Here is a 57,671-nt window from a genome sequence, read left to right on the forward strand (position 1 = left end):
TATAAAAAGCACATAAAAAATCCGTTGCCAGTAATCAAGATTGGTCTTGATTACCAACAACAGATATTATAGAGCCACTTATTCGAGCAACGGTTAACAGCTTTTGAAGCACTAATCAAAGCGTAGACCATAAAAAAATCACCCACACAATTGCTGTGTGGGTGATTTTAGCGTTTGAATAATTGCAATACCTGAATTATAAAACGTGGAGTTGGCTACCATCGAGGGCAGCGCAGTTGGTACGGTGGGAAAGTTCTTGGAATGGGTTCAATTGACCGTTAACTAAGTCAAATAAAGTCGTATAGTTAAAATGTTCTAATAAGACCCCATAATCGTACTGGTCACAGTCGAAGACGACAGCTGACGACGCTTCAGTAATGGCCATTTCCGAAGCCAGTCGTTGATCAGCATGAAAGGCTTGTTTAGCCAGTTTACTATTGCGATCTTCCATAAACATATCCAAATCAATGTGACAACCCGTGGCAACCGATTTGACCAAATCTTCTGAATAATGCTGGCCAGTTTTTAACATGGCATCTTGTAAGGCAATCAGAAAATTGCGGCCACGCTTTTTACCTTGAAATAGGGCAGCTTTATAATCGAGAATCACGCGGTATAAAGTTTGTGATTGTTGATTTTGTGCCTGCCAGTCAGAAGCTTTGATACCTTGGCTTTTAAGGGCTTTTTGCACCACATTAATGTTTAATAAGGGTACGAATTGGAATTGAATTTGCTTATCCGAATCATTGGCCAGCCGCAACACATTTTGTTCATCGCGCACACATTGTGTCGCCAATGGATTTACAAATAAATACACTTCTAACACGTCATAATTCCTCCACTTTCTCTTTTCGCGTCATAGTGCAGAATACCAAATGAACCTAGGTATTTGCAAGTTTTTAATTCCATTACAGTTTTTATTTTACGATCAGGTCGTAACTTTAAATAAACCTTCGACTGTCATCATGCACCGAATTCCTGGTTTCGTAAAGTAATCTGCTTCACGTCTTTCAGTTTGTAAGGTTGTTAATGTCAATTGTTAAACTAGGAAGCGATTGCTTTTTATTCTGTCAAAATATGGTAAAATTTTAAAGGTATGGATTTGAAACGGAGGTGTCTTGATGGAAGATTGGAATCATTTTTTGTTACCTTATCAGCAGGCGGTGGACGAGCTGAAAATCAAATTGCGGGGCATGCGCAAACAGTTTCGGGATTTGAGTCAGCACGAACCGATTGAATTTGTAACGGGGCGCGTCAAACCAGTTGATAGCATCAAGGAAAAAATGGTGCGGCGTAAGGTTCAAGAAGATCGATTAGAACAAGATATGCAAGACATTGCCGGACTACGCATTATGTGCCAATTTGTTGAAGATATTTATCAAGTTGTCGATTTGTTGCGTAAACGGACCGATTTGACCATTTTGGAAGAACGCGATTATATTAGCAACGAGAAGCCATCCGGGTACCGTTCTTATCACATTGTGATCGAATACCCAGTTCAAATGGTTGATGGTGAGAAAAAGATTTTAGCCGAGATTCAAGTTCGGACTTTAGCGATGAATTTTTGGGCAACGATTGAACATTCACTGAACTACAAATACCAAGGCGACTTTCCAGAAAATTTAAGTCAGCGGCTACAACGAGCTGCGGAAGCTGCGTTTAGCTTAGATAAAGAAATGTCCGAAATCCGCGAAGAAATTCAAGAAGCTCAGAGCCTCTTTTCCTATGGCAAAGGGTCTCAAAACGACTCAAAAACGGTGACGAAGGAAGATCAAGAGCCATGAAAGTAACCATATTTGCAAACGCTAATCCTAAAACGAAAAAAGTTGCGGCTGAATTACATACAAAACTTGTGGCCGCAGGGTTTGAAATTGACGATTTTAAGCCAGACGTGGTCCTTTCCGTTGGTGGGGATGGCACGCTGTTGTCGGCATTTCATCACTATAGTGACATGGTTGATCAATTACGCTTTGTCGGGGTGCATACGGGCCATTTAGGCTTCTATACGGACTGGCGAGACTACGAGATCGACCAACTTGTTGATGGCTTGTTGCATGATAATGGTCAATCGGTGACCTATCCACTGCTTTCGGTTGAAATCACTTACGCGGATACGGGTGAGACCGATCATTATTTGGCGCTGAATGAATCAACGTTGAAAAAGCTAGGGAGCACCATGGTCGCGGATGTTTATATTCAAGATGAACTCTTTGAACGTTTCCGTGGCGATGGTCTCTGCGTTTCGACGCCAACTGGTTCTACGGCTTATAATAAGTCGGTGGGCGGTGCCGTGATTCATCCACGTTTGGATGCCTTACAAATGGCCGAAATTGCCTCAATCAATAACCGGGTGTTCCGAACGTTAGGCTCACCGGTGATTGTTGCTCCTTATGAAACGATTACGATTAAGCCGCAACAGCAATCACATTTTATCTTTACCGCGGATCAAATGGACACGCAACCACGGCCAATACAGCAAATTTGTTATTCAATTGCTAATCGGCGCATTGCTTTTGCCCAACATCGGCATAACCGTTTCTGGAAACGGGTGGGGACGTCCTTCATTGGTTTGGACGAAAAATGAGGTTTACGTGGACCAACGCCGCAACCTCACCGATGAAAGTCAAAACGTTGTTATCTGAACATGGTGTCACGCGTAGTTTGTTGAAAAAAGTTAAGTTTCACGGTGGCGCAATTTTAGTCAATGAGGTGCCTGTATTAGCGATTCACATGCTTACCGGTGGCGAAAAAGTGACCATGGTCACGCCAGATGAGGTCGGAAATGAGCATCTTGGCGTGTCCAGCTTGCCAATTACGATTTTGTATGAAGATCGTGACTATTTAATTGTCAACAAGCCGGCGGGGGTGGCTTCAGTACCGGCCCATCGGTTACCAGAAAACACGCTGGCTAACCGGGTCAAGGGGTACTATCGTCGCCAACATTATCAAAATGAAGTGGTGCACATCACAACCCGTCTCGATCGCGATACGAGCGGGATTGTGTTGTTTGCTAAACATCATTTTGCCCATTCGATTATTGATCATCAATTGAAAGAACATGCGATGCGGAAAATGTATCTCGCGGTCGTGAGCGGTCAATTAACTGATGACCATGGCTGGCTAGATCAGCCAATTGGGCGGGCGGCGGATTCGTTTATCAAACGGACGGTTACGCCGGATGGTCGCGCCTCGTTAACCGAATATTGGGTGGTCAAACGGCTCCCCGAGATGACGGTTGTTCGTGTTCGCCTGCACACTGGGCGGACCAATCAAATTCGGGTGCATTTCGCGGCGGCTGGACATCCGTTGATTGGCGATGAGTTATACGGTGGACCAGCTAATGTGGCGATTGATCGGCAGGCCTTACACTGTATGCAATTACAATTCTACGATCCATTTATTGAGCAAGATTTGACCACTTTCGCGCCACTACCGGCAGATTTGGCAAACTTAATCGACAGTGAGACTGAAGATTTTGGCTCACGATAAAACAGCAAAAAGGCGTTGCAATTACTCAACAGTAATTGCAACGCCTTTAGTTTGGTTATTAATACGCCAAAATTTTCGTGCCGTGTGCTTGTTTGAGATTTAGTGCAGTGGTGATTTCATCGACATTGTCGGCGGTAATGCCACCACCTGGCAAGATTTGAATTCGTCCATCGGCGAGTTGAATCGTGGCCTTTAATTGCGGCACACAATCGGTGATTGCGGTTGTTAAGGGACCACCATGGGTTAAAATACGTTCTACCTGATGGTCAACTAACCAATCGATCGCCAGCGCTTGTTGTTCAGTGGTCATGGCGTCAAACGCCATGTGAAAGACCACGCTCATGCCACCAGCGGCCCCCACGAGTAATGACATCGCTTCAGTGTCTAGGTCGCCGGCTGCGGTCAAAGCGCCAAAGGTAACGGCATCTACCCCTAAGGCTTGGGCTTGCAACAAATCGGCTTCCATGATTTTGAGCTCGGTATCATTATAAACGAAGTTGCCACCACGAGGACGAATCATGGCGACCAGACTGACGCCGTGTTCTTGAGTGTATTTAGCAGCTTCAGCCATGACGCCACGGCTAACGGTCGTCCCACCAACGGCTAAATTATCGTTCAATTCAATCCGTTTAGCACCGGCCGCTACGGCAGCGGGAATGTTCGTATAGTTTTCAAGTGCAACTTCTTTTAGCAACATGTTTGAGTCATCCTTTATTTTGAGAATAAGACGCAAACGCCTTCTGGCACAATGACGTCTTTTTGCAATAAACTCAGTTTACCAGTTTTAAGGTCGCGCGCATATAAAGTCGCGTTGTCAGTATTTTGATTGACGACGACCACAAAGCCCTCGGTTGAATCTAAGTCAAAGTCACGCGGAAAATCGCCTTCAGTACTAATTTGTTGAATTAAGGTTAAGCTAGCGTCAGCCGCGACGGCGAAGACCGCTAAGCTGTTGTAGCCCCGGTTAGAAACGTAAAGGAATTTGCCATCATGACTGAGACGGATGGCAGCGGCACCGTTATGGTCAGTGTAATCAGCAGGAATAGTGCCAATCACGGCCGTTTGGGTGAAACTGCCGGTTGCTGAGTCGTAGGCCAGGGTGGCAACTTTACTGGAAAGTTCACCTGCCAGTAACGCGTGTTTGCCGTCCGGCGTGAAGACCAGGTGCCGAGGACCAAAGCCAGCTGATAGCGTTAACACAGACTGTTCAGTTAATTTGCCGCTATCACTGACGTTATAAACATAGACCTTGTCACTCCCTAAATCAATGGCAACTAAGCGGTTGTCGGGGGTGAGATCGGTGTAGTGAATATGTGACCCGTCTTGTTCCGGACGAGGGCCTTTGCCAGAGTGGGTGACCTGATCGACTAGTTCAAGTTCGCCATTAGCGGCAATTTTTAAGACACTGGCCGTGCCTTTATGATAGTTGGCGCTATAAACGAGTTGGCGGCCTTCATCGACAGCCACGTATGCGGGTGGTGTTCCGGGCGCAATCACCGCGTTTAGCTTGTTGGCGTGGTCACCGTCCAGTTGCCAAGCTGCAACGCCGCCTTCATCGTTTTCTTTGTCGACGCTGTAAAGGCGATTTTTAGCCGATAAAGCCAGGTAGGTCGGGTTAGACGTCTTTGCGAGTAACCCATCATTAGTTAATGTTTTTTCAGTGGTATCCAAGGTTCCTTGATAGATGCCTTGGCTTGTTTTTTTGGTATAAGTGCCAAATAGAATTTTTTCTTGCATGCAAAAAAGCCTCCTTAGTTAATGAGTTTAGTATAGCATAATTTGAGATTCTGTAAGCGATGACAAATTGACACCCGGCCTACTCGCTATGCTACAATTAGGCTATTAACTAATAGAATGGAGTTCTCAACTATGGCAACGACCGCAACTGTAAAAGCCATTGGGCCACAAGCAATGTCGCCCGATGAGCCAATCTTAATTTTGTTTGATGAAACCGCCACGGAGTCGCTACAACAGATTGCAGTGATTCAACAGTTTCAAGAATCACTGACCCATTTGGACTTAAAAGCGGGCAGTACGCTAAAGATTGATGAGCAGGCCTATACGGTTGCCTATGCTGGGCCGCTGGTTGACTCAAACCTGACAACGATCGGTCACGCCACCTTGTATTTTACGGCGGTACCGGCCAAGCCTTTGGCAAATGGGATTTACTTAACCCCAGCTCAGCTTCCAAAATTGAAAGTCGGGAGTATTTTGACCTACGAACCATGACAAGAGGGGGTGCTGCTGATTGAAAAATAAACCAGTTAGCGCAGGATTACTGAATTCACGTACGATTCGAAACTTAGTCATTATTTTACTCGTTCTCGCGGTTTTCTTTCTCGGCAAACAGGTCGATTGGTTATTGACGCCGGTCCGCCAATTTTTTAGTATTGTTGGTTTTCCCGTGATCTTGGCTGGTGTCCTGTATTACTTGATGAATCCGTTAGTAGACCGGTTAGAACGCAAGTATCATGTCCATCGTAGTTTGACGATTACGGCGCTGTTCGTGATCATTTTTGGGCTGTTAATCTGGGGCGTGGTGGCGCTGATTCCAACGCTACGCACGCAGACGTTAGCGATTATTAATGACTGGCCAAAGTATTGGCAAAATGCTAGTCATGAGATTAATCAGTGGCTCAATGATCCGAACTTGTCTGGCATCCGGGATCAGCTGGAGCAATGGAATACGGATGCTAGCAAAGTGTTAAGCAGTCGTGTTACCAAATACCTCACGAGTACCGTATCGTCGATCACCACCGTGGTCAGCACAGTGACTACCATCGTCATTGGCTTGATTACGATGCCGTTCATTTTATTTTATTTACTCAAGGACGGTCACCGGTTACCGGCTTATTTAGCAAAATTTGTACCAACCAAAGGCCGGGCGAGTTTCTTACAAGTGTTAACGGAGATTAATACGCAAGTGAGCAATTACATTCGTGGTCAGTTAACCGTGGCGTTCTTCGTGGCAGTAATGTTTGCCATTGGCTATGGTCTGATTGGGTTGAAATTTGCATTAACGTTAGGGATTGCTGCCGGAATATTGAACTTGATTCCGTATTTGGGCTCTTTCTTAGCAATGGTGCCTTCCGTCGTGATTGCGATGGTCATTTCGCCCTGGATGCTCGTTAAAGTTTTGATTGTCTTCGTGATTGAACAGACGATTGAGGGACGCGTGATTTCACCATTAGTTTTAGGGAGCAGTTTGGCGATTCATCCGGTGACGATTTTGATTGTGTTGCTAGCGGCGGGGAAGATTTTTGGCTTAATGGGCGTTATTTTTGGTATTCCTGGCTATGCCATTTTAAAAGTCTTAATCACGCATTTATTTGCTTGGTATCAAGAACAATCTGGCCTGTATGATACCGGTCCAGATGACTAGGCATTGGCAATTTCAATTGATCGTGCTGATTTCTGCACACAAAAAGCGCTCGGATTTTTCCAAGCGCTTTTTGTGTGGCGGTTACCAGCTAGCTTTTTTAACCCCAGGAATCTGACCCTGATGGGCTAACCGACGGAAATTTAACCGGGACATCCCGAATTTTCGTAGGTAAGCGTGTGGCCGACCGTCAAGCGAGTCACGACGATGAATCCGGACAGGCGACGCATTGCGTGGCAAGGTTGCCAGACCAGCATAATCACCGGTAGCCTTCATTTCAGCACGCTTAGCGGCATAACGGGCAACGGTTGCTTCAATCCGGCGTTCTTTAGCAATTTTTGACTTCTTAGCCATAATTACGGTACTCCTTTCGTATTTTTTCTAGTTGCAATTCGTAATTAATTTTTTGAAATAACTTTAATTGTTTTTTAGAACGATATTTAAGATAGCATAGCGTTAGTGCAATTGCGACTATTTTGCTTGTCGCGCGGATTTATCAGTATGGTATGATTAACCTAATTAAGTTAGAGAGTGTGAAAACAGTGAAGAAAATCGATCAAGGCGTTGCATTTGTGCGGGCCAATTTAGGCTTATTTCGTTGCCTAGTTTGTGATCAGCCATATGACGCCATCAACGGGCATAGCCTCAGCTGTCCCAACGGTCATCAGCTAGACTTTTCTAAAAAAGGCAGCTTATATTTTTTAACGCATCAAGTGCAAAGTGAGTATGACGCACCGATGTTAGCTGCCCGTCGTCGTATTTTACAGGCGGGGTTCTTTCGCCCAATTGTGATGGCAATTAACGACCAGCTGCCTGACAAACCGCAACGCATCTTGGATATTGGTAGCGGGGAAGGCACACCATTGGCCGAATTATTGGCCTTACATCAGCAATCTAAAGATATTGGCATTGGCTTTGATATTAGCAAGGCGGGGGTCAATTTGGCGACACAGCTCACAACCCCAGCATATTTTTGTGTGGCAGATTTAGCTCAACTACCATTTACGGCAGATGCGTTTACTGCCATCATGGATGTCTTTTCGCCATCAGCCTATCGTGAATTTGAGCGGGTCTTGGCGCCAGGTGGTCAACTCTTAAAAGTCGTCCCCAATTCAGACTATCTGATTGAGTTGCGTCAGTTGCTGTTTGACCCAACGGATCGTCAATATACTTACGATAATGACCGCGTCATTGACTTGTTCAAACAGCACTATCCCCAAGCTGGCCAGCAACGGATTCACTATGAGTTTGATCTAAGTACGGTGGACTTTGCTGATTTAATGGTCATGACGCCGTTACATTGGGGCGCGTCGGCCGCTAATTTGGCGGCGGCGAAAGTGACCGGGCTGCCTAAAATCACTGTCGATGTCAGCTTGCTGACGATGACCAAGGAAAAATAAGCAGGTCAGCTTGCATGATTGTTTACTGGGTGTTAAGATAACCTTTGAGAAATCGTTTGGTAGCTAACATCGATTTAGATCGTTGGTGACTGCCGAGTTGTACTTCATTAACGTAGCTTTTCGCCGTGCCCACACCGAAATACTACGTTTTTTATTTTGCCAAAAATAACGCCAATCGAGACCTGTCATGTCAGGTACCGGTTGGCGTTTTTAGCTGAGTTGAAAACAGTCGTATTTTTATGAAAATTAACGTTTTTTGCGTGCGGACCAGTGCTGACCCAGCCAGCCAAAAATGAAACCAATTAAGGCTGGTAGGGTCCAACCTAACCCGAGACGAGCTAATGGTAACAGGTTGTTGAGTTGTTGCAACCATTGTCCCCAGGGTTGTTGTAAGACTGATTGTGGCAATGCGACAATCCCAGCTAGGGCGGCGGGAATCAACGTCCAAACCGTGGTCATGACAAACAACCAGCGTGATTTTCCTAACCATGGCGATAAAACCGCCAGTAGAATCAAAATAATGGCGAGTGGATATAAAAACATGAGGACCGGCGTGGAATAGTTAATCAATTGCGTGAGTCCGACATTCGCTAAGATTGCTGGGAGCAGGCAGGCAAAGCTGATTAACGCGAGATAAGGTAATTTTGGAAACATGCCATGAAGCGTATCGCCAAAGGCAGTTGTCAGTCCGATGGCCGTTTTAAGGCAGGCAATGATGACAATTAGGGCTAATAAGGCATTACCAAATGGGCCAAAATAGTAATTTGCCAGTTGTGCCAACGTGATGCCACCATTCGTTGCAGCTTGAAATTTACCGAGACTGAGCGTGCCAATAATGGCCAGCAACGTATAAATGACGGCCATCAGTGACATGCTGATCAGGCCCGCCTTAATGGTATCTGTCGCGATTTGGTTTGGATCAGTGACACCGAGTTCGCGAATGGCGTCAACTACCACGATGCCAAAAGCGAGTGATGCGAGGGCGTCCATGGTGTTATACCCTTCGGTGAAACCGGCCAAGCTTGGATTGATGGCGTAGGCGCCTTGAGCCGCAACGTGAAAATTTCCGAGTGGTCGGATGAGGGCCACGAGTATTAAGGCACCCAATAAGATGAGAAAAATAGGCGTTAACCACTTGCCAATATACGTCATCAATTTACCGGGATTGCGCGCTAGCAACCAAGTAATCAAAAAGAAGCCAATTGAAAAGGCAAGCAAACTGAATGATTGCTGCGATTTGGTTAAAAAGGGCACTAAGCCAATTTGAAATGCCGTGGTTGCTAAACGGGGCATGGCAAAGAGCGGCCCTAGCGTCAAATACAAAACGACGGTAAAAATGGTGGCATAAGGTCGGCTCACATTGGCTGCCAATTCAAACACGCCGGCGCTACGCGTGAGTCCAATCCCAATCACCCCAAGCAGCGGTAAGCCGATACCAGTAATCAGCAGACCAAACACGGCTTGCCAAATATTTTGACCAGCCTGTTGACCAAGAAAAACTGGAAAAATTAAATTACCCGCGCCAAAGAAGAGCCCAAAGAGCATGCTACCAATAAAAAATAAATTACGCCCAGATAAGCGTGTTTTCATTCGATCACTACTTTCGCAACTAAATTAAGATGTGTCCTAGCTTATCATGGTTTGGTTAGGGACAGATTAAAAATTGGTGATCTAAAGGTTGAAAGATCAAAATTGCTAGTAACTACTGCCATGTCAATGATTAGGTCATGAAGATTAGTTGCTATGACCGCTTCCAGTCGCCACTGATAACATGCGGCCGTGGGACCGGATCAAGCCTGAGAAACGTCTTGGCCCTCGCCTGGAACCCTTGCACAAATCGCAAATGTCCCAGACCGTCCGTGGCGTAACGCCGGCAAGAAGCATGCCGACCCAACGCCACCTTTGCGACCGATGGGATCAGCGTCGACGGCCAGCTAATTTGGAGGTGCCTATATGATCCTTTTGATCTTTCAACCTTCAGATGGTGATTCATGAAAATGGGCTGAAGCGACGAAAAAAAACACCAGCACAATTGTCTGTGCCAGTGTCCGATTTAAAATGATGAGTGTTGCCAGTCAGCCAAACCCAATTAACTTAATTATTGATTGGCAACCGTAAAACGTTCGTTGTGATGCTTGGGTTGTTCAATTTCGTCCAAGACGGCTGCGGCCATGGTTCCGGAGTTGGTGACCGATGAGCCTTCAGCAGTTGCTAATAACTTGTCGGTCCCTAGCATGGCAGGAACTGCCGGGCCAGCATGAAAGTCAGCGGCAGGTGAAATCCCAACCCAGTTGACATTCGTCACAGTTTGCAAAAACTGTAATTCACTCAGTTGATTTTGGGGAATCGCCACAAAAGCGGCTGCTTCAGGCGATTTTTCAATGTCGTGGACAAATAAGTGGTTGTCATCACCAGTTTTGAGACTGCCAGCGCCTAAAATAAAGACGAGGCGTGGTTGCGTGCTGTCACGCAGTTCAGCGACTAGCTTAGTAGCCAAATCGACATGCAAGTAGGCCTTTGTGGGTGGTGTCGCCATCGCGTCAATCACGATGTCAAAGTGAGCTAACTCTGATTGGGTTAAGCTAAAAGCATCTTTGGCCAAGGTTTTTAAATGGGCATTTGGGGTTAGTTGCGCCAATTTTTCTGCGGAACGTCCCAAGGCAGTGACTTCGTGCCCGCGTGACAATGCGGTGGTCGTGAGTGCTGAGCCGGCCATGCCGGTGGCACCAATAATCAATAATTTCATTTATTCCAACTCCCTATCTAATTTAACTTATTAATTGTAAGCCGTTGATCAGTATAAATGACCTAGTTTAATTTGGCTAATAATTCGCTTTCCATATAGAATTGTTAGGCTTTCACCGCACAATCATGGTATGATAACTAGGATAATTTGCGCGACTAGACCGCGATTAATTGGACAGCATTATCCAGCTTAAACTGCTAAAAACTTAAACAAAAAGGAAGATTATTTTGACGAATCATATTGCCTTATTTGAACCATTAATGCCCGCAAACACCGGGAATATTGCCCGGACTTGTGCTGGGACTGATACTGCACTTCATCTCATTGAACCGTTGGGCTTTAAAATTGATGATAAACATTTAAAGCGGGCCGGACTAGACTATTGGGATAGTGTGGACATCACGACTCATGCTGATTTACAAGACTTTTTGGCTAGTATTCCAGATTTAGCTAATCTTTACTTGGTCTCAAAGTTCGCCGATCACGATTATTCGGATGTTGATTACAGTGACACGACTAAAGATCATTACTTCTTGTTCGGAAAAGAGACCACCGGATTGCCTGAGCCGTTTATGCGGCAATATCCTGAAAAAGCGATTCGAATTCCACAAGATGATTCCCATATTCGGGCGTTGAATTTGTCGAATTCGGCCGCAATTGTGATTTATGAAGCCTTACGCCAACAAAACTTTTTAAGTTTGGAACGCTCACATCATTATGAAAATGATAAATTAAAATAACCTGGTGCCAGCCAGACGTACGTTAACGGCTCAGCGAGCTTTGGTTAGCGTGCGTTTTTAGTTTGATTTGGGAAAATATTCATTAACGAACATCGGTTTGGTACAATAGAACTAAGTTAAAAAATGGGAAGGACGATAGCAGCGTGGCGCGAAAGCAACGAACAACTAAAAAGCGACGCACGACGGGGACAAAGCGGCCGACCAAAGCCGCAACGCAACGTCAAATGACCGGGAATATTATTGGCTTGGTTGGGGTGCTGATTACTGGTTTTGCACTTTTTAAATTAGGATTAGTGGGGATCTTCTTTGCTGAATGCTTCCGCTTGGTTGCGGGGGATGCCTACGAGATTTTAGCGGTACTGACCTTAGTTTTGATGGGCTATGTGATGATTTTTGGCAAATTGCCTAAGATTGGTTGGCGCTGGTGGACTGGCGGCAATCTAGTCCTTTATAGTTACTTGTTATTATTAGAAATTCCAATGTTTAATCGTCTAAATCGACATACCGATTTTTGGTCGATTACTTGGCATTTGATTAAAAATGATTTTGCGACGGGTGGGGTTTCAGTTAATCTTGGTGGTGGCTTAGCCGGTGCGGCTGGTTACAGCTTGACTTACCCCTTGATCGCTAATCTGGGTACCGTGTTAGTGGCGGTGGTTTTAATTATCGCCGGAATTTTTATTGCCTTTAAGTTACCTTTTCGCCAGACGATGCTCGTGATTCGTCACGGGTTAGTGGTTGCCGGTGAACAAGTTAAATCAGCTTATGACGAAGTTGCCCATTATGTTCGTGTTCAGGTGGCGCGACGACGTGCTCAGCGTCAAGTTCGGGCGAATCAGCAAAAATCAGCGGCTTCTGAAGCACCAGTACCGGAATCGGCAGCGGCAACGACTGCGCCAACCAGCGCGGCGGCACCAAGCCGGCCGACTAGTTCTACATCGCCAGTAAAAATTGTCGTGGCAAGTGACCAAGACACGCAGGCCCCAGTACCGACAAAACCTGCTGAAACCGAGCCGTTGCAAGGGACAGAGACGGTTGATGATTCCGATTATCAGCTGCCAACCTCTGAGTTGCTAACGAAGATACCGAAGACTGATCAGAGTGCTGAGTATGCCACCATTGAAAGCAACTCGAAAAAGTTGAAGACAACGCTGGACAGTTTCGGAGTCAAGGTGGAAGTGAAAAATGTCAGTCTTGGCCCGTCGGTGACAAAATATGAACTGCATCCGGCCGTGGGGGTAAAAGTTAGCAAGGTGGTTAATCTTGCGGATGATCTGGCCCTCGCATTGGCGGCAAAGGATTTACGAATTGAGGCGCCAATTCCTGGAAAGTCCTTAATTGGGATTGAAGTGCCGAACAAGCAAATTTCAACGGTTTCGTTCCGAGATATTGTCGAAGCACAACCTGCTCATCCGACTAAGCCGTTACAAGTGCCGTTAGGGCGAGACGTTTCAGGTAACTTGGTGACTGCTGATCTCTCAAAAATGCCGCATTTATTAATTGCCGGTTCAACTGGGAGTGGGAAGTCGGTGGCCATTAATGTGATGATCACGGGCTTGTTGATGAATACGAAACCAAATCAAGTCAAATTTATGTTGATTGATCCGAAAAAAGTCGAATTAGGTGTTTATAATGGTATTCCGCATCTATTAACGCCGGTCGTGACAGAACCGAAAAAGGCTGCTCGGGCCTTGCACAAGGTTGTGGCTGAGATGGAGCGACGTTACGAACTATTTGCCGATTCTAAACAACGTAATATGCAAGGATACAATCAATTTATTCGCCAACAAAACGTGGCGGATGGACAAAATCGGCCGGTATTACCATACATTGTCGTGATTGTGGATGAATTAGCAGATTTGATGATGGTGACCTCAAGTGAGGTTGAAGATGCCATTATTCGCTTGGGACAAATGGCCCGTGCGGCTGGGATTCATATGATTTTGGCCACGCAACGACCTTCCGTTGATGTCATCACCGGATTGATTAAAGCGAACGTGCCGTCACGAATGGCTTTCGCGGTGTCAAGTGGGACCGATTCACGAACAATCATTGACAGCAATGGGGCCGAAAAGTTGCTTGGACGCGGGGACATGCTCTATCAACCGATGGGGATGAATAAGCCGTTACGTGTTCAAGGCGCCTACATTTCTGACCATGATGTTGAAGAAGTGGTGAACTTTATCAAGCAACAGCAAACGGCGGACTACGACGAAAGCATGCTCGTTAAAGATGATGAGTCGACGGACGGCGAAGATCCGCGTGATGGTGAAGATGAGTACTATGCGGATGCGGTTGAATTTGTGACGGAACAGCAATCAGCGAGTGTGTCAATGTTGCAACGCCGTTTCCGGATTGGTTATAATCGCGCTGCACGAATTGTGGATGAGATGGAAGAACGCGGCGTGGTTGGACCATCTGAGGGGAGCAAGGCCCGTAAGGTTTATCGGCAACCAAAACCAGATGAGACGCCAACTTCGGATGCCTAAGCGAACAATAGATAAAAGACAGTCGCATCGTTATGCCTGCTTCCGGTTGGGACTGATAACATGCGGTCGTGGGACCGGTCCAAGCCAAAGAACGTCTTGGACCTCGCCCGGAACCCTTGCAAAAAATCGCAAGTGTCCCGGACCGTCCGTGGGGTAACGTCGGCAAAAACCAGCCGATGTAACGCCACCATCACGACCGATGTTATCAGTCCCAACCTGCAGCTATTAAGCTTAGTCAAGCCAGTCAGAAACGGTGTGCCGTGTCGAAGCTTCAGATCGCAGTTTGACTGGGAATAGCACAACGATTCTGCCTGATGGCTTGCTCACCTCGAATCTAGTTTAAAATTGAAGGTTGAAAGGTGAATAGTGGCTATTATTCACAGACAGTCGATGAAAATAGCAAGAAAGTTCAAAACATTGTCAACTGGCACCATCTATTTAAGACTCAAATCAACTGTTTTTAAGTCTTTTATCTTGATAACCGCTAACTTAGCTGGAGGGCGGCACTGATTGCATCGGGCGTGAATGTCCCGTTTGAGCGGCGTTTCTTGCCGGTCTTACGGGACGGACGGCCCGGGATAGTTGCGGTTTTTGCAACCATTCCGGGCGAAGGCCAAGACCGTTCCTCAGGCTTGGCCTGGTCCCTCGCCCGCATGTAATCAGCGACGCCCGGAAGCGACAACATTGACCTCTTTTGTCACTAATGTACTGGTATAACTGCATTTATCAATGGTTTTCGTCTTTAAACTGCTGCTTCAAAACAAAAAAACTCCGGAGATTAATTTCTCCGAAGTTTTTTTGTTTTGAGTTGATTAGCCAAAACTGAGCAACCCTAAACCAGATAACGCGGTTAAGACTAGTGAGCCGACCATGGAAATGATCATGACCCACACAATGACCATGGTAATTTTTTGAAACGTCGATTTCTTTTTCATTAGGTTAATTTGCACCACACTTTTCAGTAATTCTTTCATAGTTTAACGTGGATTCATAGTTTTTTCAATTGCCAATTAGAAATAGTCGTGATTTCGTAAGTATTCCATACTAATGACACACAAAATAATGGTCCCAAGCATGATCCAACTAAAGGCATGAACAACGCTTGCACCAGGTAATCGGACGTTCATCCCGTAGATTCCACCGATAATCGTTGGAATGGTTAAGATGATGGTCAGTGAAGTGAGCACTTTCATCACATCATTTAAATTATTCGAAATTACGGCACTCACGAGTTGGCTATACTGTTGCAAAATCTGATTGGTCGTATTAGTCATGTCGGCGGCCTGTTGGGTTTCAATCATAATATCTGCCGTCAGTGCTTGATGGTGACTGCCGTTGAAGTGGGTCGCAGAATTTTCAACAGCGGTGAGAATCGGCGCGTTTTGGGTTAGTGCGGCCTTGAAGCGAATCAATGATTTTTGATAAGCCATGATCCGAAAGATTTCTTCATTGCGCGTTGCGCGGGTGAGGTGACGTTCCAACACGGTTGTTTTATGATTGATGGCTTTTAGTGCCGTCACGTAAGCGTGCGAAATATACCACATGATTGCGAGTACAAAATTTTCATGATTATCTAGGCTGAGTCGCGATGACGCCGGGTCCATGATAAAATCTTGAATGAAACTAGCGGGGTAATTGCTAACAGTCAACACGGCGTTAGGCGTCAAAATCAACGCAAATGGATAAACTTGATACTCCAAGTAGCCGAGATCACTCGTCGTTAACTTTGGAAATTGCATAATGATCAATGCGGCGTGATCGGTGGTCTGTTGATCCAATTGTTCAGTCCGTGAAATTTCTGCATCGTCAAGGACTGCTGTGAGATAATCCTTAGGAAAGTTAAATTCACGAACTAATTGATTGATTTCATCGATGGTTGGCCGTTCAATATTGATCCAGTATGGTTGGTCGTGGGGCTGACCAATGGCAAGCTGGCCCTCAGAATTGGTCGTGAAATATTGCAACATATCAGGCGCCTCCAAGTGTGACTTGGGTTCTATTATAGGACTGGCGGTGATGATTGAAAAGTCTTCAGAGAATCCTTATAATAAAAACGACCCGTATCCGGTTTTTGCCGGCAATGTGGGTGGCTCAAGTGAGTCGTAAAAAAAGACTGAGAGGAAAGCGTCATGAACGACCTGTTCACTAATTGGCTGGGACAAATCAGTTTAATCGCGGCGGTTTCCGTCGTCGTTTTAGGCCTAAAACGTGTGTTGCGGCGCTTTTGGCCGACACATTTATTGCTGATTGATTTTTGGCCACCATTTTTGATTGTTTTTACCCATTTCTTAACCTTACAGACAACTGATAGTTCAATCGTGCCCTATGAAGTCATCTCACTGATGATCTTAGGCATTGGATTGACAATTTTGTCGGTGATTCAGCAAGGTGAAATCCTATACGGTCGCTTTTTTAAGCTGTTTTGGAGAGTAACTGACCTGCTAACTATTGTGGTGTATTTGTTGGCACTGGTTATTTATTTGATCACAGCCTAGCGTTACTAAAGGAAAACAAGCCCCACTAGTCCCCACCTAACGAATTAGCGTTAGGTGGGGACTTTTTTGACATTTTGTTAACATTTTCGAAAAGTCACAAATCATTGTGGTAGGAAGTGGGGGGGTGTGGTAGACTTAGAATTGTTTAATGAAAGGGGTTGATTGACTGTGGCATCCAAGATGTTTTTTGGTGAGTTTGAACACGCGCTGGATGCTAAAGGTCGATTAATCATCCCCGCAAAATTTCGAGAATTACTTGGGACGACGTTTATGATTACCCGCGGGATGGATGGCTGTATTTTTGGTTATCCGGCTGAACGTTGGGCGACCTTGCAAGATCAGCTGGATCATTTGTCGATTACAAAAAAAGATGCGCGTAACTTTACGCGGTTCTTCTATGGCGCAGCGGCTGAATGTGAGTTAGACAAGCAAGGCCGAATCATGATCCCCGCAAAGTTACGGCAATTTGCTGATTTAGAAAAACAATGTGTGATTGTTGGCGTTTCTGATCGTTTTGAAATTTGGAGTGCCAGCAAGTGGGACACATTGGAAGCAAGTACTGCCGAAGACTTTGATGATTTAGCAGAGAATTTAATTGATTTTTAAAATAGTGTGACTGACAAGGAGGCAAAATTGCGTGGCAGAATTTGAACATACAACGGTATTACTTCATGAAGCTGTAGCGGAATTGGCAATTAAGCCGGCCGGTACATATGTGGATTGTACCTTGGGTGGCGGCGGACATTCTCGTCGCATCCTAGAACAACTCGGGCCAGACGGTCATTTGTTTAGTTTTGACCAAGATCAAACGGCCATTGACTACAACCAAGATAATTTAGCGGCGTATTTAGCAACGGGTCAGTTGACCTTTATCAAGAGTAACTTTGCAAATTTGAAATCAGAATTGAACGCCCGTGGTATCACGCAAGTGGACGGCATTGTTTATGATTTGGGGGTTTCTTCACCACAATTTGATAACGCCGAGCGTGGCTTTTCCTATCAACATGATGCGCCCTTGGATATGCGGATGGATCAGACGGCCGCGTTAACGGCTCAGATTGTGGTCAACACTTGGGATTATTCAGATCTCGTGCGGATCTTTTATCGTTACGGTGAAGAGAAGTTTTCTAAGCAAGTTGCGCGTGCCATTGAGCGTGAACGCGAACAAGCCCCAATTGAAACGACTGGCCAGTTGGTGGAAATTATCAAGTCGGCGATTCCAGCGCGAGCGCGTCGGACGGGCGGACATCCTGCCAAACGGGTTTTTCAAGCGATTCGTATTGCGGTCAATAACGAGTTGGGTGTACTGGAAACGTCTTTGGAACAAGCCATTGACCTCATCAATGTTGGCGGTCGGGTCAGTGTAATTACCTTCCAATCATTAGAGGATCGATTAGTTAAAACGATTTTTAAAGAACATAGTTCCTTACCCGAGCTGCCACCTGGTTTACCAGTGATTCCCGATGACATGCAACCGGATTATCGGTTAGTCAATCGCAAGCCGATCGTTCCAAGTGACACTGAAATCACTGAAAATCGCCGTGCCCGTAGCGCCAAGTTACGTGTCATCGAACGATTAAAACAAAATTAAGTCCTAAAAAATTTAAGGAGTGAAGAACCATGGCCCAAAATGGATTGGCTCGGGAGTTACCACGTGAGATGCCCCGTGCCACAAACCCGGTACATAAAACCACTGTTGTTCCAAATCCCGCGATCAAAACACAACGGGTGCCATTCTCAGGTTTTGAGAAAGCCTTGTGCATCAGTTTTAGTTTGGTGGTCTTTGCACTTGCAATCGCTTTAGTTTCAGCGAATATCTCAATCGGTAATGCGCAATCGACTTTACAAACCGTGCAAGCAAAAGTGACGAAGGTTCAAGCAAGTAATACTTCCGCAACGCAACAAATCAGTGAACTTTCAAGCCGCAGCCGTTTAAGCAAAGTCGCTAAAAAGAGTGGCTTATCGCTCAACAACGGTAGCATAAGGAATGTTTACAAATGAATAAGAACAAACAACGAATGACTTCGAAACGGTCACCAAAACAAAATCGACGAATCTTTGGCCAATGGCTATTTTTTGGAGCGATTGTGATATTTGGTGTTTTGAGCATTCGTTTTTCGTATATCGCAATTGGGAAACATGTGAATGGGGTTAATTTGGCTGCTGCGACGAAAAAACTTTACACTGTCGATCAAACGGTTACGGCAAAACGTGGGACGATTTACAGTGCAAACGGTGAGCCAATTGCGGAAGACACTAGCACATATACCATCTACGCGATCATGTCGAAAAACCAAAAAGACGCGACTGGTCATGATATCTATATCAAAAATGACGAACAGGCCGCCAAAGTGCTCGCTAAATATTTACCAATTAGTTATCAGAAAGCCTTAGCGACTTTACAAAAGGGGCGTGGCAAGTTCCAAATTGAATTTGGCACTGCTGGTAAAAATATTGCCTTGACAACTAAGAAAAAAATTGACGCGCAAAATGTCACCGGATTGCATTTTATTCAATCTGAAGCGCGGCTTTATCCAAATGGGATGTTTGCGTCACACTTGATTGGTCTGACGAGTGCCAAGGATTTAAAAGGCACCGAACGAACGGCGTTAACCGGCTCGATGGGGATGGAATTGGCGTTTAATAAACAGCTTTCGGGGACTGATGGCCATCAAACGGTGACGAAGAGTGGCTATCAAGGCACGACTGATCAAAGCCAGAAAGTTAAGAATGGCGACAATATTTATACGACGCTTGATAGCAAATTGCAGACGTTATTAGAAACCAAAATGTCTGAAGTTGAACAAAAGGTGCATCCTAAAGGCATGACTGCCACCCTAATCAATGCTAAAACTGGGGCAATCTTGGCAACGAGTCAACGGCCAACTTTCAATGCCCAGACTAAAACGGGTTTGACGAAGATGTGGCGTAACTTGCTCGTCGAGGATACTTTCGAACCTGGGTCAACGATGAAAGTCTTCACCATGGGGGCGGCCATTGACAGTGGCAACTATAATGCCAATGTCACGGTGCCTACTGGTGAATACAAGATTGGTGGCAAAACGGTCCCTGACTGGAATACCGCTGGTTGGGGGAATATTACGTATGCCAAAGGGTTTGCACTGTCTAGTAACGTTGCCATGGCGCACTTGGAACAAACGATGGGCGCCAAGACTTGGTTGAAATACATTAATCGGTTCGGGTTGCGGACGAGTACGAACAGTAAAATTCCCAATGAGCAAACTGGTTCGATTCAGTATACTTATCCGATTGAACAGGCCGACACGTCGTTTGGCCAAGGGATTCAAGTTTCCGCAATGCAAATGTTGCGTGGCTTCACGGCTATTGCAAATAATGGTAAGATGTTACAGCCGTACTATGTTTCAAAAATCACGAATCCGAACACGAAAAAGACCGTCTACACGAGTAAGACGAAGGTCGTTGGTCAGCCGGTGACGGCGAAAACGGCTGCGGCAGTGTTGAAACATATGGAAGATGTCGTTTACAAGTCATATGGGACTGGGGCAGCCTTTAAGATTGATGGTTATCGGATTGCAGCGAAGACCGGGACGGCCCAAGTCAGCAATGGCTCAACTTATGAAGTCGGCGATAATACGTATCTTTACTCGGTTGTCGGCATGGCACCGGCAAAAAATCCAAAATATATTATGTATATTACGATGAAGCAACCGACCTTAAACGGGACGTCAGCTTCCGACGATATGGCGGATATTTTTAAACCGGTGATGCAACGGGCACTGGATGAGCAAAAAGCCAGTGAAACCAAAACGACCACGATTAAGATGACTGATTTAACGGGTCAAGCCACCACCGCGGCGACCACTGCCGCAAAAAAGATTGGTGTCACACCGGTTGTGGTTGGTAAAGGGTCTCGGATCGTGAAACAATCCGTGTCATCTGGGACCATTTTGACGAGCAAACAGCGCGTGACTTTGGTGACAAATGGCCAAATGACCATGCCAAATGTTGTCGGTTGGTCGGCGAGCGATGTCGCGGACTTCGCCGACTTAACTGGACTGAAATTAACGACCAGTGGTACCGGCTACGTGGCTGCACAAAGTATCTCAGCTGGTAACCCGATTGAAGCAAAGGAAGCGTTGACGGTAAGTCTGAAATAAGTAATTAAGAAGTAGAATGGAGAATTTGTTGTGAGTTTAATTGAATGGGTAGCAACGTTATTTAGTGGATTTATCATTGTTTTTGCCTTGATGCCGTCCTTGATTCGGTATTTCCGAGCACGTAAAGAGGGGCAAATGATTCGAGAGGTCGGTCCCAAGTGGCACGAAAAGAAATCTGGTACACCGACGATGGGCGGGTTACTGTTCATCATTGCGATCTTGATCACGACGATCTGGGTTGGCTTCTGGCAAGGCCAATTACGGCCAACCACTTGGATTTTGATGTTTATCCTCGTCTTGTATGGTGCACTTGGCTTTTGGGATGACAGTATCAAACTTTGGCGGAAACAAAACGAAGGCTTGAAAGCTTGGCAGAAAATGTTGGGCCAGATTGTCGGTGCAGTGGTGTTCACCTTAGTTTATCAACACGAACATTTACCAATGGGCTTACACTTACCCGGAATGGGTGACTGGTCAATGGGACTTTGGTACATCTTGTTTGTGATCATCTGGTTAGTTGGCTTCTCAAATGCCGTTAATTTGACGGATGGGTTAGATGGCTTAGTGGCAGGTCAAGCAACGATCGCATTTGGCGCTTATGCCATTATTGCCATTCACCAACATCAATTTGATGTGGCACTGTTTTGTGTGGCAGTCGTCGGATCATTACTCGGCTTCTTTATTTTCAACCACAAACCAGCTAAGATTTTCATGGGTGATATGGGGTCTTTAGCTTTAGGTGGTGCCTTAGCGGCGGTTTCAATTTTAGTCCATCATGAATTGTCCTTGTTGATCATTGGGATTATCTTTGTCATCGAAACGGCTTCAGTCATTTTACAAGTAGGGTCATTTAAATTGACTGGTAAGCGGATTTTCTTAATGAGTCCAATTCATCATCACTTTGAAATGAAGGGCTGGAGTGAATGGAAAATTGACATCGTGTTCTGGTCAGTTGGTTTAGTGGCAGCTGCCATTAGTGTAGCCACGATTATCTAACAACTGAGAAACGGTTTTAATTGGATTAAAAATAACAACTAGTTACAAGTTAATAAACAAATTTAGGGAGTCTTGGATGATGAAGTCGGTTGAACAGTATCGTAATCAAAAGGTATTGGTATTAGGATTAGCCAAAAGTGGGATGAATGCTGCCAGATTGTTGCATAAACTGGGCGCATTTGTGACCGTGAATGATAAAAAGGATTTTGACGATAACCCAGATGCACAAGAGTTATTAAGTGATGGCATCAAAGTCATTACGGGTGGTCATCCACTATCATTATTAGATGAAGATTTCAAAGTGGTGGTCAAGAATCCAGGCATTCCTTATACGAATCCGATTGTCGCGGGAGCGCTTAAAAAGCACATTCCAGTGATTACGGAAGTTGAATTGGCCTCACAAATTTTAACCGGTGAGTTGATTGGCGTGACCGGGACAAACGGTAAAACGACGACAACCACGTTGATTACGTTGATGTTGAATCAACGTCAAAATGCTGGGAAAGCCTACGTTGCCGGTAATATCGGTGTGCCAGCTTCGGCGGTCGCGCAAAAGGCAAAACCTGAAGATACCATGGTCACCGAATTATCAAGCTTCATGTTATGTGGGATTCAGACCTTACACCCACACATTGCGGTTTTGACGAATATTTACTCCACCCATTTGGACTACCATGGCTCTCGTGAAAATTATGTCAAAGCTAAAATGCGGATTACGATGAATCAAACGGCCGACGATTATTTTGTCGTCAACTGGGACAGTGCCGAATGGCGTGGGTTAAGTCAGCAATCAAAGGCGACCATCGTTCCATTTTCACGTCAAGGCAACTCTGAAGCTGGCGCGTACGAAAAAGATGGTCAATTGTATTTTAAAGATGAACTAATCATGGCAGCCAAGGACATTAAAATTCCTGGTGATCATAACGTTGAAAATGCGTTAGCAGCCATTGCTGTGGCTAAAATTCAACAAGTGCCGACTGCTGGCATCCGCCAAGTGCTCAAGACTTTTTCAGGGGTACGGCATCGGACACAGTATGTCGAAACTTATGAAGGCCGAGTCTTTTATAACGATTCCAAGGCAACCAATATTGTTGCGACCGAAATGGCCTTAAAAGGGTTCAGTCAACCGGTAGTGTTATTAGCCGGTGGCTTAGATCGTGGGAACACCTTTGAAAAATTAGCACCCGCGTTGAAAGATCACGTGAAGGCTATGATTGTCTTTGGCGAAACGGCTCAAAAAGTCGCGGATGCCGGGAAACTTGCCGGTGTCACTGAGATTGAATTTAGTAAGAATTGTGAAACCGCGGTTCCAGCAGCTTGGAAGTTGAGTGCCCCTGGTGATGTCATCATGCTCTCACCAGCTTGTGCAAGCTGGGATCAGTATCCAAACTTTGAGATCCGTGGCGATCGTTACATTAAAGCAATTGAAAAGGTCACTGGAAAGGCGGAAGAAAACTAATGCGACTAATGATTTCTGGCGGTGGGACTGGTGGTCACATCTATCCAGCACTCGCCTTGATTGAAGCGTTGAAGGCGAAAGACCCGCAGGCCGAAGTTTTGTACGTTGGGACGCACCGGGGTCTCGAAAGTCGGATTGTGCCGGAACGCGGCATTGAATTTAAAACGATTAAGATCCAAGGGTTCAAACGGTCCTTATCCTTGCAAAACTTTAAAACGGTCTGGCTATTTTTGAAGAGTGTCGGCACGGCGCGTAAGTATATTAAAGCGTTCAAACCAGATGTCGTCGTGGGGACTGGTGGTTATGTCAGCGGCGCCGTCGTCTTCGCAGCGAGTCAGATGCATATTCCAACGGTGATTCACGAACAGAATTCCGTGGTTGGTGTCACCAATAAATTCTTGAGTCACTTTGTAGATAAGATTGGGATTTCATTCGAGAGTGCTCGTTCACAATTTCCTGAGAAAAAGGTTGTGATGACGGGCAATCCACGGGCACAGCAAGTGGTCAATATTGAAAAAACGGCCGCACTTCAAGCCTTAGGGTTACAAGATGACCGACCAACAGTGTTGATATTTGGTGGGAGCCGTGGCGCGGCGAAAATCAATCAAGCCACGGTTGAGGCGATTCCTGAATTAAATCAGCGTGACTACCAGACGTTATTCGTGACTGGTCAAGTGCACTATGACAAAATTAAAGATGGTCTAGGAAAGACAGCGTTAGCACCAAATGTTAAAATCAAACCGTATATCAAAAATATGCCAGCAATTCTGCCAGAGATTGCAGCGATTTTAGGCCGAGCTGGTGCGACGAGTATTGCCGAAATTACCGCCTTGGGAATTCCATCAATTCTCGTGCCAAGTCCGTATGTCACTAATGACCATCAAACAAAGAACGCCCAGAGTTTAGTCGCTGCAGGGGCGGCCGAACTAATTAAAGAAGCGGATTTGGACGGCAAGAGCTTAGTCAAGGCCGTTGACAGCTTGATGTTGGATACGGCTGGCCGTGAAAAGATGGCGGCCAATGCTAAAAAGCTTGGGATGCCCGATGCGGCCGATCAGTTGCTGAAAGTTTTGGAAACGGCGATTGACGCACATTAGACCGTTTTTAAATTGAAAGGGTGGTTGTATGGCCATATTTAAACAGCGGCCGAAAAAGAAAGCTAAGCCTGACCAACTGACCCCCTGGGAAAAATTTCAACAGCAGGCTGATGAGAATCAAAGAGCTGAACAGAAACGCCATTTTAAGTGGTCTGGCAAACGGATTCGAATTGGTGATAAGTTGCCGAAACTGAAGACACAGCGACGGAGACTAGCAACCAGACGGGCTGGATTATTAATCGGCCTGTTTTTGTTGGGAATTGTGGGGGCAAGTTACTTTATCTCGCCTTTGAGTCACATTGCACAAGTCAAAGTAACCGGAACTGAAAAGCTCACGGCGGCGCAAGTCCAATCGGCAACCCAGATTAAAACTGGTAAGTCGGTTTGGGCCGTCATCGGTCAAGACAAGACAACTAGTCGGCTGGCACGTCAAGCTAATCCACAAGTTGGTCAAGTTAAGACAACTTTAAGCAATTGGAACCATGTCACCCTGAAGGTCAGCGAAATTCGGCTGGCTGGTTATCTGGTGACGGGTGGCAATTATCAGCGGGTACTAGAAAATGGCTTGATTATGAAACAGTCGGCGTCACAGCCCGGCGGTGGTTATCCCATTTATGCGAGCTTCAAGAGTGGGCAACGGCTACAGACGATGATTGCGCAATATGCAAAATTACCGGCCGCGGTGAAACACAATATTTCTGAAATCAAGTTTGACCCGAATAAGGCTAACCCAGAACGCGTGCATCTCTATATGAACGATGGCAACGAAGTGTACGCAACGATTTCAACGTTTGCTAGCAAGATGCAGTATTACACTGGTATCGCTGCCAAGATGAAAACGAACGGAATTATTAACTTGGAAGTCGGTGCTTATTCATATTCCTTTAAAAAGTCTTCGAAATGATTTAAAAAGCAAGCGAGAGCCTTTTTAAAAGCACTTCGGATATGGTAAACTAAGGGATAACTGGAACTATCACAAGAATTTTGAATATTTATGTATTTATGTCATTACTAGGAGGTTCCTCTATTATGGATAATTCAGGAATTTATGTCGGACTTGATATAGGGACCACCTCAATAAAAGTCATTGTTGCTGAACGTGTAAAGGGACAAATGAACGTTATTGGTGTGGGAAGCGAACGTTCTAATGGTCTGAGTCGTGGCGTGATTGTCGATATTGACAAGGCTGCCACCGCGATTCAATCAGCGGTACGCCAAGCAGAAGAAAAAGCAAGTATCGAAATAAAAAAGGTTATTGCGGGAGTGCCCGCTAACCTTGTAAAAATTGAGCGTTGCCGTGGCATGATTGCGGTCGCTGATGAGTCAAAAGAAATTAATAATGAAGACGTCCAAAAGGTTGCTGCTGCCGCACTAGTGCAAAGCATGCCACCTGAACGGGAAATACTCGATGTGATTCCCGATGAATTTGTCGTCGACGGTTTTGATGGGATCAAGGATCCTCGTGGCATGGTTGGCGTGCGGCTTGAAATGCACGGTACCTTGTTTACCGGACCTAAAACCATTATTCATAATACCCGTAAAGCCATTGAGAAAGCGGGCTTACAAATTGAACAGATCGTGATTGCCCCACTCGCATTAAGCTCATTAGTGTTGAATGATGGCGAACAAGATTTTGGTTCAATCATTGTTGACATGGGTGGCGGTCAAACCACAGCTGGAGTCATTCATGATCATCAATTGAAGTATACTTATGTTGACCAAGAGGGCGGCCAATACATCACGAAAGATATTTCCGTGGTGTTGAACACCTCGATTGAAAATGCTGAAAAATTAAAGCGTGATTACGGTTACGCCGATGCACAACAAGCTTCCGATGATGAAGTCTTTCCAGTTGATGTGGTTGGTCAAAGCAGTCCCACCCAAATTAGCAGTCAGTACTTGGCAGAAATCATCGAAGCACGATTAGATCAAATTTTTGATAAAATCAAGCAGCATCTGGATGAAATCCGGGCGCTTGAATTGCCTGGTGGGATTGTTTTAACTGGTGGTGTCGCGGCCTTGCCCGGAATCACTGATTTAGCCAGTGCAGTTTTTGGGACGAACGTGCGGGTCTTCACACCGAGTCAAATGGGCTTAAGGCATCCGTCATTTGATGAAGCATTAGCGGTTATCAAATATCAAGCGGCCTTAAGTGAAGTTGCCTTGCTGGTGAAGAGTGCCTTGACTGGTGATACTAGAGCGAGTGTGGCAGTCGAATTTTCAGAGAGTGCCCAAGCTAGTCAGGCATTGCCTGATCAGGCAACCCAATCACCAAAACCAGCTCAAAAGACCAGTAAATCAAAACCTGCCAAACAGCAGGATCCAGATCGCGAAAGTGGTTTTGACCGAATGAAGGGCTTCTTCAATCACTTTTTTGATTAATTAGGATAGGAATGACGGAGGAAAAATTATGGAATTTTCTTTAGATGCAACCCAGAACTCAGGGGCTAATATTAAAGTCATCGGTGTTGGTGGCGGTGGTGGCAACGCGGTTAACCGGATGATTGCTGAAGACGTCCAAGGCGTTGAATTTATTGTCGCTAACACGGATGTCCAAGCATTACAAAGCTCAAATGCGGAAACAAAAATTCAATTAGGACCGAAGTTAACTCGCGGTTTGGGCGCTGGTTCTAATCCAGATGTCGGCTCAAAAGCGGCGCAAGAAAGTGAAGAAGCGATTACCGAAGCCTTAACTGGCGCCGATATGGTCTTCGTCACTGCCGGCATGGGTGGGGGTACCGGGAACGGTGCTGCACCAGTTGTGGCCAAAATTGCGAAAGATTCTGGTGCCTTAACGGTCGGTGTTGTGACGCGACCATTTACATTTGAAGGACCTAAGCGGGCACGTAACGCTGCTGAAGGTATCGCGCAGATGAAAGACAATGTGGATACATTGATTATCATTGCCAACAACCGTTTGTTAGAAATCGTTGACAAGAAGACGCCAATGATGGAAGCCTTCCAAGAAGCCGACAATGTGTTACGTCAAGGGGTTCAAGGGATTTCTGACTTGATTACGTCACCAGGTTACGTCAACTTGGACTTCGCTGATGTGAAGACTGTCATGCAAAATCAAGGGTCTGCACTGATGGGAATTGGGTCAGCAAGTGGCGAAAACCGTACTGCTGATGCAACGAAGCAAGCGATCTCTTCACCATTGTTGGAAGTTTCAATCGATGGTGCCGAACAAGTCTTACTCAACATTACCGGTGGTCCCGACATGTCCTTGTACGAAGCCCAAGCAGCTTCAGACATTGTGTCACAAGCAGCGACCACTGACGTTAACATTATCTTTGGGACGTCAATTGATGAAAGTTTAGGCGATGAAGTTCGTGTGACGGTCATTGCAACTGGGATTGACCAGAAACAAAAAGAGCTTAAGAGTGGGACTGGCTTGTCACGGACAGAACAGTCAAAGCAGCGCGGTGGTGATGGCTTGTTTAACACGCCAGCTGATCAAAAACCAGCGGATCACCCTGTCAACATGACGACTCAAACGAACAATGATCCATTTAGCAATTGGGATATTCGACGGGAAGCCAATTCTTCACGTCCTGCAGCTAATTCTGAGGATAAGAAGATTGAGAAAACTGACTTTGACGTGTTTAACGACAACAGTCAAACCGAAGAAACCCCAGATAGTACTGGTGACTCATTAGATACGCCGCCATTTTTCAAACGGCGCCGTAAATAGTTTCGTTGAAGGGAAGCGATGACGAATGGCCGGACGTTTTAGTTTAAGTAATTTCTTTGGCGTAGGTGATGAGGAAGAAGCGTATGATGACCCAACGACTCCCACTCAACCTGACCGGACTGCTCCCACGACGAATACGGCAACTAACGGTGCGACACGCAAAGTGGTGCCGATGCAAGGTGGTAAATCGGTGAATAGCAAGATTGCCTTGTTTGAACCCCGAATCTATTCGGATGTGAAGGAAATCGCTGCCCAATTGCTCAAAAATCAAGCGGTCATTATTAATTTTGACCACGTGGATGATGCAATGGCGCGGCGGATTGTCGATTTCCTGACAGGAACGGTTTATGCCATTAATGGCGAGATTGAACGAATTGGTGATGAGATTTTTCTTTGTATTCCTGAAAACTATGAAGTTTCCGGGAGCACGACCGCCCAGACCAATCCCAACAGTCTATAAGTAAGGAGTGATGACACTGATATATACGATTATCAATGGTTTGTTCCAACTGTATACGTTGGCGATTATTGTCTTTATTTTAATGTCCTGGTTCCCAGGCGCTTATAATACGGGCCTTGGTCGATTTTTAGGGCAAATCTGTGATCCATTTTTAGGCTTTTTTCGGCGGTTCATTCCGTCGATTGCCGGGCTAGACTTCTCACCAATTGTGGCACTGTTAGTGTTACAGTTTGCTGAACGTGGCCTAGTTTACGTCTTATCGATTTTTAGCTTTTAATTTTAAAAATAACGAGGAATAGTATCGTGAATGATAATTTAAAACAACATTTTCGCGATAGTGAAGCCCCATTTATTGAACAGGTGACTGGTTGGCTGCGAGAAGCGGCTGACCAGTACCGACCAATTTTGACCGCGTTTTTAAATCCGCGGCAAGTCTACATTGCTCAAACTTTAGTCAATCAACTCGATGAAGTCCATATGCGGGCTTCAGGCGGGTATCCGGGGGCCGAATTACAACGGATTTTATTTTATCCGGATTATTATGACCCGCAACCGAGTGATTTTCAAATTACCTTATTCAATGTTGTCTATCCGATTAAGTTTGCCACGTTAAAACATGGCCAGATTTTAGGCACACTGGCTAATTCTGGTGTTGAACGGGATGTCTTCGGTGATATTGTTTCCGATGGTGAGTCTTGGCAGTTTTATTGTGAAAGTGAAATGAGTACTTATTTCACGGATCAAATTGATCATTTTGGCAAGACCAAGGTGCATCTCACGGATGTGCCATTGGCCAATGCGATTGATCCACAAAACGACTGGGAAACCATCACGACGACGGTGAGTTCATTACGCGCAGATAGTGTGATTAAGGCGGCATTTAACCTATCACGACATCATGCAAAAGAATTAGTCGAAGGCGCGCATGTTCGTTTGAATTGGGCAGATTTGCCTAAAGCGGACTATGAAATCGCCTTATTGGATATGTTGAGTGTGAATCACTATGGTCGTGTTCGATTGACCGAAGTGGGCGGTGAGACTAAAAAGTCGCGGTTACGAATTACTTTAAATATTATTCATAGTAAATAGATATTGGAGGAAATTGAGTATGGTGTTAAGTCCTGATGACATTCATAACAAAGCGTTTTCCACGAAACTTCGTGGTTACAATATTGACGAGGTAAATGATTTTCTTGAACAAATTATCAAGGATTATCAAATTACCTTGAAGCAAAATAAGGACCTCCAGGAACGTTTAGACGCAAGTGAAGGTAAGCTCAAATACTTCAACGAACTGAAGGATTCTTTGAACCAGTCAATCTTAGTGGCCCAAGAAGCTGCGGATAAGGTTAAGACCAATTCAAAGAAAGAAGCCGACATTATTACCCGTGAAGCCCAAAAGCAAGCTTCTGACATTGTCAGTGAAGCCACGGATAAGTCCAACCAAATGATCGATGAAGCCTCACAAAAGGCTAAGCGGTTATCCGTTGAAACGGATGATTTGAAGAAACAAACGCGGGTCTTCCGCCAACGTCTCCAAGTGATGCTCGAATCACAATTGGAAGTCGTTAAGAGCAAAGACTGGGATCAACTACTCAGCGAAACAGATACGTCAACTTATTCAGAAATTCAACATGTTCTGAAGGATGATCATCTTGACAATGGCGCTAATGCAAGTGTAAACTCAGAAGCAGCCGTTGAAATCACTAATCCGGCAACTGGCGAAACGCCGGTTGCGGATGGTGGTGACCAAGCACAAGAACAAACGGTGGTCATTTTCCCTGATGATGATGTTGACTCTGCGAAGTAAGTCGACTAGAATCAACGGTATAGTTAAATCTTATTAACATTTTGAGGAGAACAGCAAACAACTTAGTGATACGCACAGAGAGCCGGCGTTAGTGTGAACCCGGTCGTCCCTCACGAAGTTGCAGATCATCTCCGAATGTCGGCCTGAATGAAGTAAGGTCGGCCGGTTCATGACCGTTAACCATGCTATGAGAGAATCTAAACAATTCTAAAATTGGGTGGTACCACGATAACTTCGTCCCTTGCCGGGCGGAGTTTTTTTGTACTCAAAATTAATCGTTTGGTTAAGTTAGTCCTGTGGGTGGTTGCTTGTCATCTCAAACACTGGCGGTCAGCGGCGTTAAATAAGCCTGTCAAAAAAATATTAAGGAGTGGTCAAATGCGTGTTAAAGAAACCTTGAACCTTGGTAAAACCAAGTTTAAAATGCGTGGGAACTTACCAGTTAAAGAACTTGAACGTGAAAACGTTTGGGCAGAAAATAAAGTTTATGAACAACGGCAAAAATTAAATGAAGGCAAACCAACCTTTATTTTGCATGATGGCCCCCCATACGCCAATGGTGATATTCATATGGGTCATGCGTTGAACAAAATTACGAAGGATTTCATTGTTCGTTACAAATCAATGAATGGCTTCCGGGCGCCTTATGTGCCTGGTTGGGATACCCATGGGCTACCAATTGAACAAAAGTTACAACAAGCCGGTTATGATCGCAAAAAAATGAGCACGAATGCGTTCCGTGAACTTTGTCGTGAATATGCGTTGAAGCAAGTGGATCGCCAACGTGATGAATTCAAACGCTTGGGTGTTGCCGGTGAATGGGATAACCCATACTTAACCTTAAAACCAGAATTCGAAGCAGCTCAAATTCGGGTCTTCGGCGCCTTTGCAAAACGCAACCTGATCTATCGTGGGAAGAAACCCGTTTACTGGTCATGGTCATCAGAATCTGCACTTGCAGAAGCTGAAGTTGAATATCATGATGTGACGTCACCATCAGCATTTTATGGTGAAAAAGTCATTGATGGTAAGGGTGTCTTAGACGACAACACTTATATGGTTGTCTGGACGACGACGCCTTGGACGATTCCAGCTTCTGAAGGGATTACCATTGACGCCAGTTTCGATTATGCAGTCGTGCAACATGATGACGATCCGCGGAACTATGTTTTAGCAGCCGAATTGGTTGATGAAAATGCCAAACGTTTCGGTTGGGACACAGTTAAGGTTGTTAAGACTGTTAAAGGGGCTGATTTGGATCGCGTACTTTGCGAACATCCATTTGATGCCAGTCGCAAATTAGTGACGATGCTTGGCGATTTTGTCACCCTCGATGCTGGGACTGGTTTGGTTCATACGGCGCCAGGTTATGGGGAAGATGATTACCGCATCGGGATGAAGTATGACTTGCCAGTCTTTGCCCCAGTTGATAACCAAGGGGTGTTGACAGCGGAAGCCGGCCCAGATTTTGCCGGTGTCTTCTATGATGACGCGAACCAGATTGCGCTAGACAAATTAAAGGACGCTGGGTTGTTACTTGACTACATGCCATACGAACACAGCTATCCCTTTGACTGGCGTACTAAGAAACCAATCATCTTCCGGGCAACGCCACAATGGTTTGCTTCGGTTGGCGATATGCGTGACGAAATTTTACACGCCATTGATGACGTCGAATTCTTCCCAGAATGGGGTCAAAAACGGTTGCATAATATGATTCGTGATCGTGGTGACTGGGTTATTTCACGACAACGGGTCTGGGGCGTGCCATTGCCAATCTTCTATGCGGAAGATGGCACGGCAATCATGTCACCGGAAACCATCAATCATGTGGCGGACTTAATCGGTCAATACGGTTCGAACGTTTGGTTTGAACGTGACGCCAAAGACTTGTTACCAGAAGGTTATACGAATGAACACTCACCACATGGTCAATTCACTAAAGAAGAAGACATCATGGATGTGTGGTTTGATTCTGGGTCATCACATCAAGGCGTCTTAGCTGAACGTGATTACCTCGACTATCCAGCCGATTTGTATTTGGAAGGCTCTGACCAGTATCGTGGCTGGTTCAACTCTAGTTTGATTACGAGTGTGGCAGTTTCAGGTCATGCCCCATACAAACAAGTCTTGTCACAAGGTTTCACCTTGGATAGCCAAGGCCGTAAGATGAGTAAGTCATTGGGGAATACCATTGCACCCGCCGAAGTGATCAAACAAATGGGCGCCGAAATCGTCCGTTTATGGGTCTCATCAGTGGATACGAGTGCGGATGTGCGCGTTACCATGGAGGGTTTCAAACAAGTTGCTGATGGTTACAAGAAGTTCCGGAATACCATGCGTTTCTTATTAGCGAATACGACGGATTACGATCCAAAGGAAAATCGCGTGGCGTTTGAAGATCTCGCAACGGTTGACCAATACATGGCCGTTCGTCTGAATGACTTTGTGGCAGAAGTGAAAGATCATTACGATCATTATGACTTCTTGGATATTTATAAGAAGTTGTTGAATTTCTTAACAGTGGACTTGTCGAATTTCTATTTGGATATTGCGAAAGACATCATGTATATTGATGCCGAAGATAGCCATGCTCGGCGCTCAATGCAAACGGTCTTCTACGACGTCTTAGTTGCGTTGACCAAGTTGTTTACACCAATGTTGCCACATACGACGGAAGAAATTTGGCCATTCTTGAAGGAATCAGCCGAATTCGTGCAATTAACTGAGATGCCAACCGTGCAAAACTATGCGAACGCTGACGAACTTAATCACAACTGGGGCAAGTTTATGGACTTGCGCAGTAACGTTTTAAAGGCGTTGGAAGAAGCTCGGGATGCGAAGTTGATTGGGAAATCATTAGAGGCGCACTTGGACTTATATGTCGATGCTGAAATGCAAGCTTTATTGGACAGCTTGAAGACTAATGTTCGTCAAACCTTGATGGTCTCGGCACTTGAGTTACATGATCTTGCCGAGGCGCCAGCGGATGCTGAAACTTTTGATGCGCATGAAGCCATTAAGGTTAGCCATGCTGAGGGTGAGGTTTGTTCACGTTGTCGGATGACGAAGACGGATGTCGGCAGTGACGCTGCTTATCCAATGCTCTGTGCAAGTTGTGCTAAAATTGTGCGGGCCAACTATCCAGAATCAATTGAAACTGGCTTAGAAGCTTAATTAAAAATTTTTGCAAAAGTCAACCCGCAGGAAACTGTTGGTTGGCTCTTTTTTTAGAATTGATGACATGGATCGCGACCTTTTGGTTCTTCGTGATTGAAATATTGTTAAAAAGTCAGTATGATAGTGAAGTAACTAAAACCGAGTTTATTAAATAGATAGGATGCTGATGGCAGTGAAAATGATCAAGGTGCATGGTTCCGGTAATGATTTTTATTTATTGGACCAAACGCAATTTCCAGAGCCGCTTACTGATAAGGGCTTGAAGCAGTTGGCAATTAATATTTGTAAGCGCGATGGCGCCGGTTTATTCGAAGGTGCCGATGGGGTGCTGGTCGTGGATCGGTCTGAACATGCGCACGTTTTAGGTCGGATGCGGGTCATTAACGCTGATGGTACCGAAGCGAGCATGTGTGGGAACGGCTTGCGGACCGTCGCCCGTTACTTGGGAACCCAAAACGACAGCACCGATTTTCGGGTAGAAACCATGTACGCGGATCTAAAGGTGCAAGCGGTGGCTGATTTTGCGGCCCATGTTCCAGCATTCAGTGTTGAGATTTCGCCAGTCTCATTTGAGGCTAAGACGCTTGGCATGCATGCGAATCATGACGCCCAAACAATCATTAATGAAACAATTCCGGCACTTAAGAGTGATTTTAAATTTTCTGCCGTGTCAGTGCCTAATCCGCATTTGATTGCATTCGTGGATCACGCGACATTGGTCGGCCCAGAATTAGGTCGAATCGGTAAGTGGATGAATGACGGTCAAAATTCAATTTTCCCAGATGGTGTGAACGTGAGCTTCGTTGAAGTCCTAGGACAGAATTCAATTTTTGTTCGGACTTTCGAACGGGGGGTTGGTTTCACCAATGCCTGCGGGACCGCAATGTCGGCTTCTTCCTTGATGTATGTCCTATTACACCAAGAAAGTACTGATTTCAATCAAGAAATTCATGTCACGAACCCTGGTGGGATGGTTAAGACCATCGTTCATCAAGGCGCGGACGAAGAGTATTGGATGGAATTAATTGGCAATGCAACGTTTGTCAAAATTGTCAGCTTGCCATTGGAAGAAGCCCTGGCTGCTGATTTCACGCAAGCAACGACCACGGTCACTGGTGAACAGGCGGCCTATGAAGATTTTGTTGATTCACTAAAAACGGCTTAATCTGGTCAGCGCTGGGTAGTTTCATTAACTGCTCAGCGTTTTTTCGTGGCTTGCACTCAGCCCTAAATAATCGTTAAATTAACCGGTCGAAAATTGCATTCAGTCGTAAAAATCGGTATCCTTATTGAGAAAGCAAGTAATCAGGAGGTGTGTGCGATGGATTTTGAAGAACACGTCCAGAGCAGCGAAATGGTTTTTAACGGTGGCTTGGTGCAAGTGGAGCGCCAACAAGTGACGTTGCCGGATCACAGCACCGCAACGCGTGAGATTGTTCATCATCAACCTGCCGTCGCAGTCTTGATGGTAACTGCCGCTCAAAAAATGTGTCTCGTGCAACAATGGCGCTCGGCGGCCAAAGGTGTCACCTTAGAGATTCCAGCTGGAAAAGTGGAACCAGGGGAAACTGCCACCGCGGCAGCTAAACGAGAATTGAATGAAGAAACCCGCTTAGCTACAGACCAGCTTGAACCAGTGGCGAGTTTTTATACCTCGCCAGGCTTTACTGATGAGTTCATGACCTTGTACGTGGCAACTGGCTTACATGCGGTGAATCAAGCACTTCCACAAGATGCGGATGAATTTTTACACTTAGTTGAACTAGACTTACCAACGGCGCTTGCGCAGGTCAAATCCGGCAAGTTAGCCGATGCGAAAACTGTGATGGCGGTCTGGTATTGGCAAAGCCATCCCGAGTTAGGAGTGACGACCAATGGCTGAAGACGATCGGATGACACGGCAACAGTACCGACAACAGCAAACACAACCAGAATCAGCAGCTCCGGAAGCTTCCGAGCCGGCGTCATCAGACTATGATGAACAACCAGCTGATGAACCCACCGATTCATCACGCCGGGCATATGCGGCTGAGACTAATCGCGCCCTTGAGGATGCGAAGTCAAAGCGCCTAGGTCGCAAGTTGAACTGGGTTATTTTAGGCCTAGTTCTGGCAATTACGATTGTTTTTTTGATTTTATTTTTAACCCCATAGGAAAGTAGGTTTTTGAACCGATGAAATTTGGAATTATTTGTGCGATGGCAGAGGAACTCAAAACATTACGTGAAGCACTACAGGATGAAAAAGTGGTCCCAATTAAGGACATTACTTTTTATGATGGCCGCATCAACGATCAAGAAGTGGTCCTAGTTCAATCAGGGATTGGTAAAGTTCAAGCCGGGATGACCACGGCGTTGATGATTACTAATTTTGACGTTGACGTGGTGATCAATTCTGGATCTGCTGGTGGCATTGGTCAAGGCCTTGCCGTGGGTGATGTCGTTGTTGCGACGGCCACGGCTTACCATGACGTGGACGCCACGGCCTTTGACTATGCCTACGGTCAATTACCACAACAACCGTTATATTATGAAACGGATGCGAACTGGGTCAAACAGATCATGACGGCCGCGGCCGCAACTGGTTTGAATGCCAAGACTGGCTTGATCGTTTCTGGTGATCAATTTATCGCGGGAAAGGCTGCAACCGACAAAATTTTAAGCCATTTTCCAGATGCACTTTCTAGCGAAATGGAAGGCGCAGCGATTGGTCAGGCTTGCCATCAATTTAACACGCCTTACGTCGTTATTCGGGCGATGTCCGATGTTGGTGACGAAGCTGCCGGCGTGAGCTTTGATGAATTTATTTTAGCTGCCGGAAAACAATCAGCGGCGATGCTATTAGCCTTGTTTAAGGCACAGAAATAAGAATTTAACACAGTTATTTGTAGAAGGAAGTATTTTTAATGAAGCGAGTGTACCTTGATAACGCTGCGACAACGCCAATGGCTGAGTCTGTAGTCAGTGAAATGATGGACAAAATGACGACGACGTTTGGGAATGCCTCGAGCACCCATGCTTATGGTCGGGCTGCGCGTGAAGTGCTGGATGATAGTCGGCACATCATCGCTCAGAGTATCAATGCCCATGATGATGATATTATCTTTACGAGTGGCGGCACTGAAGGCGATAATACGGCGGTATTGCAGACCGCTTTTGCCCGTCAAAAATTAGGCAAGCATATTATCACGACGGCCATCGAGCACCAAGCCATCTTAAAATCGACCGCCTTCTTGGCGCAACAAGGTTTTGACATTACCTATTTGCCAGTGGACGAACATGGCAATATCAGTCTTGATGATTTCAAGGCAGCATTGCGACCAGATACCATCTTGGTTTCAATTATGATGGGCAATAATGAAGTTGGGTCACACATGCCAATTCATGAAATTGGTGAAATTTTGAAAGACCACCAAGCTTGGTTCCACACGGATGCCGTTCAAGCCTATGGTCTGTTGGATATTGATGTTGAACGTGATCATATTGACCTGTTGTCGACATCGGCGCATAAAATTAATGGGCCTAAATTTTTAGGCTTTTTGTACAAGCGTAATGGGATCAACTTTCCAAGCCTCATTAAGGGTGGCGAGCAAGAAGATAAGCGACGTGCGGGTACCGAAAATGTCCCAGCAATCGCTGGCTTTGCAGCGGCGGTTAAGGAATTAACGACCGCAGAAAAAGCCCATCGGCAAGCGACTTATCATGATTATAAACAGTACATTGTTGATCAGTTAACCGCCAATGGGGTTGATTTTGAAGTCAACGGTCAGTTGGGTGAAGACAATTTACAACATGTGTTGAATTTATGGATCAAGGGAATTTCAACTTATACGTTGCAAACGAATTTGGACCTCGGCGGGGTGGCCGTTTCTGGTGGTTCGGCATGTACGGCCGGCAGCTTGGAACCGTCACATGTCTTGATTGCCATGTTTGGCGAGCAGTCACCACGAATTAGCGAGTCGATTCGGTTGAGTTTTGGTCGTTATAATACGAAAGCCGATTTGGATCAATTTGTGGCAGTCTTAACCAAGACGGTTAATCGACTATTAAAAAAATAAGAGGAGGGATTCGTCATGGCTTACACAGCTAGTGTGAAACTTGAAGGCGATTCACAGACTTATCAACTTAGTCCGGAGATTAAAAAGTATACGTTAATGGATTTAGGCTTTACTAAAGGCAAATCGGGGGCCTTCATGTTTGAACGGTCATTAGATCCGACCACGCCCTATAATGCGGCCTACAAAGTTAAAATGACCGTCAACGCTGACTTGACCGGTTTTAAACTCTCAACCGTCACCGGGAACGGCATGCAACGGGCCAACATCTTTAAAAATGAGGCTCATCCGGAAGCAGTTGAACAATTACGGTTCATTTTAAAGAGTTTTATTGATCGCGGTGTCTTAGTTGACGCTTAATGATGAAACGCCTGGCTTGCAGCCGGCGTTTTCTTTGTTATAATGGGTATTACTGGACTTGTACGACCTTCAAATCGTGGATTCTCCAGAATCTTTTGGAAATGATGGTGAAAAAGTATGACTGATCACAGTAACACGCGTGTCGTTGTCGGCATGAGTGGTGGTGTTGATTCATCCGTCGTGGCGCTATTGCTGAAGCAGCAAGGTTACGATGTGGTGGGCGTCTTTATGAAGAATTGGGACGATACCGACGAAAATGGTGTTTGTACCGCGACCGAAGATTATAAAGATGTTGCCAAGGTAGCTGACAAAGTTGGGATTCCTTATTACTCAATTAATTTTGAGAAGGAATATTGGGATCGGGTCTTTACGTATTTCTTAGACGAATACAAGAAGGGCCGTACACCTAATCCTGACGTGATTTGTAATAAGGAAATTAAGTTTAAGGCGTTTCTTGATTACGCGATGGACTTAGGTGCTGATTACATTGCAACCGGGCATTATGCGCGGCTCTCACATGATGAGGACGGTACCATGCATCTGTTGCGTGGTGTAGACAGCAATAAGGACCAAACTTATTTCTTGAGTCAGTTGGATTCTAAGACGCTTTCTAAGGTCATGTTCCCATTAGGTGACATGATCAAGCCGGATGTCCGCAAATTAGCCTTAAATGCTGGTTTGGCAACCGCTAAAAAGAAAGACTCCGTTGGGATTTGTTTTATTGGCGAAAAGAATTTCAAGGAATTCTTAGGTCATTACTTACCAGCAACACCTGGTAAGATGATGACGGTCGATGGTGATGTGAAGGGCGAGCATGCTGGCCTGATGTATTACACCATTGGTCAGCGTCGTGGCTTAGGGATTGGTGGCGATGGTGAGGACAACGAGCCATGGTTTGTCATTGGTAAGGATCTCAAAAAGAATATTTTGTATGTCGGTAAGGGTTATCATAATCCACACTTGTATGCAACTTATTTGGAAGCCTCTGACCTACATTTTGTGACGAGTGAAGACTTGGGTAACGACTTCCACGTGACGGCCAAGTTCCGGTATCGCCAAAAAGATTCCGGTGTGACCGTGCACTTCAACGAAGATCATACGGCTGTTCGGGTCACTTTTGATGATCCAGTGCGGGCAATCACACCTGGACAAGCAGTGGTCTTTTATCGGGGTGAGGAATGCCTTGGCTCTGGCATGATTGACGCAGCCTATAACGACGAGCGAGTTTTACAATATATTTAGGCTTAGCTGTTAAGTCGCCAGCAATTCATCAGTAATTGTTGGTGGCTTTTTTGCGTTAAAACACAAATCAAGCTTGCTTTTCGATAAGGGGTTGCTTAAGCTAAGAAGAAAGACTGGATTTGGGACTGGGAGTTTATGCAGAAATTAAAACAGTTAAAATTTTTTGATACATTATCTAAAAAAATGGTCGCCGGTTTCGTGATTTTAATTGTCATCGGGACGATCTTATTAAGTTTGCCGATTGCGACCGCGCCAGGAATACATAGTTCGTTTATCAATCGACTATTTACCGCAGCTTCGGCAACTTGTATTACCGGGTTGACGGTTGTGAATACCGCCACGCACTGGTCCATTTTTGGTCAGGTCGTGATCTTAGGCTTGTCAGAAGTCGGTGCCTTGGGCTATATGACGTTTGCGGTGCTCTTATTTAACATTATGCGGCGTAACATTGGTTTATCCACGCAACTGATGGTTAAAGAGTCCTTGAATTTAGAAAATCTGAGCGATACTAAAAGTGTGATGCGCTATGTAATTGGCTTGTCATTGTTATTCCAATTAGGTGGACTCGGCTTGTTGGCGATTGACTTTGTGCCGCGCTTCGGCTGGACGCGCGGGTTGTACCTGTCGCTGTACCATTCAGTGATGTCGTTTTGTAACGCGGGATTTGACGTTTTTGGCGACAGTTTGATGGGATTTCGGAGTGACTCGTATGTCCTCATTGTTACGATGATCTTAATCATTGCTGGTGGGCTTGGTTTCTTAGTTTGGCGGGATCTACTGCTTTTTCATGAACGTAAACGCCTGTCATTGAACTCGAAATTAACGTTGCTCACCACAATCAGTTTGTTCGTCCTCGGTTTTGTCTTGTTATTAATTACAGAGCGAGATTTAAAGCTCTTACCGACGGGCACGTCTTGGTTCAATCGAACGATTAATACGTTATTTTTAAGTGTAACGCCGCGGACGGCCGGATTGATTACGATGCCAACTGGGAAACTACAGGCAGGGAGCTTGTTCATCATCATGGTGCTGATGTTTGTCGGTGGGACGCCTGGTTCAACGGCTGGTGGGATTAAGACCACGACGTTTGGCGTCTTGATGTTTCAAAGTATTGCCCAATTGCGCGGCAGACAGGACGTGGAATTCAGTCATCGGCGCTTTAGTCAAGCCAATATTAGTCGAGCTTTGTTGCTAGTCTTCTTGGCCAGCATCGTCATCTCCGTTGCCACTTTGATTCTGACGCAAACGGAAAAAATTCCCCAAGGGTTCGGGTTGGAATATGTCGTCTTTGAAGTGTTATCGGCCTTTGGAACGGTCGGATTAAGCTTGGGATTGACGCCGCATCTAACGGTCGTTGGAAAAATTGTGATTATGTTGCTGATGTTCATCGGACGGGTCGGCATTTTCACGTCATTATATGCCCTTTCTAAACGGCAAGCGAAAGTCAGCCTAATTCGTTATCCAGCCGAAAATATTTTGATTGGTTAAGGAGCAAAAAAAATGAAGAAGAGTTTTGCAGTATTTGGCCTAGGACGGTTCGGTCAGAGCGTGGTTCGAACATTAGTTGATGCCCATCAAGACGTTTTAGCCGTGGATATTAATGAAGAACCAGTGAACGAGTTGATGGAAGTGGCCACTCAAACCTTAATTGCCGATACAAGAGACGAGGCCGTCCTGCGGGAGTTGAATATTGATACGTTTGATTATGTCATTATTGGTATTGGGAATAATATGGAAGCCAGCATCCTAACCACGATGTTAAGCAAGGAACAAGGGGCTAAAAAGGTCATTGCCAAGGCCGAAACCAGTGACCAAGGGCGGGTGTTAGAACGTGTCGGCGCTGATCAAGTGATTTTCCCTGAGCGAGACATGGGACACAGTATTGTCCGAAAACTCTTATCGAATCACATTTTAAGTTTTATTGATTTGAGTGATGAGTATACGTTGGCTGCCATTGAAATTACGGACCCAACTTTTGTAGATCAAAACTTGATTGCCCTGAACTTACGTGAACGCTTCGGCTTGACGGTGATTGCCATTAAACACAATGGCAAAATCAATGTCTCACCAGAACCGACAGATATGATGGCGTTACACGATGTTTTGACCGTGGTGGGGCCAATTAAGGGTGTCGAGGGTCTGGATGAGGCCTTAAAGAAATAAGTTGTATAAAGGGCTTGGTTGAGGTTGACCGAGCTTTTTTGCTGTTCCAGTTAAGGGTAGAAACGCAATCGGCTTTGTCAGCATGTTCATTTTAACAGAGGTCGGTTCTAAATTAGCCGCGCCGTTGAACAATGCTAAGTCCAACGATACGATGATACTCAGGGTTATTTGGCAGATGAATACCTGAAGCTTCCCAGCCGTAGAAGATAGTCACTAGCCTCAACATGTATTGTAGCTGGTCTGGGGTTGAGGGATTGAAGCAGCCATTAACAGCTTGATAGCTACATTTTGTTGTCGTTTGATGGCGGCCAATTTTTTAGGTGACCGTAATTATAAATAATGCACGTTTCTAGCCGTGAGGGGGCTTCGTTTGGGGCTCAGCCGTGGCGTTTGACTTAGCGCGGTGATTTTTCCACGGTTAGTCAAAAACCAGCTTTTGAGACCGCTCTTTGGCTCAAAACTGGTTCATGGCGTTCCAGCCCCAAACGAAGCTCCCGGTAGGCGGAAATTCAGGCCCATTCGCGATTCAGTTAGGAATGAAAGCACAACAATAATGAACTTAGGGAAAGCCTTGACATTTACAAGTGATGACCGAATTTTGAAAAATAAGTTAATAACTGGCATAATAGAAGTTAAACTGTACGGCCGTTTGGCGGCCAAGATGAGGAAGTAATCTTTTGACAAAATTGCTATTTATTCGGCATGGTAAAACTGAATGGAACTTGGAAGGACGATATCAAGGGTCACAAGGTGATTCACCATTGTTGCCGGCAAGTTATGAAGAAATTCATCAATTGGCGGCGGCGTTACGGCCAATTCACTTCAGCCATATTTATGCTAGTCCATTAAAGCGGGCACGCGACACCGCCATGACCTTGCAGCAGGATCTTGATCAGCCTGACTTGACGGTCTCAATATTGAGTCGATTACGAGAATTTAATCTAGGTAAGATGGAAGGGATGGCCTTTACGGCAGTTCAAGCCGCCTACCCAACAGAATTTGATGCTTTTCGTAATCATCCTGACCAATATGATCCAACAGCAATTCAAGGAGAGAGTTTTCAACAGTTGGTGAAGCGCATGTTACCAGCAGTTCATCAAATTATTGCGGCTAATCCACGACGTGAAGATAATGTGTTAATTGTCAGTCATGGGGCCGCGTTGAACGCCTTGATTAATACGATGTTGGGGGCTTCGCTCGCAACTTTGCGTGATCGCGGTGGCTTGTCTAATACGAGTACGACAATGCTTGAAACTCGCGATCGCGGTAAGAGCTATAAATTATTGTTGTGGAATGATACCTCTTATTTATCACGACAACCAGATGCAACCGACACGATTTAGAAATGAGGCATGATGTTAATGGCAAAGCAAGCAAATCAGCGACCGAGCAAGGCCCAGCAACAAGCCTTAGTTCATCAGCTCGTTCAAAAGATTGACACCACTCCAGATGACTTCCAAGCCTATTACGAACTTACGGTGTTACTCACGGCCGGGCAAGATTTTGAGCAGGCCGAAGCGCTCGCAATGAAAGCGTTAGGCTTGTTTGAAAAAGAGTCGCACGCGACTAATTTATTGACCTATGCGCTCGGAAATGTGTACTATCAAGCCGAAGCTTATGATCAAGCGCTGAAGACTTATCAGAAGATTACGGAACCAAAGTTAACTGCGGACGCCTATCTGATGATGGGGCAAAGCTTGATGGCTAAAAAAGATTATCAACATGCGTTAGTCTGGGGCCTAACCGCCCAAGAGGCACAACCAGAGTTGGTAGAAACCAATTTGTTAGTTGCAAATATATTGCTTGCATTAGGCAATAACGAACAGGCATACGATTATTATCAAAAAGTGATTTTGCTTGATCCCCGTCAAGGCACAGCTTACTTCAATGCTGGTTTGACGGCGATGGTCATCGGCAAGCCGTATGCGGAATTATTCGCGACTGCGAAAAAGGTCGATTCGGCCTATTTCGAACAGCATCAACAGCAGTTGCAAGATATTGAAAAAATGCTGGCAGCCCAAAAGGGTTCAGCAGATCAGGCACCCAAAGCATAGTGAGGAGGAACGTCGTTGTCGGCAACAGAACCTAATTTATTTCCGGATGATTTCAATGGTCAAACGGTCACGCACTTTATTGTTGGTAAAGTCGCCGCCGTTTTTTTTAGCAGTTCGGACAGCTTTTATAAAGTGTTGTTAGTTAAAGTGAGTGAGCAGAATATTGATTGGACCGAAGATGAAATGGTCGTGACAGGCAGTTTTGCCGACATCCAAGAAGAAGCGACTTACAAATTTACTGGTAAAACCGTGCGCCATCCTAAATATGGCACCCAATTTCAAGCGGATAATTATCAAAATGAAACACCGACTTCTCGAAGCGGGCTAATCGCGTATCTCGCCGGCAATGATTTTCCAGGCTTGGGACGGCGCACCGCCGAACGAATCGTGGATACCTTGGGTGAAAATGCGATTGATGAAATTTTGGCAGATCCGAAAGTATTAAAACCGATTGGCTTACGGGCTTCGGTCCAAAATACTTTATTAGACACGTTACGGGTGAACAATGGGTTAGAACAAACGATTATTGGGTTGAACGCTTATGGCTTTGGGAGTCGACTTGCTGCGGCGATTTACGCTAAGTATCAAGGCGACACCTTGCATGTGATTCAAGAAGATCCTTATCGGCTCGTAGAGGATATCAAAGGTGTCGGCTTCAAGAAAGCGGATCAGATTGCGGCACAATTGCAAGTCGATCCGCAAGCAGATAGTCGGTTGCGAGCAGCCCTCCTGACACAGATTAATGAAAATTGTGCGCAGAATGGGGATACTTATACGACGGCCAAGCCACTGATCACCGCGACGTTACAATTGCTTGAGAGCTCGCGGCATACGCCGATTGCGCCACAGAAACTGGCTGATCAATTAGTAACGCTCGCTAAAGAGAATAAGGTCGTCGGTGAAGAAAATCGCATTTATTTACGGCATTTGTACGAGGCTGAGTGGGGCATCGCTGAACATTTGAAGCGACTGCACGATGCGGACAATAATGGGAATTTAACTGAAAAAAAGGTGACGCGGGCAATTGCCCACGTTGCGAAAGCCAGTAACTTAACGTACGACGCGTCGCAAACGCAGGCATTGAAAGCCGCCATCACGTCGCATTTGTTTCTGTTAACTGGTGGTCCCGGGACTGGTAAAACGACGATAATTCGTGGTCTGGTCGCACTTTTTGCCGAATTACACGATGTGTCATTAGATTTAAACGAGTATAAGGACAAAACTTTCCCCATTTTGTTAGCCGCGCCCACCGGTCGGGCGGCTAAGCGGATGGCAGAAACAACGGGTTTACCAGCCGGCACCATTCATCGATTATTGGGCCTGACTGGCCGAGATGACGATCCAGAAATGCCAACCAAAGATTTGGAAGGCGGTATCTTGATTATTGATGAAATGTCGATGGTGGATACCAATTTATTCCGACTGCTGCTCAAAGCAGTGCCTAGTCACATGCAAGTCATTCTTGTCGGTGATAAGGATCAACTGCCTTCGGTTGGTGCCGGTCAAGTGTTTCATGACTTATTGCAGAGCCCAGAAATACCACAAATTGAGTTGACTACGATCTATCGACAAGACGATGATTCCAGTATCATTCCGCTTGCGCACGCAATCAAAAATGGGCATTTGCCAGCTGATTTTAGACAAAATCAACCGGATCGCTCCTTCATTGCTTGTAACGCGTTTCAAGTCAATCATATAATTGAGCAAGTGGTTTCAAAAGCGAAACAAAAGGGCTTTACGGCCGACGATGTCCAGATTTTAGCCCCGATGTATCGGGGGGCAGCCGGAATTGATCAGTTGAATACGACCGTTCAAAATATTTTCAATCCATTAAAGTCGGCGCGTCAAAAGAAACTCAGCTATAATAATCAAGAATTTCGGGTCGGCGACAAAGTGTTGCAATTAGTGAATGCCCCCGAAGATAACGTTTTTAATGGCGATATTGGTAAAATTGTTGGGATTGATTTAGCTAACGATCCACACAATAAATCCAAGAAAGACCAGATCACCATCGCGTTTGAACAGAATGAAGTGACTTATCAAAAGTCTGATTGGAATCGGCTGACATTAGCTTATAGCATGTCGATTCACAAGTCTCAAGGGAGTCAGTTTAAGATGGTGGTGCTGCCGCTAGTCCCACAGTTTTCACGAATGTTGCAGCGCAATTTGCTCTACACCGCGGTGACGCGGGCCGAACAGATGTTAATTCTGTTAGGGGATGAACAGTCGTTTGAACGAAGTGTCACTAATGAATCCGTCAATCGACTCACAACTTTGACGAAACGGCTACAACAAGTCTTTACTGGCGACAATACTCCGGCAGAAGCAGCCGCGGTTTCTGACGATCAGGCCACTGAGACCCAGACGACGGTGGCCGACGCTCCCGCTCCGGCTGAGGCGCCAACTGGTCCAACGCGATTAACACCGGTATTAGTCCAAAGTGGACAGATTGATCCAATGATTGGGATGACTGGCGTTAAGCCGAGTGATTTCATGACCCAAACTTCGGCATCTTAGTTAGTTGTACCTAGCAATTAAAAACCAGCCTTAAATTGCGTGTTTAGGCTGGTTTTTATCTGTCAATCAAGCCGGATACTGCTATAATTGAGAACAGATATGTCATGAAAACTATTTTTTGGAGGTTGTTATGTCAGTAGATGAATCAAGTGCCAAACTTAAATTGTTTGCCTTAAATTCTAATTTACCGTTAGCGAAGAAAATTTCAGAACGGGTTGGAATTCCGCTAGGTCAAAGTTCTGTGAAACGATTTAGCGATGGTGAAATTCAAATTAATATTGAAGAAAGTATTCGTGGCGCCGAAGTTTTCGTCGTTCAATCGATCTCTGAACCGGTTAACGATACGATTCTTGAACTTTTGATTATGATTGATGCACTGCGTCGTGCCAGTGCGAGTGAGATTAACGTGGTGATTCCTTACTATGGTTATTCCCGTCAGGATCGCAAGGCCCGTTCACGTGAACCAATTACTGCCAAATTAATTGCAACTTTGTTGGAAAAAGATCGCGCGACGCGGATTTTGACCATTGATTTACATGCGGCGCAAATTCAAGGTTTCTTTGATATTCCAGTCGATCATTTATTGGCGGCGCCGATTTTAGCCGGCTACTTCAAAGATCGTGGGATTACGGATAATTTAGTGGTCGTGTCACCGGATCATGCTGGCGTTTCACGGGCGCGAAAGATGGCGGAATTATTAGGCGCGCCGATTGCAATCATTGATAATCGGCATCCAGATGATGACAATATCGTCCCAAGCAGCATTATTGGTGACGTGAGTGGCCGCATTGCGATTGTGATTGATGACATGATTGATACTGGCACGCGTTTTGACGTTTCAGCCACGGCGTTGAAGCAAGCTGGTGCTGCCAAGATATATGGTTGTGCGACCCATGCAATTTTTTCACAGGACGCCACTGAAAAATTGCAAGCTTCTGATTTGGAAAAAGTCATTGTGACAGATACGATTCAGATTCCAGCCGCTAAACAATTTGGTAAACTTGTGCAACTTTCGGTTGGACCACTCTTGGGTGATGCAATCAAGTTAGTTCATGAACAACAACCAGTTGATAGTTTATTTGATCCAAAACTTTAAATTGCGTTAAAGACAAGCCCCGATAACTGGCGGCTTGTTTTTTTGTCTTAATTTTTATTAAAATTGGTTAAGCTGAATTGGGGGATTACTGGTAACGTTTTCGTTAGACTTGTTGAAAGTTGCCCTACCAAAATGTTGCTGAAGGACAATACACTTAAACCTTGATATGACGGGAGGTTAGCCCGCCTTGGTCATGACAAGTAATTTTCAAACTAAACGGACAGTTTTATAAAAAAATAAGTGATTCTAGTTTGCATTTTCGTAAGATGTGCTACAATGAAGTTATGATTTAACTAAGGTATTAAGAATTTCTTAAGAAGTCTGTATACCACAGGTAGTTATCACATTACTGTAAGAGAGTTTCAATTTTGCTAAAGGAGTGAACTTAATGTCACAAGCACATACAACGGGCAAGGTTCTGGCCGGTACGGTTGGTGCCGTTGGTTTATTGCTTGCCACAGGACAAGCTGCCAATGCTGCTTCAGTTACCGTTAAACAAAATGATACGGTCTGGGGCCTTGCACAGCAACATGGTGTTTCCATTAAGAGTGTTGAGAAGTTAAATGCAAAAGCACTCAATGGTAATTCCAACTTAATCTTTGTCGGTCAACAATTACAAATTAGTGGGGAATCCTCATCGTCATCAGCAGAAAAAGGTACATATACTGTTAAGGCTGGCGATACTTTATGGGATTTAGCAGCTAAGCATCAAATGTCAGTTCAGTCATTACAAAAGCTTAATGGCTTGTCGAGTGATTTAATTGTTGTTGGTCAAAGTCTTCAAGTTTCAGGGACTAAGGCTGCGACAACCACAGCAACGACCCAATCAACGACAACTAGCGCCGCAGCGACAACTGAAAAAGCTGCCAGTGCGGCAAGTTCGACAACGAGTGCCAGTACGGAAGTTCAGGATTCCGTCAACACCACGTCGTCTTCAACTAGCACGGCAACTAGTGCCAGTTCAGTTGCAAGCACGAACAGTGTTGCAACTAATGAAAGCTCATCAACGTTGCAAACGGCTTATGCCCCAGCTGCATCAAGTCACGTAACGTCTAGTGCGAGCGAAACTAGTTCAGCTGCGTCATCACAAGCCACGAGTGACTCAAGCACCCAAGTTTCATCTGCTGCAAGCCAAGAAGAAAGCACGACTGCCACTCAGACTAACTCAACGGCGTCACAAAGTAATACGAACAACAATGTGAGTCAAAGTAGCACTAGTACTGCGTCACAAGCCAATTCTTCTGCTGCCACGAGTAGCACGACTTCGGCTGCAACGTCGTCTGCCTCACAAGCTAGTTCGACTGCCACGACTAATAACAGTAGTAGTGCCTCAACTAGCAATAATGCTAATTTAACTTCTGGCTCAGTGACTGGCTTAGCACTGCAATTAGCCAGCGCTAATATTCCTTACGTTTGGGGCGGCAACTCATTATCTGGGATGGATTGTTCTGGATTAGTTGCTTATGTTTACCTACATGCTGCTGGGATTAATTTGCCACACAATACGGTTCAGCAAGAAGCTTACGTGACGAAACATTCTGTTGCCGATGCGCAACCTGGTGATATTTTATTCTGGGGTGCTGCCGGTGCCACGTATCACGATGCCATCTATCTTGGTAACAATCAATTTGTGGCTGCACCAACTGAACGTCAAAACGTTAAGGTAGAATCAATTACTTCTGATTTCATGCCAAGTTTTGCTGGGACAGTTAAGTAATTTAGATTAAAGTCAAGTGTAACAGCCAGCTTCCTGCAGTCAGTGGGTGAGTTTGGCTGTTTTTTGGCTTTTATGATTTATTAATTTTTAAAATTGTGTTATATTAATTCTGCTGTTTTTTTATTAATAAATCACAGATAATTGTTTTGAAGGAGTGTTTTAAGTGAGTAACAGATTTGAGATCCTGGAAGAATACCGACAAGCGAATACGGAATTAGATCGTTTGAAGGGGTTGGCGATGCGTCAACGGGATCGCTCACGGGTGATTACGATTTATCCGCACTTACAAGAGCGGGTCAGTCATCTTTCCCAAAAATGTGAACAGCTTGATATGCTGCTCGAAGCAATTAATGCTTCTGAAGACTAAAGCCAGTTAAAAAGGCGTTCCAAATCGTAACCGAAGTTGCGATTTGGGACGCCTTTATGTGCTTAATGATGATCGTGAATGCTAGTATCAATCCAAAAGGGATAAGGCTGCGTGGATAAATACAGATCGTAATTACGGTTACCGATCGTTTGCCCATCCATTTGCCCAATTTCAACGGAATTGACGAGTAGATGTAACTTAGCGTTCCGGTAATGATGAACGAAACGCGAGTTTAAATGGCGACCACCCATTAGCAGCAAGAGGAACAACCACAGAATGGTCCACCAGTGTGGTTCTTCAACCACAATTAGTTCTAGTTGGTCATCGTGAATGTTCGCTTGTGGTAAAATCTTTACGCCACCACCAAAGTAGGGGTGGTTGGAAACTGTACAGAGAAACGCATGGCGATACTGGTCACGTTGACGGCCAACATGTACGGTTAATGGATAACTTTCTTGTTGCGAGTACGCTTTTAAGGCATTACTCAAATAAGCCCAGTGCCCGAGTTTGCCTTTTTTCTTACTACGATTGGTATCATCAACAATTTGGGCATCAAATCCTAAACCGACATTGTTGACAAAATAACGGTGGTCATTTTTTAACGTTTCATGGTAGTAACCAATGTTCAATGGTCGGGCGCGCATATTATTAAGAACTTGCGCCAGGGCGATTGATGGCTCAGTTGCCATCCCCAAGCCGCGTGCAAAATCATTGCCAGAACCGCCGGGAATATAGGCGAGTGGCATGGGGTTATCCGTTGGCACTTGCATTAACCCATTCAGGGCTTCATTTAAGGTGCCATCGCCACCAATGACTAATAACACGGTTGTGACGTTTTTTGTCGACAGTCGCCGTTTTTCGGCGAATTCGGTTGCCAGGCGAATGGTGTGCCCCGCATATTCCGATACCCGATACTCAAAAACGATTTGGCGTTGTTCGAGCATGGGCTTGACGATGTCCCAAACCGTCTGGCCGTGGCCAGATCCAGCCAACTCATTAATAATAATGTCGTATTCAGTCGTCAAATTTACACCTCACTAAGATCGAGTCAGCGCGAACTGACCCTTACACCACAAAAAGCCGGAACAGGATCGTTCCGGCAGGTGATTAATTCATGATTAGCATCGGTAAAATCATTGGATGCCGCTCAGTCTTGTCAAACAAGAAACTTTGTAAGTCATCGATAATCGCATTACGAATCGTTGCTTCGCTAGCCTTGTCACTCTTCATCTTACGACGAATGGTGCGGAAGACATGACGACGGGCTTCATTGATTAAGTCACCAGATTCCCGCATGTAGACAAAACCACGCGATAGAATATCTGGACCGGCTTGAATTTCTTTTTTCTTAAGATCAATCGTCGCTACGACGACAACCAAGCCTTCTTCTGAAAGCACTTGGCGATCCCGCAAGACCACGTTACCAATGTCGCCAATCCCAGAACCGTCAACGTAAACGTCGCCAGCCCCGAAATGTCCGGCAACCCGGGCGGAATCTTTAGTCAAAGCTAAGACGTCACCATTTTCGAGAATGAAACTATGGTCTAATGGCACGCCACACTGTTCAGCCAATTCGGTATGAATCTTCAACATTCGATATTCCCCATGAATCGGCATAAAGAACTTGGGCTTCATCAAACGAAGCATTAGCTTTTGTTCTTCTTGACCACCATGACCAGAAGTATGAATGTTATTAACTTTACCATGAATGACGTGGGCGCCAGCTTCTTCAAGTTCATTAATTACGTGGTTCACGCTGAGCGTGTTCCCAGGAATTGGTGAACTGGAGAAGATAACGGTATCACCCGGTTGGACAGATATTTGACGGTGAGTCCCATTGGCAATCCGTGAAAGGGCCGCCATTGGTTCACCTTGAGAACCGGTACATAAGATCATCACTTTGTTAGCTGGCAATGATTTGATATCATTGGCGTCAACGATTGCTTCATCTGGAATGTTTAAGTATCCGAGTTCACGACCATTGACGATGGCAGCTTCCATACTACGACCAAAGACTGCAATTTTGCGATGGTGCTCCAAAGCGACTTGAGCGGCTTCTTGAATCCGAGAAATATTGGAGGCGAAAGTCGCAAAGATAATGCGGCCCTCAACGCCTTCAAAAATATGACGGATTGATTGTGCCACCCAGCGTTCAGACTTCGTAAAAATTGGTCGTTCAGCGTTAGTACTATCAGAAAGCAACGCTAGGACACCTCGTTCACCGAGATGTGCCATACGTTGCAAGTTCGGTGGCTGATTCGTAATTGGTGTCAGATCGAACTTGTAATCACCGGTTTCCACAATGGTGCCAGGTGGTGTTTGGACGGCAATCCCTAGTGTGTCAGGAATAGAGTGGGTGGTTCTAAAGAAGGAAACCCGCGTCTTACGGAACTTCAGCACCGTATCCTCGTTGATTTCGTGTAACTCGGTCGTCTTTAGGAGCCCGTGTTCTTCCAACTTGCCTTTGATTAAAGCCAAGGCTAGGGGACCGGCATAAATTGGCACGTTGATTTGTTGGAGGAGAAATGGAATCCCACCAATGTGATCTTCATGTCCGTGCGTAATCACCAATGCTTTTATTTTTTGCTGATTTGCAACTAGATAGGAATAGTCTGGGATGACATAATCAATTCCGAGAAGTTCGTCTTCCGGAAATTTGATCCCTGCATCGATCAGAATAATCTCATCCTGAAATTGGACACCATAAGTGTTTTTCCCAATTTCTCCCAAACCGCCGACTGCAAAAACGGCGGTTTCGTTATTTTTAACGTTTAAGCGTTTCATTTATTAAACTCCGTTAGTTGATACTCTGGATTTTCTTGTTCGTAATCCAAGAAGTGTCCTTCTAACGGTTCGATAAATTCAATGTTGAATTCAGTGTTATCTTCGACCAGAGCGCGAGCGTCAACTTCTGTCTCAGCTTCGAGATAGAGTGATTGCGTGGTTTCGCGTTGTGGGTTCCGTTTTTTGGTTTCTTGGTAGTAAACTTTGTAAATCATTAACAAAACTCCTTATAAAAATATTTACTTAGCTCTGAAAGACTAAGTAGTAGCAAAAATAAAAGTTTGATCCGTACACCAGGTTGTGTAAACACAACAATTATCTTTCATTTTAGCATAATTCGGCTGAGGTGTATACAATGTTAACTTTCTTCAAAAACGAGGGATTAAGGCGTAATTTTTTTTATTAAACATGCTATGCTAAGAATAGATTCTGATGGGTCAATATCGTGATTTTGTGAAAAAAGTACAATAAATGTGAGGGATGCCCAATGAGTAAATGGCTAATTATACTAGTTGGCTTGATCCTAGCTGTCAGTATTTATGAAGTGTTGCGACGTCAGATTTTGAAGCGGGCGGCTTTAAAAATCAGACAAGCTGGGCAACGGACTGTTGACCAGGCGATGGTTGCCAGCTTAGCGCAACTCAGCAGTGTGGCGAAGGCACAACAAGTTGGCGGCATGTTACACTCGGTGCCAGTGGCGGCAGTCTGGGGGCGCGGTGTCATGGCTTTTGAGTATGTGATCGCGACTCCTGGAATGGTGGCGGCGGATCTCCCAGAGGTTCGCCGGCTGTTAAATAATCAGTTGCAAGTTTACGCTCAAGCTAAAAAGATCACTGCCTATCAATCGGCGGGGCCAGCCTTACGCGTGACCGATACTTGGTTACGAGATGGTCAATTGCACCTCGATGTGGCCTACTTGATGAATGAAGCCACCTTGGAATATCTAGAGGATTTACGCCGTCTCAATCACGAGGCAAACTAAAAAAGGTTCAGGCCATTGCGGTCTGAACCTTTTTTTCACAACTTAAGAAATTAAAACTAAATCATCTTCTGCTGCAAATGGGTTGTGCGTATTGATGTGATCATAAAACAGAATGCCGTGTAAATGATCAATTTCGTGCTGACAAACAATGGCGGGATAATTTTTGAGCCGAATTTTCTTTTGCTCGCCAGCCATATTATAGTAGCGTAATGTAATTCGATCATGGCGAATGACGTAGCCAGAGATGTCCCGATCAACGGATAGACAGCCTTCGCCTTCAGTCAGTGCGCCAGTTTGAACTGAGTGACTGATGATGACCGGATTAATAATGACATCTTTAAAAATGGGTTCGGCACTGTCGTCTTCGGCGGGGACTAAGACGGCGGCCATTTGCTCTGAAACGTCTACTTGTGGTGCCGCTAAGCCGACTCCGGCACGTAAGCCATATTTCTTGGCCAATTCAGGATCTTGGCTATTTTCCAAGTAAGCCATCATATCATGTGCTAACGTTTGATCAGCATCACTCAATGGAAATTTAACTGGCTTGGCTTCCGCGCGTAATGTGTCATTACCTTCACGGATGATATCTCTCATCTTAATCAACCTAAATTACCTCCAAAACAAATTCTACGATGCGAACTGACAAGCAGTTCAATCCTCCAAATAAGTTTAGCATAACTAAAAATGAAAATGTAGAATGATTCTCGAAAAAGTCATGAAAGTCAAGCCACGTTACAAATGAAAATGTTCACAATCAATTTTGACGGAAAAGCTGATATTTAGCGATTTGAAAGGGCTTGCAAAAATTGAAAACCAATGGTAAATTAGACTTGTGATTATGAAAACGATTACGGACCAATGGTTAAGCCGTCGAGTCTGTACGTTCATGAAAGGGATGTGTCATTTATGGACAACGAAAAACCAATTGTTGATTTTGGTGCGATCCGGGATGCACTTGGAAAAGATTTTAAACCAGTACAAGTGATCGATGGTCAAGCTAATGTCGTCAACCAAGCAATTGTCTCTAAATATTCAAATGATCAATTAGTCGATTTTCTGAAGCTAATGATCTGGGAACGGACTTTACATCAGCGTTCTAACGCGCTGACGCGTCAAGGCCGTCTCGGTTTCTACGCACCAACAGAAGGTCAAGAAGCTAGTGAAATGGGGAGCAACTCTGCGATGAAGTCAACCGACGTTTTGATGCCGGCTTATCGTGATATTCCTCAATTAATTCAACATGGACTGCCTGTTTATAAAGCTTTCTTATGGTCACGTGGTCACGTCTTAGGTAATGAATATCCAGAAGACTTGCACGCAATGCCACCACAAATTATTATCGGTGCCCAATACATTCAAGCTGCCGGGGTTGCTCTCGGGATTAAGAAGAATGGGACCGAAGATAAAGTTGCTTATAGTTACACCGGTGATGGTGGGACATCGCAAGGGGACTTCTATGAAGGTATGAACTTTGCTGGTGCCTTCCAAGCACCCGCAGTATTCATTGTTCAAAACAATGGCTATGCGATTTCTGTCCCACGTCGCAAACAAACTGCTGCCAAGACTTTGGCTCAAAAAGCCGTGGCTGCCGGAATTCCTAGTGTACAAGTTGATGGGATGGACTTCTTAGCTGTTCATGAAGTCACTAAGGCTGCTCGGGAATATGCCGCTGCTGGCAATGGTCCAGTGATGATCGAAACCTTGACTTATCGGTTTGGGCCTCATACTAACGCGGGTGATGATCCTAAGCGTTATCGGACCAAGGAAGAAGAACAACCATGGTTTGACAATGATCCATTGATTCGCTATCGCAAGTATTTGACGGATCAAGGCGTTTGGTCTGAAGATCTTGAAAACGAGTACGTCGAACAAGTTAAAGCTGACATTAAAGCCGCAGTTAAACAAGCGGATGAAGCACCTAAGCAAAAAATGACCGAATTTTTGGAGAATGTCTTTGAAGAAAAACCACAAAACATTCAACAACAAATTACGGAATACCAAGCAAAGGAGTCGAAGTAACATGTCAAAGAAAACATATATTCAAGCGATTACCGATGCACTTCGATTAGAATTAGGGTCTGACGAAAAGACGTTAATTTTTGGTGAAGACGTTGGTAAAAACGGTGGGGTTTTCCGGGCAACTGATGGTCTCCAGGCCGAATTTGGTGAAGACCGAGTCTTCGATACACCTTTAGCTGAATCTGGTATTGGTGGTTTGTCGATTGGTTTAGCTTTGGAAGGATTCCGTCCAGTACCAGAAATTCAATTCTTGGGATTCATTTTTGAAACGATGGATTCAATTGCTGGTCAAATGTCTCGTGAACGTTTCAGAACTGGTGGTACCCGTCATATGCCAATCACCATTCGGTCACCTTATGGTGGTGGGACACATACGCCAGAAATGCATGCCGATTCATTGGAAGGTTACTTAGCACAAATTCCTGGATTACGTGTTGTGACACCATCGAACCCATATGATGCCAAAGGGTTACTCATTTCATCAATTCGGAATAACGATCCCGTATTCTTCTTGGAAAACTTGAAGCTATACCGGTCAATGAAGGCCGATATTCCTGATGAAGCTTATACTGTGCCGTTGGATAAAGCGAATGTGGTCCGTGAAGGGACTGACATTACGTTGATCGCCTATAGTGCACAAGTCAACCAATCCTTAAAGGTTGCTGAAAAGCTTGAAAAGGAAGGCATTTCAGTTGAAGTTGTTGACTTACGGACGTTATCACCACTCGACGAAGACACAATTCTGAAATCCGTTGAAAAAACGGGTCGCGCAGTTGCGATTCAAGAAGCCCAACGTCAAGCTGGGATTGCAGCCAATGTTGCATCCTTGATTGCTGAAAAAGGTGCTTTGTACTTGAGTGCACCAGTTGGCCGGGTTTCAGCCCCAGATACGGTTTATCCATTTGGGTTGGCTGAAGACGACTGGCTGCCTGCTGAAGATGAAATTGAAGCAAAAACCCGCGAAATTTTAAACTACTAATTAATTTCGCGCATCGAAAACAACCAATTGTTGGTTGCAATGAAAGGAAGTTATCCAATGGCTTACGAGTTTAAATTACCAGAGCTTGGCGAAGGCCTAGAAGAAGGCGAAATTGCCACTTGGCTCGTTAAACCTGGCGATCAAGTCAAGGAAGACGATTCTCTAGTTGAGATTCAAAACGATAAATCTGTTGAAGAATTACCATCACCAGTTGATGGGACAATTGTAAAAATTTTGGTACCAGAAGGTGAAACTGCCAAAATTGGTGATGTCATCGTTGAAATTGATGATGGTTCCGGTGCAAGTGCGACACCAGCTGCCGCACCGGCTGAAAATGCAACCGCTGACAAACCGGCAGCGCCTGCACCAGCAGCTACTGATGCTGCCCCAGCGACATCCGCACCAGTTGCGCCTGCTGATCCTAACAAACGGATTTTGGCAATGCCATCTGTCCGTCAATACGCTCGCGACAAAGATATTGATATCTCGCAAGTGGCTGCGACAGGTGCCCATGGTCAGATTACGAAACAAGATATTGATAATTATACGGGTGCTCCCGCCGCAACTGGCGCACAAGCCGCCGCACCAGAAGCAGCGCCAGCGCCAACTCCTGTAAAGCCATACGTTTCGGATACTCCTGAATTGGAAACTCGTGAAAAGATGAGCCCAATTCGGAAGGCTATTTCGAAAGCCATGGTTAACAGCAAGCATACGTCACCACACGTCACCTTATTTGATGAAGTTGAAGTGACTGCTTTGATGGACCATCGGAAGAAGTACAAGACGATTGCTGCCGATCGCGACATTCATTTAACGTTCTTGCCATACTTTGTCAAGGCCTTGGTTGCTGTCTTGCAACAATTCCCAGAATTCAACGCCTCAATTGATGACGCTAATAAGGAAATTGTCTACAAACACTATTACAACATCGGTGTCGCAACCGATACTGACCGTGGTTTGTTAGTACCAAATATCAAGCATGCTGAAGGTAAGGGCTTGTTTGCTATTGCCAAGGAAATTACTGATAACACACAAAAAGCTTACGATGGCAAATTGAAGGCTAATGAAATGAGTGGCGCTTCAATTACGATCAGTAACATTGGGTCAATTGGTGGCGGCTGGTTTACACCAGTTATCAATCAACCTGAAGTTGCCATCTTAGGTGTTGGTCGGATTGGTAAGGAACCATATGTCAACGAAGATGGCGAAATCGTCGTTGGTAAGATGCAAAAATTGTCCTTGAGTTTTGATCACCGTTTGATTGACGGTGCGACTGCCCAAAAAGCAATGAACTTATTGAAACAATTGTTGCATGATCCAGAATTACTTTTGATGGAAGGATGAGGTCAGAATGGTTGTAGGAGATTTTGCTGAAGAACGCGATACAATGATCATTGGTGCGGGTCCTGGTGGCTATGTTGCTGCAATTCGGGCCGCTGAACTTGGTCAAAAAGTGACTGTGATTGAAAAAGAATACGTTGGTGGGGTTTGCTTGAACGTGGGCTGTATTCCATCAAAAGCCTTGATTAGTGCCGGTCACCGGCTCCAAGAAGTCAAAGATAGTAAAATCTTTGGGATCAAGAACATTCAAGACCCAGTCTTAGATTTTAAAACGACACAAGATTGGAAAGATCATCAAGTCGTTGACCGCTTAACTGGCGGGGTTAAAATGTTATTAAAGAAGCATAAAGTTGAAGTCGTTGAAGGGGAGGCCTACATGCACGATAATCACACGTTACGTGTGATGAATGGCGACCATACCGGC

Annotated in this window: 56 protein-coding genes and 1 other annotated feature (1 of these 57 running past the window's edge); of the genes, 44 read left to right on the top strand and 12 right to left on the bottom strand. The window is 45.1% G+C overall.

Features of this window, described 5'->3' with window-relative positions:
• Window positions 1-196 precede the first annotated feature (196 nt).
• Window positions 197-826 (bottom strand): DsbA family protein, encoded by a 630-nt coding sequence (locus tag FFM74_RS06465; RefSeq protein ID WP_137625815.1) that lies wholly within the window; start codon window positions 824-826, stop codon window positions 197-199.
• A gap of 292 nt (window positions 827-1,118) precedes the next feature.
• On the opposite strand from FFM74_RS06465, the gene yjbM reads away from it, so the two are divergent.
• From yjbM to FFM74_RS06480, 3 genes are read left to right on the top strand one after another with little or no spacing between them, the layout of a single operon-like run.
• Window positions 1,119-1,784 (top strand): GTP diphosphokinase, encoded by a 666-nt coding sequence (gene yjbM / locus FFM74_RS06470; protein ID WP_307722407.1) that lies wholly within the window; start codon window positions 1,119-1,121, stop codon window positions 1,782-1,784.
• On the top strand, window positions 1,781-2,584 hold the full coding sequence (locus FFM74_RS06475) for an NAD kinase (RefSeq protein ID WP_137625817.1): 804 nt from the start codon (window positions 1,781-1,783) through the stop codon (window positions 2,582-2,584). The genes yjbM and FFM74_RS06475 overlap by 4 nt, the downstream gene beginning before the upstream one ends.
• Complete coding sequence (locus tag FFM74_RS06480) at window positions 2,581-3,489, top strand: RluA family pseudouridine synthase (protein ID WP_137625818.1); 909 nt, start codon at window positions 2,581-2,583, stop codon at window positions 3,487-3,489. Before FFM74_RS06475 ends, FFM74_RS06480 begins: the two co-directional genes overlap by 4 nt.
• A gap of 58 nt (window positions 3,490-3,547) precedes the next feature.
• Here the strand turns inward: FFM74_RS06480 and FFM74_RS06485 are convergent, their stop codons facing one another.
• Both FFM74_RS06485 and FFM74_RS06490 read right to left on the bottom strand, forming a co-directional pair.
• Window positions 3,548-4,183, bottom strand: a complete 636-nt coding sequence (locus FFM74_RS06485; RefSeq protein WP_171000670.1) for a copper homeostasis protein CutC — start codon at window positions 4,181-4,183, stop codon at window positions 3,548-3,550.
• Window positions 4,184-4,200: 17 nt separating this feature from the next.
• Entirely contained in the window at window positions 4,201-5,226 is a 1,026-nt protein-coding gene (locus FFM74_RS06490) for a lactonase family protein (RefSeq protein WP_137625820.1), read from the bottom strand.
• Between the two features lie 132 nt (window positions 5,227-5,358).
• On the opposite strand from FFM74_RS06490, the gene FFM74_RS06495 reads away from it, so the two are divergent.
• Together FFM74_RS06495 and FFM74_RS06500 are read left to right on the top strand one after the other, a co-directional pair.
• Window positions 5,359-5,718, top strand: a complete 360-nt coding sequence (locus FFM74_RS06495; protein WP_137625821.1) for a PTS glucitol/sorbitol transporter subunit IIA — start codon at window positions 5,359-5,361, stop codon at window positions 5,716-5,718.
• A gap of 19 nt (window positions 5,719-5,737) precedes the next feature.
• Window positions 5,738-6,871, top strand: a complete 1,134-nt coding sequence (locus tag FFM74_RS06500; protein WP_137625822.1) for an AI-2E family transporter — start codon at window positions 5,738-5,740, stop codon at window positions 6,869-6,871.
• Between the two features lie 81 nt (window positions 6,872-6,952).
• Here FFM74_RS06500 and rpsN read toward each other — a convergent pair whose 3' ends face one another.
• A complete protein-coding gene (rpsN, locus tag FFM74_RS06505) occupies window positions 6,953-7,222 on the bottom strand; it encodes a 30S ribosomal protein S14 (protein ID WP_137625823.1) in 270 nt (89 codons plus the stop codon).
• Between the two features lie 188 nt (window positions 7,223-7,410).
• On the opposite strand from rpsN, the gene FFM74_RS06510 reads away from it, so the two are divergent.
• Complete coding sequence (locus FFM74_RS06510; protein ID WP_137625824.1) at window positions 7,411-8,268, top strand: methyltransferase domain-containing protein; 858 nt, start codon at window positions 7,411-7,413, stop codon at window positions 8,266-8,268.
• Between the two features lie 246 nt (window positions 8,269-8,514).
• Here the strand turns inward: FFM74_RS06510 and brnQ are convergent, their stop codons facing one another.
• Both brnQ and FFM74_RS06520 read right to left on the bottom strand, forming a co-directional pair.
• A complete protein-coding gene (gene brnQ / locus FFM74_RS06515) occupies window positions 8,515-9,858 on the bottom strand; it encodes a branched-chain amino acid transport system II carrier protein (RefSeq protein ID WP_137625825.1) in 1,344 nt (447 codons plus the stop codon).
• 508 nt (window positions 9,859-10,366) lie between these two features.
• Complete coding sequence (locus FFM74_RS06520) at window positions 10,367-11,014, bottom strand: NAD(P)-dependent oxidoreductase (RefSeq protein ID WP_137625826.1); 648 nt, start codon at window positions 11,012-11,014, stop codon at window positions 10,367-10,369.
• Between the two features lie 227 nt (window positions 11,015-11,241).
• Between FFM74_RS06520 and FFM74_RS06525 the strand changes: the two genes are divergently transcribed.
• Window positions 11,242-11,754, top strand: a complete 513-nt coding sequence (locus FFM74_RS06525; RefSeq protein ID WP_137625827.1) for a tRNA (cytidine(34)-2'-O)-methyltransferase — start codon at window positions 11,242-11,244, stop codon at window positions 11,752-11,754.
• Between the two features lie 143 nt (window positions 11,755-11,897).
• Window positions 11,898-14,243: a DNA translocase FtsK gene (locus FFM74_RS06530; protein ID WP_137625828.1), complete on the top strand. Its 2,346-nt coding sequence runs from the start codon at window positions 11,898-11,900 to the stop codon at window positions 14,241-14,243.
• An 812-nt stretch (window positions 14,244-15,055) separates the two neighbouring features.
• Here FFM74_RS06530 and FFM74_RS06535 read toward each other — a convergent pair.
• Window positions 15,056-15,178, bottom strand: coding sequence for a DUF4044 domain-containing protein (locus tag FFM74_RS06535; RefSeq protein WP_137625829.1), 123 nt, complete (start codon window positions 15,176-15,178; stop codon window positions 15,056-15,058).
• A 75-nt stretch (window positions 15,179-15,253) separates the two neighbouring features.
• The gene (locus FFM74_RS06540; RefSeq protein ID WP_137625830.1) at window positions 15,254-16,210 is read right to left on the bottom strand and encodes a magnesium transporter CorA family protein; all 957 of its coding nucleotides are present in this window, start codon (window positions 16,208-16,210) and stop codon (window positions 15,254-15,256) included.
• A 162-nt stretch (window positions 16,211-16,372) separates the two neighbouring features.
• On the opposite strand from FFM74_RS06540, the gene FFM74_RS06545 reads away from it, so the two are divergent.
• The 31 genes from FFM74_RS06545 (at window position 16,373) to FFM74_RS06695 (ending at window position 49,142) form a co-directional block, all read left to right on the top strand.
• Complete coding sequence (locus tag FFM74_RS06545; protein ID WP_137625831.1) at window positions 16,373-16,738, top strand: DUF3397 domain-containing protein; 366 nt, start codon at window positions 16,373-16,375, stop codon at window positions 16,736-16,738.
• 180 nt (window positions 16,739-16,918) lie between these two features.
• Window positions 16,919-17,344 carry a division/cell wall cluster transcriptional repressor MraZ gene (gene mraZ, locus FFM74_RS06550; RefSeq protein WP_137625897.1) on the top strand — a complete coding sequence of 142 codons (426 nt, stop codon included), beginning with the start codon at window positions 16,919-16,921 and terminating at the stop codon, window positions 17,342-17,344.
• Window positions 17,345-17,375: 31 nt separating this feature from the next.
• Window positions 17,376-18,329 (top strand): 16S rRNA (cytosine(1402)-N(4))-methyltransferase RsmH, encoded by a 954-nt coding sequence (gene rsmH, locus FFM74_RS06555; protein WP_137625832.1) that lies wholly within the window; start codon window positions 17,376-17,378, stop codon window positions 18,327-18,329.
• A 29-nt stretch (window positions 18,330-18,358) separates the two neighbouring features.
• Window positions 18,359-18,739 carry a cell division protein FtsL gene (gene ftsL / locus FFM74_RS06560; RefSeq protein WP_137625833.1) on the top strand — a complete coding sequence of 127 codons (381 nt, stop codon included), beginning with the start codon at window positions 18,359-18,361 and terminating at the stop codon, window positions 18,737-18,739.
• The gene (locus FFM74_RS06565) at window positions 18,736-20,877 is read left to right on the top strand and encodes a penicillin-binding transpeptidase domain-containing protein (protein WP_137625834.1); all 2,142 of its coding nucleotides are present in this window, start codon (window positions 18,736-18,738) and stop codon (window positions 20,875-20,877) included. The genes ftsL and FFM74_RS06565 overlap by 4 nt, the downstream gene beginning before the upstream one ends.
• 30 nt (window positions 20,878-20,907) lie before the next feature.
• The gene (gene mraY, locus FFM74_RS06570) at window positions 20,908-21,873 is read left to right on the top strand and encodes a phospho-N-acetylmuramoyl-pentapeptide-transferase (RefSeq protein ID WP_137625835.1); all 966 of its coding nucleotides are present in this window, start codon (window positions 20,908-20,910) and stop codon (window positions 21,871-21,873) included.
• A gap of 79 nt (window positions 21,874-21,952) precedes the next feature.
• The gene (gene murD / locus FFM74_RS06575) at window positions 21,953-23,332 is read left to right on the top strand and encodes a UDP-N-acetylmuramoyl-L-alanine--D-glutamate ligase (protein ID WP_137625836.1); all 1,380 of its coding nucleotides are present in this window, start codon (window positions 21,953-21,955) and stop codon (window positions 23,330-23,332) included.
• Window positions 23,332-24,429, top strand: coding sequence for an undecaprenyldiphospho-muramoylpentapeptide beta-N-acetylglucosaminyltransferase (murG, locus tag FFM74_RS06580; protein ID WP_137625837.1), 1,098 nt, complete (start codon window positions 23,332-23,334; stop codon window positions 24,427-24,429). The genes murD and murG overlap by 1 nt, the downstream gene beginning before the upstream one ends.
• Before the next feature lie 28 nt (window positions 24,430-24,457).
• On the top strand, window positions 24,458-25,333 hold the full coding sequence (locus tag FFM74_RS06585) for a cell division protein FtsQ/DivIB (RefSeq protein ID WP_137625838.1): 876 nt from the start codon (window positions 24,458-24,460) through the stop codon (window positions 25,331-25,333).
• Window positions 25,334-25,458: 125 nt separating this feature from the next.
• Window positions 25,459-26,811, top strand: a complete 1,353-nt coding sequence (gene ftsA, locus FFM74_RS06590; RefSeq protein WP_137625839.1) for a cell division protein FtsA — start codon at window positions 25,459-25,461, stop codon at window positions 26,809-26,811.
• Window positions 26,812-26,839: 28 nt separating this feature from the next.
• Window positions 26,840-28,123, top strand: a complete 1,284-nt coding sequence (gene ftsZ, locus FFM74_RS06595) for a cell division protein FtsZ (protein ID WP_137625840.1) — start codon at window positions 26,840-26,842, stop codon at window positions 28,121-28,123.
• A gap of 25 nt (window positions 28,124-28,148) precedes the next feature.
• A complete protein-coding gene (locus tag FFM74_RS06600) occupies window positions 28,149-28,583 on the top strand; it encodes a cell division protein SepF (protein WP_137625841.1) in 435 nt (144 codons plus the stop codon).
• A 10-nt stretch (window positions 28,584-28,593) separates the two neighbouring features.
• Window positions 28,594-28,860 carry a YggT family protein gene (locus FFM74_RS06605; protein ID WP_137625842.1) on the top strand — a complete coding sequence of 89 codons (267 nt, stop codon included), beginning with the start codon at window positions 28,594-28,596 and terminating at the stop codon, window positions 28,858-28,860.
• Between the two features lie 26 nt (window positions 28,861-28,886).
• A complete protein-coding gene (locus FFM74_RS06610) occupies window positions 28,887-29,672 on the top strand; it encodes a YlmH family RNA-binding protein (RefSeq protein ID WP_137625843.1) in 786 nt (261 codons plus the stop codon).
• A gap of 19 nt (window positions 29,673-29,691) precedes the next feature.
• Window positions 29,692-30,393 carry a DivIVA domain-containing protein gene (locus FFM74_RS06615; RefSeq protein ID WP_137625844.1) on the top strand — a complete coding sequence of 234 codons (702 nt, stop codon included), beginning with the start codon at window positions 29,692-29,694 and terminating at the stop codon, window positions 30,391-30,393.
• Window positions 30,394-30,425: 32 nt separating this feature from the next.
• Window positions 30,426-30,638: a binding site (T-box leader), on the top strand.
• Window positions 30,639-30,771: 133 nt separating this feature from the next.
• Window positions 30,772-33,570 carry an isoleucine--tRNA ligase gene (gene ileS, locus FFM74_RS06620; protein WP_137625845.1) on the top strand — a complete coding sequence of 933 codons (2,799 nt, stop codon included), beginning with the start codon at window positions 30,772-30,774 and terminating at the stop codon, window positions 33,568-33,570.
• Between the two features lie 169 nt (window positions 33,571-33,739).
• Entirely contained in the window at window positions 33,740-34,738 is a 999-nt protein-coding gene (gene dapF / locus FFM74_RS06625) for a diaminopimelate epimerase (RefSeq protein WP_137625846.1), read from the top strand.
• 156 nt (window positions 34,739-34,894) lie between these two features.
• Window positions 34,895-35,455, top strand: a complete 561-nt coding sequence (locus tag FFM74_RS06630) for an NUDIX hydrolase (RefSeq protein ID WP_137625847.1) — start codon at window positions 34,895-34,897, stop codon at window positions 35,453-35,455.
• On the top strand, window positions 35,448-35,726 hold the full coding sequence (locus FFM74_RS06635) for a hypothetical protein (RefSeq protein WP_137625848.1): 279 nt from the start codon (window positions 35,448-35,450) through the stop codon (window positions 35,724-35,726). The genes FFM74_RS06630 and FFM74_RS06635 overlap by 8 nt, the downstream gene beginning before the upstream one ends.
• 20 nt (window positions 35,727-35,746) lie before the next feature.
• Entirely contained in the window at window positions 35,747-36,439 is a 693-nt protein-coding gene (locus FFM74_RS06640; protein ID WP_137625849.1) for a 5'-methylthioadenosine/adenosylhomocysteine nucleosidase, read from the top strand.
• A gap of 38 nt (window positions 36,440-36,477) precedes the next feature.
• On the top strand, window positions 36,478-37,629 hold the full coding sequence (locus tag FFM74_RS06645; RefSeq protein ID WP_137625850.1) for a cysteine desulfurase family protein: 1,152 nt from the start codon (window positions 36,478-36,480) through the stop codon (window positions 37,627-37,629).
• 15 nt (window positions 37,630-37,644) lie between these two features.
• The gene (locus tag FFM74_RS06650; RefSeq protein WP_137625851.1) at window positions 37,645-37,986 is read left to right on the top strand and encodes a DUF1831 domain-containing protein; all 342 of its coding nucleotides are present in this window, start codon (window positions 37,645-37,647) and stop codon (window positions 37,984-37,986) included.
• 117 nt (window positions 37,987-38,103) lie between these two features.
• Window positions 38,104-39,228: a tRNA 2-thiouridine(34) synthase MnmA gene (mnmA, locus tag FFM74_RS06655; protein ID WP_137625852.1), complete on the top strand. Its 1,125-nt coding sequence runs from the start codon at window positions 38,104-38,106 to the stop codon at window positions 39,226-39,228.
• 135 nt (window positions 39,229-39,363) lie between these two features.
• Window positions 39,364-40,716 (top strand): TrkH family potassium uptake protein, encoded by a 1,353-nt coding sequence (locus FFM74_RS06660; protein ID WP_137625853.1) that lies wholly within the window; start codon window positions 39,364-39,366, stop codon window positions 40,714-40,716.
• A 12-nt stretch (window positions 40,717-40,728) separates the two neighbouring features.
• Window positions 40,729-41,391: a potassium channel family protein gene (locus FFM74_RS06665; protein ID WP_137625854.1), complete on the top strand. Its 663-nt coding sequence runs from the start codon at window positions 40,729-40,731 to the stop codon at window positions 41,389-41,391.
• 677 nt (window positions 41,392-42,068) lie between these two features.
• Window positions 42,069-42,734 carry a histidine phosphatase family protein gene (locus FFM74_RS06670; protein ID WP_137625855.1) on the top strand — a complete coding sequence of 222 codons (666 nt, stop codon included), beginning with the start codon at window positions 42,069-42,071 and terminating at the stop codon, window positions 42,732-42,734.
• Between the two features lie 18 nt (window positions 42,735-42,752).
• On the top strand, window positions 42,753-43,445 hold the full coding sequence (locus FFM74_RS06675) for a tetratricopeptide repeat protein (protein ID WP_137625856.1): 693 nt from the start codon (window positions 42,753-42,755) through the stop codon (window positions 43,443-43,445).
• Between the two features lie 15 nt (window positions 43,446-43,460).
• Complete coding sequence (gene recD2, locus FFM74_RS06680; RefSeq protein ID WP_137625857.1) at window positions 43,461-45,962, top strand: SF1B family DNA helicase RecD2; 2,502 nt, start codon at window positions 43,461-43,463, stop codon at window positions 45,960-45,962.
• Window positions 45,963-46,092: 130 nt separating this feature from the next.
• Window positions 46,093-47,058, top strand: a complete 966-nt coding sequence (locus FFM74_RS06685) for a ribose-phosphate diphosphokinase (protein WP_137625858.1) — start codon at window positions 46,093-46,095, stop codon at window positions 47,056-47,058.
• 388 nt (window positions 47,059-47,446) lie between these two features.
• Window positions 47,447-48,775, top strand: coding sequence for a C40 family peptidase (locus FFM74_RS06690; protein ID WP_137625859.1), 1,329 nt, complete (start codon window positions 47,447-47,449; stop codon window positions 48,773-48,775).
• Window positions 48,776-48,938: 163 nt separating this feature from the next.
• Complete coding sequence (locus tag FFM74_RS06695) at window positions 48,939-49,142, top strand: hypothetical protein (protein WP_137625860.1); 204 nt, start codon at window positions 48,939-48,941, stop codon at window positions 49,140-49,142.
• Between the two features lie 62 nt (window positions 49,143-49,204).
• Here the strand turns inward: FFM74_RS06695 and FFM74_RS06700 are convergent, their stop codons facing one another.
• The 3 genes from FFM74_RS06700 to FFM74_RS06710 all read right to left on the bottom strand — a co-directional run bounded on the left by FFM74_RS06700 (window position 49,205) and on the right by FFM74_RS06710 (window position 52,141).
• Window positions 49,205-50,167 (bottom strand): diacylglycerol/lipid kinase family protein, encoded by a 963-nt coding sequence (locus FFM74_RS06700; RefSeq protein ID WP_137625861.1) that lies wholly within the window; start codon window positions 50,165-50,167, stop codon window positions 49,205-49,207.
• A gap of 82 nt (window positions 50,168-50,249) precedes the next feature.
• Window positions 50,250-51,926, bottom strand: coding sequence for a ribonuclease J1 (gene rnjA / locus FFM74_RS06705; protein WP_137625862.1), 1,677 nt, complete (start codon window positions 51,924-51,926; stop codon window positions 50,250-50,252).
• Window positions 51,923-52,141: a DNA-directed RNA polymerase subunit epsilon gene (locus FFM74_RS06710; RefSeq protein ID WP_137625863.1), complete on the bottom strand. Its 219-nt coding sequence runs from the start codon at window positions 52,139-52,141 to the stop codon at window positions 51,923-51,925. The genes rnjA and FFM74_RS06710 overlap by 4 nt, the downstream gene beginning before the upstream one ends.
• A 272-nt stretch (window positions 52,142-52,413) precedes the next feature.
• Here FFM74_RS06710 and FFM74_RS06715 point away from each other — a divergent pair, with 272 nt between their 5' ends.
• Window positions 52,414-52,908 (top strand): hypothetical protein, encoded by a 495-nt coding sequence (locus FFM74_RS06715; protein WP_137625864.1) that lies wholly within the window; start codon window positions 52,414-52,416, stop codon window positions 52,906-52,908.
• A gap of 42 nt (window positions 52,909-52,950) precedes the next feature.
• Here FFM74_RS06715 and def read toward each other — a convergent pair whose 3' ends face one another.
• Complete coding sequence (gene def, locus FFM74_RS06720) at window positions 52,951-53,511, bottom strand: peptide deformylase (RefSeq protein WP_137625865.1); 561 nt, start codon at window positions 53,509-53,511, stop codon at window positions 52,951-52,953.
• Window positions 53,512-53,814: 303 nt separating this feature from the next.
• On the opposite strand from def, the gene pdhA reads away from it, so the two are divergent.
• The 4 genes in view from pdhA to lpdA are tightly spaced (at most 57 nt apart) and all read left to right on the top strand, a layout consistent with a single transcriptional unit that may run on beyond the window.
• A complete protein-coding gene (gene pdhA, locus FFM74_RS06725; RefSeq protein ID WP_137607275.1) occupies window positions 53,815-54,927 on the top strand; it encodes a pyruvate dehydrogenase (acetyl-transferring) E1 component subunit alpha in 1,113 nt (370 codons plus the stop codon).
• Window position 54,928: 1 nt separating this feature from the next.
• Entirely contained in the window at window positions 54,929-55,906 is a 978-nt protein-coding gene (locus FFM74_RS06730) for an alpha-ketoacid dehydrogenase subunit beta (protein WP_137625866.1), read from the top strand.
• A gap of 57 nt (window positions 55,907-55,963) precedes the next feature.
• Entirely contained in the window at window positions 55,964-57,250 is a 1,287-nt protein-coding gene (locus tag FFM74_RS06735) for a 2-oxo acid dehydrogenase subunit E2 (protein ID WP_137625898.1), read from the top strand.
• Between the two features lie 7 nt (window positions 57,251-57,257).
• Window positions 57,258-57,671 carry the start of a dihydrolipoyl dehydrogenase gene (gene lpdA / locus FFM74_RS06740; protein WP_137625867.1) on the top strand. It continues 999 nt past the right edge of the window, so only the first 414 of its 1,413 coding nucleotides appear in the window; the start codon lies at window positions 57,258-57,260; the stop codon falls past the right edge of the window.

Origin of the sequence: Lactiplantibacillus pingfangensis (assembly GCF_005404945.1) — a bacterium.
Taxonomy (GTDB): domain Bacteria; phylum Bacillota; class Bacilli; order Lactobacillales; family Lactobacillaceae; genus Lactiplantibacillus; species Lactiplantibacillus pingfangensis.

Bases quoted from the DNA above. Each gene is read 5' to 3' on its own strand.
- FFM74_RS06685 (WP_137625858.1), top strand. From the start codon at position 46,093: ATGTCAGTAGATGAATCAAGTGCCAAACTTAAATTGTTTGCCTTAAAT.
- FFM74_RS06490 (WP_137625820.1), bottom strand. From the start codon at position 5,226: ATGCAAGAAAAAATTCTATTTGGCACTTATACCAAAAAAACAAGCCAA.
- FFM74_RS06730 (WP_137625866.1), top strand. From the start codon at position 54,929: ATGTCAAAGAAAACATATATTCAAGCGATTACCGATGCACTTCGATTA.
- FFM74_RS06495 (WP_137625821.1), top strand. From the start codon at position 5,359: ATGGCAACGACCGCAACTGTAAAAGCCATTGGGCCACAAGCAATGTCG.
- FFM74_RS06520 (WP_137625826.1), bottom strand. From the start codon at position 11,014: ATGAAATTATTGATTATTGGTGCCACCGGCATGGCCGGCTCAGCACTC.
- FFM74_RS06600 (WP_137625841.1), top strand. From the start codon at position 28,149: ATGGCCGGACGTTTTAGTTTAAGTAATTTCTTTGGCGTAGGTGATGAG.
- pdhA (WP_137607275.1), top strand. From the start codon at position 53,815: ATGGACAACGAAAAACCAATTGTTGATTTTGGTGCGATCCGGGATGCA.
- rnjA (WP_137625862.1), bottom strand. From the start codon at position 51,926: ATGAAACGCTTAAACGTTAAAAATAACGAAACCGCCGTTTTTGCAGTC.
- FFM74_RS06665 (WP_137625854.1), top strand. From the start codon at position 40,729: ATGAAGAAGAGTTTTGCAGTATTTGGCCTAGGACGGTTCGGTCAGAGC.
- ftsA (WP_137625839.1), top strand. From the start codon at position 25,459: ATGGATAATTCAGGAATTTATGTCGGACTTGATATAGGGACCACCTCA.
- FFM74_RS06635 (WP_137625848.1), top strand. From the start codon at position 35,448: ATGGCTGAAGACGATCGGATGACACGGCAACAGTACCGACAACAGCAA.
- FFM74_RS06715 (WP_137625864.1), top strand. From the start codon at position 52,414: ATGAGTAAATGGCTAATTATACTAGTTGGCTTGATCCTAGCTGTCAGT.
- FFM74_RS06690 (WP_137625859.1), top strand. From the start codon at position 47,447: ATGTCACAAGCACATACAACGGGCAAGGTTCTGGCCGGTACGGTTGGT.
- FFM74_RS06735 (WP_137625898.1), top strand. From the start codon at position 55,964: ATGGCTTACGAGTTTAAATTACCAGAGCTTGGCGAAGGCCTAGAAGAA.
- FFM74_RS06615 (WP_137625844.1), top strand. From the start codon at position 29,692: ATGGTGTTAAGTCCTGATGACATTCATAACAAAGCGTTTTCCACGAAA.
- FFM74_RS06640 (WP_137625849.1), top strand. From the start codon at position 35,747: ATGAAATTTGGAATTATTTGTGCGATGGCAGAGGAACTCAAAACATTA.
- FFM74_RS06565 (WP_137625834.1), top strand. From the start codon at position 18,736: ATGAATAAGAACAAACAACGAATGACTTCGAAACGGTCACCAAAACAA.
- FFM74_RS06710 (WP_137625863.1), bottom strand. From the start codon at position 52,141: ATGATTTACAAAGTTTACTACCAAGAAACCAAAAAACGGAACCCACAA.
- dapF (WP_137625846.1), top strand. From the start codon at position 33,740: ATGGCAGTGAAAATGATCAAGGTGCATGGTTCCGGTAATGATTTTTAT.
- FFM74_RS06605 (WP_137625842.1), top strand. From the start codon at position 28,594: ATGACACTGATATATACGATTATCAATGGTTTGTTCCAACTGTATACG.
- ftsZ (WP_137625840.1), top strand. From the start codon at position 26,840: ATGGAATTTTCTTTAGATGCAACCCAGAACTCAGGGGCTAATATTAAA.
- FFM74_RS06475 (WP_137625817.1), top strand. From the start codon at position 1,781: ATGAAAGTAACCATATTTGCAAACGCTAATCCTAAAACGAAAAAAGTT.
- brnQ (WP_137625825.1), bottom strand. From the start codon at position 9,858: ATGAAAACACGCTTATCTGGGCGTAATTTATTTTTTATTGGTAGCATG.
- ileS (WP_137625845.1), top strand. From the start codon at position 30,772: ATGCGTGTTAAAGAAACCTTGAACCTTGGTAAAACCAAGTTTAAAATG.
- mraZ (WP_137625897.1), top strand. From the start codon at position 16,919: ATGTTTTTTGGTGAGTTTGAACACGCGCTGGATGCTAAAGGTCGATTA.
- FFM74_RS06660 (WP_137625853.1), top strand. From the start codon at position 39,364: ATGCAGAAATTAAAACAGTTAAAATTTTTTGATACATTATCTAAAAAA.
- FFM74_RS06540 (WP_137625830.1), bottom strand. From the start codon at position 16,210: ATGTTGCAATATTTCACGACCAATTCTGAGGGCCAGCTTGCCATTGGT.
- FFM74_RS06650 (WP_137625851.1), top strand. From the start codon at position 37,645: ATGGCTTACACAGCTAGTGTGAAACTTGAAGGCGATTCACAGACTTAT.
- ftsL (WP_137625833.1), top strand. From the start codon at position 18,359: ATGGCCCAAAATGGATTGGCTCGGGAGTTACCACGTGAGATGCCCCGT.
- FFM74_RS06645 (WP_137625850.1), top strand. From the start codon at position 36,478: ATGAAGCGAGTGTACCTTGATAACGCTGCGACAACGCCAATGGCTGAG.
- mnmA (WP_137625852.1), top strand. From the start codon at position 38,104: ATGACTGATCACAGTAACACGCGTGTCGTTGTCGGCATGAGTGGTGGT.
- FFM74_RS06585 (WP_137625838.1), top strand. From the start codon at position 24,458: ATGGCCATATTTAAACAGCGGCCGAAAAAGAAAGCTAAGCCTGACCAA.
- FFM74_RS06480 (WP_137625818.1), top strand. From the start codon at position 2,581: ATGAGGTTTACGTGGACCAACGCCGCAACCTCACCGATGAAAGTCAAA.
- FFM74_RS06545 (WP_137625831.1), top strand. From the start codon at position 16,373: ATGAACGACCTGTTCACTAATTGGCTGGGACAAATCAGTTTAATCGCG.
- murD (WP_137625836.1), top strand. From the start codon at position 21,953: ATGAAGTCGGTTGAACAGTATCGTAATCAAAAGGTATTGGTATTAGGA.
- FFM74_RS06535 (WP_137625829.1), bottom strand. From the start codon at position 15,178: ATGAAAAAGAAATCGACGTTTCAAAAAATTACCATGGTCATTGTGTGG.
- FFM74_RS06675 (WP_137625856.1), top strand. From the start codon at position 42,753: ATGGCAAAGCAAGCAAATCAGCGACCGAGCAAGGCCCAGCAACAAGCC.
- rpsN (WP_137625823.1), bottom strand. From the start codon at position 7,222: ATGGCTAAGAAGTCAAAAATTGCTAAAGAACGCCGGATTGAAGCAACC.
- FFM74_RS06630 (WP_137625847.1), top strand. From the start codon at position 34,895: ATGGATTTTGAAGAACACGTCCAGAGCAGCGAAATGGTTTTTAACGGT.
- murG (WP_137625837.1), top strand. From the start codon at position 23,332: ATGCGACTAATGATTTCTGGCGGTGGGACTGGTGGTCACATCTATCCA.